Annotated in this window: 55 protein-coding genes (2 of these 55 running past the window's edge); 25 read left to right on the top strand and 30 right to left on the bottom strand. The window is 68.1% G+C overall.

The window, feature by feature from the left end; all coding sequences use genetic code 11:
• Positions 1-168, bottom strand: partial view of a hypothetical protein gene (locus GU920_RS16570; RefSeq protein ID WP_161768233.1) — the 5' end (the start) only. It extends 264 nt beyond the left edge of the window; 168 of the gene's 432 nt are visible here — the first part of the coding sequence; the start codon lies at positions 166-168; its stop codon lies beyond the left edge, outside the window.
• A 201-nt stretch (positions 169-369) separates the two neighbouring features.
• On the opposite strand from GU920_RS16570, the gene GU920_RS16565 reads away from it, so the two are divergent.
• Positions 370-843, top strand: a complete 474-nt coding sequence (locus tag GU920_RS16565) for a hypothetical protein (RefSeq protein ID WP_161768232.1) — start codon at positions 370-372, stop codon at positions 841-843.
• A gap of 53 nt (positions 844-896) precedes the next feature.
• Positions 897-1,085 (top strand): hypothetical protein, encoded by a 189-nt coding sequence (locus GU920_RS16560; protein WP_161768231.1) that lies wholly within the window; start codon positions 897-899, stop codon positions 1,083-1,085.
• On the opposite strand, the gene GU920_RS16555 is transcribed toward GU920_RS16560, so the two are convergent.
• From GU920_RS16555 to GU920_RS16500, 12 genes are all read right to left on the bottom strand, one after another.
• Complete coding sequence (locus GU920_RS16555; protein WP_161768230.1) at positions 1,057-1,368, bottom strand: hypothetical protein; 312 nt, start codon at positions 1,366-1,368, stop codon at positions 1,057-1,059. The genes GU920_RS16560 and GU920_RS16555 overlap by 29 nt on opposite strands.
• Positions 1,369-1,379: 11 nt before the next feature.
• Positions 1,380-1,670, bottom strand: coding sequence for a hypothetical protein (locus tag GU920_RS16550; RefSeq protein ID WP_161768229.1), 291 nt, complete (start codon positions 1,668-1,670; stop codon positions 1,380-1,382).
• Entirely contained in the window at positions 1,667-2,062 is a 396-nt protein-coding gene (locus GU920_RS16545; RefSeq protein ID WP_161768228.1) for a flagellar export chaperone FliS, read from the bottom strand. Before GU920_RS16545 ends, GU920_RS16550 begins: the two co-directional genes overlap by 4 nt.
• Positions 2,063-2,251: 189 nt before the next feature.
• Entirely contained in the window at positions 2,252-2,755 is a 504-nt protein-coding gene (locus GU920_RS16540) for a hypothetical protein (RefSeq protein ID WP_161768227.1), read from the bottom strand.
• A gap of 161 nt (positions 2,756-2,916) precedes the next feature.
• On the bottom strand, positions 2,917-6,129 hold the full coding sequence (locus GU920_RS16535; RefSeq protein WP_161768401.1) for an Hpt domain-containing protein: 3,213 nt from the start codon (positions 6,127-6,129) through the stop codon (positions 2,917-2,919).
• A gap of 73 nt (positions 6,130-6,202) precedes the next feature.
• On the bottom strand, positions 6,203-6,607 hold the full coding sequence (locus GU920_RS16530; protein WP_161768226.1) for a response regulator: 405 nt from the start codon (positions 6,605-6,607) through the stop codon (positions 6,203-6,205).
• A gap of 82 nt (positions 6,608-6,689) precedes the next feature.
• Positions 6,690-8,651, bottom strand: coding sequence for a methyl-accepting chemotaxis protein (locus tag GU920_RS16525; protein ID WP_235933362.1), 1,962 nt, complete (start codon positions 8,649-8,651; stop codon positions 6,690-6,692).
• 181 nt (positions 8,652-8,832) lie between these two features.
• A complete protein-coding gene (locus GU920_RS16520; protein WP_161768224.1) occupies positions 8,833-9,354 on the bottom strand; it encodes a chemotaxis protein CheW in 522 nt (173 codons plus the stop codon).
• A 37-nt stretch (positions 9,355-9,391) separates the two neighbouring features.
• Positions 9,392-10,543: a protein-glutamate methylesterase/protein-glutamine glutaminase gene (locus tag GU920_RS16515; protein WP_161768223.1), complete on the bottom strand. Its 1,152-nt coding sequence runs from the start codon at positions 10,541-10,543 to the stop codon at positions 9,392-9,394.
• A 3-nt stretch (positions 10,544-10,546) separates the two neighbouring features.
• Positions 10,547-11,356 carry a CheR family methyltransferase gene (locus tag GU920_RS16510; protein ID WP_161768222.1) on the bottom strand — a complete coding sequence of 270 codons (810 nt, stop codon included), beginning with the start codon at positions 11,354-11,356 and terminating at the stop codon, positions 10,547-10,549.
• Positions 11,353-12,570, bottom strand: a complete 1,218-nt coding sequence (locus GU920_RS16505) for a chemotaxis protein CheA (RefSeq protein ID WP_161768221.1) — start codon at positions 12,568-12,570, stop codon at positions 11,353-11,355. The genes GU920_RS16510 and GU920_RS16505 overlap by 4 nt, the downstream gene beginning before the upstream one ends.
• A gap of 237 nt (positions 12,571-12,807) precedes the next feature.
• Entirely contained in the window at positions 12,808-13,113 is a 306-nt protein-coding gene (locus GU920_RS16500; RefSeq protein ID WP_161768220.1) for a hypothetical protein, read from the bottom strand.
• Positions 13,114-13,508: 395 nt separating this feature from the next.
• On the opposite strand from GU920_RS16500, the gene GU920_RS16495 reads away from it, so the two are divergent.
• From GU920_RS16495 to GU920_RS16405, 19 genes are all read left to right on the top strand, one after another.
• On the top strand, positions 13,509-14,645 hold the full coding sequence (locus GU920_RS16495) for a sigma 54-interacting transcriptional regulator (RefSeq protein WP_161768219.1): 1,137 nt from the start codon (positions 13,509-13,511) through the stop codon (positions 14,643-14,645).
• 16 nt (positions 14,646-14,661) lie between these two features.
• Positions 14,662-15,009 carry a flagellar hook-basal body complex protein FliE gene (locus GU920_RS16490; RefSeq protein ID WP_161768218.1) on the top strand — a complete coding sequence of 116 codons (348 nt, stop codon included), beginning with the start codon at positions 14,662-14,664 and terminating at the stop codon, positions 15,007-15,009.
• A gap of 35 nt (positions 15,010-15,044) precedes the next feature.
• A complete protein-coding gene (gene fliF, locus GU920_RS16485) occupies positions 15,045-16,757 on the top strand; it encodes a flagellar basal-body MS-ring/collar protein FliF (protein WP_161768217.1) in 1,713 nt (570 codons plus the stop codon).
• Positions 16,758-16,806: 49 nt separating this feature from the next.
• Positions 16,807-17,856 (top strand): flagellar motor switch protein FliG, encoded by a 1,050-nt coding sequence (gene fliG, locus GU920_RS16480; protein ID WP_235933361.1) that lies wholly within the window; start codon positions 16,807-16,809, stop codon positions 17,854-17,856.
• 3 nt (positions 17,857-17,859) lie between these two features.
• A complete protein-coding gene (locus GU920_RS16475; protein WP_161768216.1) occupies positions 17,860-18,633 on the top strand; it encodes a FliH/SctL family protein in 774 nt (257 codons plus the stop codon).
• The gene (locus GU920_RS16470; protein WP_161768215.1) at positions 18,630-19,961 is read left to right on the top strand and encodes a FliI/YscN family ATPase; all 1,332 of its coding nucleotides are present in this window, start codon (positions 18,630-18,632) and stop codon (positions 19,959-19,961) included. The genes GU920_RS16475 and GU920_RS16470 overlap by 4 nt, the downstream gene beginning before the upstream one ends.
• Positions 19,958-20,365 carry a hypothetical protein gene (locus tag GU920_RS16465; RefSeq protein WP_161768214.1) on the top strand — a complete coding sequence of 136 codons (408 nt, stop codon included), beginning with the start codon at positions 19,958-19,960 and terminating at the stop codon, positions 20,363-20,365. Before GU920_RS16470 ends, GU920_RS16465 begins: the two co-directional genes overlap by 4 nt.
• 48 nt (positions 20,366-20,413) lie before the next feature.
• On the top strand, positions 20,414-21,892 hold the full coding sequence (locus GU920_RS16460; RefSeq protein ID WP_161768213.1) for a flagellar hook-length control protein FliK: 1,479 nt from the start codon (positions 20,414-20,416) through the stop codon (positions 21,890-21,892).
• An 11-nt stretch (positions 21,893-21,903) separates the two neighbouring features.
• On the top strand, positions 21,904-22,479 hold the full coding sequence (locus GU920_RS16455; RefSeq protein WP_161768212.1) for a flagellar basal body-associated FliL family protein: 576 nt from the start codon (positions 21,904-21,906) through the stop codon (positions 22,477-22,479).
• Positions 22,480-22,490: 11 nt separating this feature from the next.
• Positions 22,491-23,459, top strand: coding sequence for a flagellar motor switch protein FliM (gene fliM / locus GU920_RS16450; RefSeq protein ID WP_161768211.1), 969 nt, complete (start codon positions 22,491-22,493; stop codon positions 23,457-23,459).
• A 6-nt stretch (positions 23,460-23,465) separates the two neighbouring features.
• Complete coding sequence (fliN, locus tag GU920_RS16445) at positions 23,466-23,747, top strand: flagellar motor switch protein FliN (RefSeq protein ID WP_161768210.1); 282 nt, start codon at positions 23,466-23,468, stop codon at positions 23,745-23,747.
• Positions 23,748-24,082: 335 nt separating this feature from the next.
• The gene (locus GU920_RS16440) at positions 24,083-24,382 is read left to right on the top strand and encodes a flagellar assembly protein FliO (protein ID WP_328799311.1); all 300 of its coding nucleotides are present in this window, start codon (positions 24,083-24,085) and stop codon (positions 24,380-24,382) included.
• Positions 24,379-25,116 (top strand): flagellar type III secretion system pore protein FliP, encoded by a 738-nt coding sequence (fliP, locus tag GU920_RS16435; RefSeq protein WP_161768208.1) that lies wholly within the window; start codon positions 24,379-24,381, stop codon positions 25,114-25,116. Before GU920_RS16440 ends, fliP begins: the two co-directional genes overlap by 4 nt.
• Position 25,117: 1 nt before the next feature.
• Complete coding sequence (gene fliQ / locus GU920_RS16430) at positions 25,118-25,384, top strand: flagellar biosynthesis protein FliQ (RefSeq protein ID WP_161768399.1); 267 nt, start codon at positions 25,118-25,120, stop codon at positions 25,382-25,384.
• Entirely contained in the window at positions 25,384-26,220 is an 837-nt protein-coding gene (gene fliR / locus GU920_RS16425; RefSeq protein ID WP_161768398.1) for a flagellar biosynthetic protein FliR, read from the top strand. The genes fliQ and fliR overlap by 1 nt, the downstream gene beginning before the upstream one ends.
• Positions 26,207-27,364 (top strand): EscU/YscU/HrcU family type III secretion system export apparatus switch protein, encoded by a 1,158-nt coding sequence (locus GU920_RS16420; protein WP_161768207.1) that lies wholly within the window; start codon positions 26,207-26,209, stop codon positions 27,362-27,364. The genes fliR and GU920_RS16420 overlap by 14 nt, the downstream gene beginning before the upstream one ends.
• Complete coding sequence (locus GU920_RS16415) at positions 27,361-27,585, top strand: hypothetical protein (protein WP_161768206.1); 225 nt, start codon at positions 27,361-27,363, stop codon at positions 27,583-27,585. The genes GU920_RS16420 and GU920_RS16415 overlap by 4 nt, the downstream gene beginning before the upstream one ends.
• A 46-nt stretch (positions 27,586-27,631) precedes the next feature.
• Positions 27,632-28,462: a hypothetical protein gene (locus tag GU920_RS16410; protein ID WP_161768205.1), complete on the top strand. Its 831-nt coding sequence runs from the start codon at positions 27,632-27,634 to the stop codon at positions 28,460-28,462.
• Between the two features lie 3 nt (positions 28,463-28,465).
• Positions 28,466-29,173, top strand: a complete 708-nt coding sequence (locus tag GU920_RS16405; protein WP_235933360.1) for a hypothetical protein — start codon at positions 28,466-28,468, stop codon at positions 29,171-29,173.
• A gap of 66 nt (positions 29,174-29,239) precedes the next feature.
• On the opposite strand, the gene rpoN is transcribed toward GU920_RS16405, so the two are convergent.
• Together rpoN and GU920_RS16395 are read right to left on the bottom strand one after the other, a co-directional pair.
• Entirely contained in the window at positions 29,240-30,586 is a 1,347-nt protein-coding gene (gene rpoN / locus GU920_RS16400) for an RNA polymerase factor sigma-54 (RefSeq protein ID WP_161768204.1), read from the bottom strand.
• 186 nt (positions 30,587-30,772) lie between these two features.
• Entirely contained in the window at positions 30,773-32,260 is a 1,488-nt protein-coding gene (locus tag GU920_RS16395) for a flagellin N-terminal helical domain-containing protein (protein ID WP_161768203.1), read from the bottom strand.
• Positions 32,261-32,546: 286 nt separating this feature from the next.
• Between GU920_RS16395 and GU920_RS16390 the strand changes: the two genes are divergently transcribed.
• The 3 genes from GU920_RS16390 to fliD are packed head-to-tail and all read left to right on the top strand — an operon-like array spanning position 32,547 to position 36,224.
• The gene (locus tag GU920_RS16390; RefSeq protein WP_161768202.1) at positions 32,547-33,308 is read left to right on the top strand and encodes a motility protein A; all 762 of its coding nucleotides are present in this window, start codon (positions 32,547-32,549) and stop codon (positions 33,306-33,308) included.
• Between the two features lie 13 nt (positions 33,309-33,321).
• Positions 33,322-34,527, top strand: coding sequence for an OmpA family protein (locus GU920_RS16385; RefSeq protein WP_161768201.1), 1,206 nt, complete (start codon positions 33,322-33,324; stop codon positions 34,525-34,527).
• Between the two features lie 50 nt (positions 34,528-34,577).
• Positions 34,578-36,224 (top strand): flagellar filament capping protein FliD, encoded by a 1,647-nt coding sequence (gene fliD / locus GU920_RS16380; RefSeq protein WP_161768200.1) that lies wholly within the window; start codon positions 34,578-34,580, stop codon positions 36,222-36,224.
• 72 nt (positions 36,225-36,296) lie between these two features.
• On the opposite strand, the gene GU920_RS16375 is transcribed toward fliD, so the two are convergent.
• The 13 genes from GU920_RS16375 to flgB form a co-directional block, all read right to left on the bottom strand.
• Positions 36,297-37,403: a sigma-54 interaction domain-containing protein gene (locus tag GU920_RS16375; RefSeq protein WP_161768199.1), complete on the bottom strand. Its 1,107-nt coding sequence runs from the start codon at positions 37,401-37,403 to the stop codon at positions 36,297-36,299.
• Positions 37,404-37,600: 197 nt separating this feature from the next.
• On the bottom strand, positions 37,601-38,566 hold the full coding sequence (locus GU920_RS16370) for a transglycosylase SLT domain-containing protein (RefSeq protein ID WP_161768198.1): 966 nt from the start codon (positions 38,564-38,566) through the stop codon (positions 37,601-37,603).
• A 51-nt stretch (positions 38,567-38,617) separates the two neighbouring features.
• Positions 38,618-39,889 (bottom strand): flagellar hook-associated protein FlgL, encoded by a 1,272-nt coding sequence (flgL, locus tag GU920_RS16365; protein ID WP_161768197.1) that lies wholly within the window; start codon positions 39,887-39,889, stop codon positions 38,618-38,620.
• Between the two features lie 11 nt (positions 39,890-39,900).
• Entirely contained in the window at positions 39,901-44,013 is a 4,113-nt protein-coding gene (locus tag GU920_RS16360) for a FlgK family flagellar hook-associated protein (RefSeq protein ID WP_161768196.1), read from the bottom strand.
• Complete coding sequence (locus GU920_RS16355; protein ID WP_161768195.1) at positions 44,013-44,312, bottom strand: rod-binding protein; 300 nt, start codon at positions 44,310-44,312, stop codon at positions 44,013-44,015. Before GU920_RS16355 ends, GU920_RS16360 begins: the two co-directional genes overlap by 1 nt.
• Positions 44,312-45,430: a flagellar basal body P-ring protein FlgI gene (locus GU920_RS16350; RefSeq protein ID WP_161768194.1), complete on the bottom strand. Its 1,119-nt coding sequence runs from the start codon at positions 45,428-45,430 to the stop codon at positions 44,312-44,314. The genes GU920_RS16355 and GU920_RS16350 overlap by 1 nt, the downstream gene beginning before the upstream one ends.
• A complete protein-coding gene (locus GU920_RS16345; protein WP_161768193.1) occupies positions 45,427-46,104 on the bottom strand; it encodes a flagellar basal body L-ring protein FlgH in 678 nt (225 codons plus the stop codon). Before GU920_RS16345 ends, GU920_RS16350 begins: the two co-directional genes overlap by 4 nt.
• A 23-nt stretch (positions 46,105-46,127) precedes the next feature.
• The gene (gene flgG, locus GU920_RS16340; protein ID WP_161768192.1) at positions 46,128-46,916 is read right to left on the bottom strand and encodes a flagellar basal-body rod protein FlgG; all 789 of its coding nucleotides are present in this window, start codon (positions 46,914-46,916) and stop codon (positions 46,128-46,130) included.
• Positions 46,917-47,014: 98 nt separating this feature from the next.
• The gene (locus tag GU920_RS16335) at positions 47,015-47,782 is read right to left on the bottom strand and encodes a flagellar basal body rod protein FlgF (RefSeq protein ID WP_161768191.1); all 768 of its coding nucleotides are present in this window, start codon (positions 47,780-47,782) and stop codon (positions 47,015-47,017) included.
• Positions 47,783-47,806: 24 nt separating this feature from the next.
• Positions 47,807-49,078: a flagellar hook protein FlgE gene (locus tag GU920_RS16330; protein WP_161768190.1), complete on the bottom strand. Its 1,272-nt coding sequence runs from the start codon at positions 49,076-49,078 to the stop codon at positions 47,807-47,809.
• Positions 49,079-49,141: 63 nt separating this feature from the next.
• On the bottom strand, positions 49,142-49,822 hold the full coding sequence (locus tag GU920_RS16325; RefSeq protein WP_161768189.1) for a flagellar hook assembly protein FlgD: 681 nt from the start codon (positions 49,820-49,822) through the stop codon (positions 49,142-49,144).
• 45 nt (positions 49,823-49,867) lie between these two features.
• Entirely contained in the window at positions 49,868-50,278 is a 411-nt protein-coding gene (flgC, locus tag GU920_RS16320) for a flagellar basal body rod protein FlgC (protein ID WP_161768188.1), read from the bottom strand.
• A 2-nt stretch (positions 50,279-50,280) separates the two neighbouring features.
• Positions 50,281-50,664, bottom strand: a complete 384-nt coding sequence (gene flgB / locus GU920_RS16315) for a flagellar basal body rod protein FlgB (protein WP_161768187.1) — start codon at positions 50,662-50,664, stop codon at positions 50,281-50,283.
• Positions 50,665-50,743: 79 nt separating this feature from the next.
• Between flgB and GU920_RS16310 the strand changes: the two genes are divergently transcribed.
• Positions 50,744-52,174: a hypothetical protein gene (locus GU920_RS16310; RefSeq protein ID WP_161768186.1), complete on the top strand. Its 1,431-nt coding sequence runs from the start codon at positions 50,744-50,746 to the stop codon at positions 52,172-52,174.
• Between the two features lie 7 nt (positions 52,175-52,181).
• Here the strand turns inward: GU920_RS16310 and GU920_RS16305 are convergent, their stop codons facing one another.
• Both GU920_RS16305 and GU920_RS16300 read right to left on the bottom strand, forming a co-directional pair.
• Entirely contained in the window at positions 52,182-54,815 is a 2,634-nt protein-coding gene (locus tag GU920_RS16305; protein ID WP_161768185.1) for a response regulator, read from the bottom strand.
• A 70-nt stretch (positions 54,816-54,885) separates the two neighbouring features.
• Positions 54,886-55,237, bottom strand: partial view of a molybdopterin-dependent oxidoreductase gene (locus GU920_RS16300; RefSeq protein ID WP_161768184.1) — the 3' portion only. The gene runs 170 nt beyond the window's last position; the window shows 352 of its 522 coding nt (coding positions 171-522); its start codon lies off the right edge, out of view; its stop codon occupies positions 54,886-54,888.

Here is a 55,237-nt window from a genome sequence, read left to right as displayed (position 1 = left end):
GCGGTTGCGCAGATGGGTTTCGAAGCGCACCAGATCATAGTCGCGGGGCGGGCTGGCCGGAACGGCAGGCGCGGCTGCGCCGTAATGCGCCACGGCATGGCGCAGGCGGGACAGGCTGGGCAGGCGAGAGATGACGGGAACGAGCGCCCGGGACATCCTCTCTTTCATCTGCACGGCCCTTCCCTGATGACGGTTCTCTGCCATGGCTGGAACGGCAGCGCATACGTCCGTTTTAGCGACGGGCGTGAAAAAAGGATGCCCCGGGCGCGCGGGCGGGCGGGGCCTAAGGCTTTGCCCGGTTCGGCCGTAACTGAGGGGGCAAGCGCAGGGGAAAGGCATGGATTGCGGATGGCACGGGAGGCAAGGGGCATGATCTGGCCGGTCGTGGCGGGTTTTGCGCTGGTGGGCGGCACGACGCTGGTGGGTCTTGCGACCGTGCTGCTGCGCGAGGCGCCCGCGCTGCCGTGGCGCGATGCGGTAGAGGCGGCCCCGGAGCCGGAAGAGACGCCGCGTGGGCCGCGCCTTTATGTGCCGCTGACCGATGTGCTGACGATTTCGTTGCAGAAGGGCGGGCCGCGCATGGAGGCGGGGCTGACCTTTGCCGTGCGGGGTTCGACGGAAGAGTTGCTGGGGCTGACCACGCGGGTGCAGGCGCAGATCGGCCTGATCGAGGCGGCCGTGGTGCGGACCGCGCAGGATATGGTGGCGGAAGGCGCGGAAAGCCAGCGGATACATGCCGAATTGCCGGGCCGGGTGCGGGCGGCGGTGAATGACGTGATCGGCAGCGAGGATTGGCCCGAGCCGGTGGATGAGGTGCTGATCACGTCCCTGGTCATGCGCTAGCGCGGCATGGAACTTGCAGACCCCCTGCCACAGGACAATGGCAGGAGGGTTGGATGAGCCACGAACCGGATCACAAGGAAATGCAGGCCATGGCGCAGGGTGTGGTGGTGCCGGGCATGGCCGTGGAATGTGTGGTCTTTGACCACGCGGACCGGCCGAAGCGGCGGCATCTGCTGCCCTTGGCGGGGTTGCTGGCGCCCTTGTCGGGCAAGGTCAGCGGTCTTGCTGCCGACGCCAGCTGAGCAGGCGGTGCAGGAAGGTTCCCACGATCACGAGGGGGAACCACAGGACAAGCTGGCGCAGGTCGGGCAGGTTGCGCAAGAGCCGGTCGGTCAGCACCGGATCGGCAAAGCCGAGCGCCAGCAGCGGCGCGGCGGCGATCAGGAACCAGCGGATGTTGAGGCATCGGGTGCAGGGGGGCGGCAGGTCTGGCGCCCCTTTTTGCATGGCTGCCTGCGCCCCCTGCCCCGCGGCGGGCGAGGGTTCGGGTGGCGCGAGGCCAGGTTCGGGGGACAGGTCGGCCATATGGCGATCCCCTATCGGCCCCCGCCCGCCTGCCCCGTGTAGGCGGCGCGCATGAGGCGGGTCTGAAGCGGTTCGCGGCGGCCCTGCTGCACCGCAGCCTCGAGCGCGGTGAGCGCCTGCGAGACGACATCGCGCGCATGGCTGGCGGCGGTCTGCTGATGGGGGCCGAGGCAGCGGGCCATGCGATCCAGCGCGGCGGTGGTGACGAGGATCTGCACCACATCTTCGGCCGCGATGGCCGATTGCAGGGTGCCGGCCATCACCGCAAGTTCAAGATCGACGGGATCGGGGGCGGTGGTCATGCCGCGTTTCCGGTGCGGACGGCGCCGATCTGCTGCCAGGCTTCGAGCAGGCTGGCGATGTGGTCAGCACATTCGGCCATCTTGGGCGTGGCTTCGCGGCGGAACGCCTCGGCCACGCGGAGGCGGCAGTATTCATAGACGCTGAAGAGATTGTCCGAAATCTCGCCGCCCTTTTCGAAATCGAGGCTGGATTGCAGGATGTAGATCGCGGTGAAGGCGCGGTTGATATGCTGGGCGGGATAGGACCGCTCTGGCTCGGCCGCGGCGAGGACGCGGAGCGAGCGTTCCAATTCGCGCAGCGTGACGAGGATGATGCCATGCGGGCTTTCGACGGCCAGCGCCTCGCCATTGTCGGTGCGGCGGTACTGGGCGCGGGCATTGAGGAAGGTCATGGCACGGGTCCTTTCGATGGGCGGTAACTGCCGGTCATGCAAAGAGAAACGGCTTGTCCGGGCTGGGTTTTAGGCTGGGCGGGGTGTCCGAACGGGTGGGGTCGGGCGCGCCGCCGTGGCAGGCCGGATGTGCAAGGGCGGGCCACCCTGCCGGGTGACCCGCCCTGATGCAGCGCCGGTGTGGTGCAATCAGCCGAAGAGGCGCGCGCGGCGCGGGGCCTGATGGTGCAGGACCGCGTGGCGGGGGGCGGCGGCCTCGACCGGGCGGAGGCGGGAGTGGCGCAGCAGGCGCGCGGCCTCGTGCAGGCCGAGGCTGAGCGTGTCGGGATCGGCATCGGCGTCGAAGATCACGTCGATGGCGAAGCCGCGTGCCTGCGGGGCGCAGCGGCGCGAAACGGCAACCACCAGATCGCGGCGCAGCCAGCCCAACTGTGCCACCAGAAGGGCGATGCGGCGGGCGGGGATGTGGGCGGGATCAAGGTCGATCACCAGCATGTCGGGCGCGTCGCGCAGCAGAAGCGCAAGATCGCAATCGGCGGCATCCACCGCAGCGATGCCCTGCAGCGCGAGGGCGGCCATCAGGCGGGCGGGACGGTCCGACAGGACGGCGGCGTGCAGCGGCGCGCGCTCGAACGGCTGGGGGGCGGCTTCGGCCTGGGTCTGCGCGGGAAAGAACTTGCGGATCGCTTGCATGGTGGACCTTTAAGGAACTGGCGGGGTGGGAGCGGGGTCGTTTCCGTTGCCATCTCGCGTGGTTGATTTCCTTAATTATAACGTCCACTTGGGTGATTCTTGATGGGTAAACTGAGGAGCGATACGGATGCCGCGGGAGGCGGCATCCGGGTCTGGACAGCCTACATCCGCAAGGATGTATCGACGCTGTGGGTGGGCGCATGGGCAGCGCAGAGCAGGTTGGCCGAGACCACCATACCCACATCGCCACCCGCAAGAAGCGCGATTCCGGTCATGTTCTGCACGCCCGAAAGCACGCCTTTCAGGGGGCGCAGCAGCACCAGCTGCTGACCGATCAGCTCGTCCACCGGGACGGCGACAGAGCGGCCGTGAACGCCCAGGACGACAAAGACATGGCGGCGCGCGGCGGGGCCGGTTTCCGGCCCCTCGATCAGGCCGCGCGGCCCGGGCAGCGCCTGGATCGGGACGATCTCATCCTTGCCGATGCGCAGCATCTCGCGCCCCTCGGCGGCCGAGACACGGAAGCGCTTTTCGGCATCGGGTTGCAGGATGGTGCGGATGGCATCGACCGGCACGACGTAGCGCACGCCATCGACGCCCACCACCATGCCTTCGAGCACGACCATGGCCAACGGCAGCGAGACGTGGAAGCGCATCCCCGTGCCGGGCAGCGCGACCTGCCGCAACTCGCCGCCCATGCGGGTGATGGCGGCGCGGACCTCTTCCATCGCGGGGGTGGGATCGGCGGCGCTGCCGTCATCTTCGAAGATGGCGAGGACGCGTTCTTCATCCCGGTGGAAAGAGATGTGCAGCTTGCGCGGGGCGCCCGGGCCGGATTCCAGCCGGGCGACGGCAAGGTTGCGCAGGATGCGGCGCAGGTTTTCAAGGATGGTCAGATCCAGCGTCAGTTCGCCCCCGGCGAAGGACATCGCCGCTTCGCGCCGGTTGCGGCGGGAATGGGTCTGGATGAATGCCTCGAGCGGGCGGAAGATCGTCTCGATCCGGCGCGACCGGATCTGGACGGTTTCTTCCTGAAGCCGGGTGATCTGGCCGACAAGCTGGGTTTCCAGCTGCGCCAGTTCCTGCAGGCGCGTGGTGTGCCGGGTGAGCACGGCGCGGGCCTGCGCGCGGGCGCGTTTCCAATCATTGCCGTGGCTGCGCACCAGCGCATCCAGACCATCGAACAGATCATTCTCGGCGAGTTCGGTCAGCATGTGGCTGATCATCGACTGGCTGGCCGCGATTTCGCCGATCTGTTCCACCATTTCGGCGCTGATGCCGGGCTGGGGGATCTGGGCCAGCGCGGCCTCGGGGTCGGCGGGGGCGGTTTCCGGCGTCTCGGATGTGGGCACCAGCATCCGGGTCAGGCGCAACTGGCGCCCCGACGGATCCATCGCGGCGATGGCGCCGGAGAGCCCCGCCTCATCCTGCGCGGAGGCGAGGAGGAAGTCGAACAGCGTCTCGTCGCCCTGAAAGACGGTGACGTTGGTGATGGAGCGCGCAGAGCCCGAGGAGAGCCAGCCGATGAAGGCCTCGGCCAGGCGTTCGTCGCTGTTGATGTCGGCCCGGACGATGAAGAAGCGCAGGCCTTCCTCGATCGCCTCGGACGCGGCGCGCACGCTTTCGGGCGACAGGACGCGGTGGAATTCCTTGGGCAGGCCAAGGCGGCGTTCGATGGCGGAGGCGGTCATCAGGCCGCCTTGCACGAAGCAGATGTTGGAGGCCTCTTCGAACAGTTTTTCGAGTGAGGCGGTGTCGGGGGTCTGGCCCTGCGTGATCGCGTCGAAAACAAGTTCGATCGTGTCGATGAAACCGCGCGCGACATGGGCGAGGATGGGATCGGGTGTCTCGCCCCGGGCGTGCAGGCGCGAGAACAGGTCGATCAGCGACATGGACAGCTGGCCTGCCGTTTCCACCCGGTGATGGCCGCAGGCGTAGAAAACCAGCCGCAGCAGGCGGTCGATGCGGAGGTAATCAGTATCGGGATCGGTCGTGGTCTTGAGGCGGTCGAGCGTCGCCTCGAGTTCCGACAGGGTGGAGAAGACGTGTTCGGCGCACCAGACCTGCAGCATTTCGCGCGGGCTGATGCCCGAGGCGCGGGCGGCATCGGGAAGGACGGCCTCGATAGCGGCGAGTTCTTCGTAGAGACGCAGTTCGGCGGCGTGGAATTCCTGTGCGGTGGCAGCGGCGGGGATGCGGGCGGCGGCCTCTTCGGCGCGGGCATAGCCGGCGTCATGGGCGGCGGCGCGGATCTCGGCCACGCGGTCGGCCACGATCTGCGGATCGGGCGTTTCACCGCAGAAGAAGCCGGTGCCAAAGCGGGCGATTTCGGCCAGCGGATCGCGGATGCGGTCAAAGAAGGCGGGCGCGGGGGCGCCGGTTTCGGGCTGGGCGGGCTGGACGATGCCGAAGGTCTGTTCGGAAAGGTCGGCCAGCGACAGAAGAAGGGCGGCGATCGCCTCGGCCCCCGGATCGGCGGGGCAGGCCTGCAGGGCGGCGACCCAGTCATCAAGGCCCATCTGCCGGGCGGCATGGGCGAGGTTGTCCACCTCGCGCCGGGCGCGGGGGCCTACCGGATCGGGGCCGGGCGTATCGAGCAGGGCGGTGAGCTTTCGGGTGGCGTCTTCGGCCATGCCGCGGAAGATGTCGCGATAGGCGGGATCATCGGCCAGACGCTTGGCCGCCGGGCGCGCGGGTTCGGCGGGCGGCGGGGCGGCGTCCTGAGCGGCGGGGGGCGTGGCGGGGGGGGCCTCGGCAGGTGCGGCTTCGGCGGGCGCGCTGGCCTTCTGCTTGCGCTTCCTAGCGGGCGCGGGGCCGGGCTGCGGTTCGGCGGCGACGGCCACGGGTTCCGGGGTGGGCTTGGGCGTGGGTTCGGGTTCGGCGACCGGTTCAGGCTGCGGTTCGGGCTGCGCGGCGACCGGCTGCGCGGGTTCGGCGGGCGTCTCGGCGGGCGTGTCGGCGGGGGCGGCGCCAGAGGCGCGGGCGATCTTGTCCTTCAGCCGGGTCATCAGGCCTTCGGAGGATTCAGGCGCCACGTCCGCGCGGGTGGCGGCGGTTTCTTCCAGCATCACGCGCAGCGTGTCGGAGGCGAGAAGCAGGATATCCTTGATCTCGGCGTCCCACGGCACGCCCTGATCGCGCACAAGACCGATCAGGTCTTCGGCGTAATGGGCGCGGCTTTCCACCACGGCAAGGCCAAGCACGCGGGAATTGCCCTTGAAGGTATGAACGGCGCGGAACAGGGCGCTGACATGGGCCGCAGCATCGGCGCTGCCGCCATTGCCCAGCGCCAGAAGCGCGCTTTCCATCGCGTCGAGCGCCTGAGCGCCGTCATCGGCGTAAAGGGCCCAGATTTCATCCATTTCGTCAGACATGGCGACCTCGTGCATGGCCGACCGGGGCAGACTGCCCCGGGGCGGAGGGAAGCGGAGAGAGGAAGGCGAAGGATCAGGCGGCGCAGAGCGTGCGCATGGTGCGCGCCAGTTCGTCGCCGGTCTTTTCCATCAGATCATGCGAGACGGTGCCCGAGGGTTTGGCCACGACGCCATCCGCCCCCAGTTCCCGCGCCTTGGCCGCATGGGCAGAGCCCGACACCGCGACCGAGGACAGCATGCAGATCTTGGCCCGCGTCTTGAGCTTTGCGTGACGCAGGAATTCAAGGCCGTCCATCACCGGCATCTCGATATCGAGAAGGATCAGGTCGACATCGGACACGGTGCCGAGCTTGTCGAGCGCCTCTTGCCCGTTGGCGGCCTGGGCGACCACCTTGAAATCGGGCAGGGTCTTGATGAACGAGGCGATGTAGAGCCGCATCATGGCGGCATCATCGACGATCATGACGTTGTAGGGCATCTGGTTTTCTCCGTTCAGGGGGCGGCAGGGAGGCTGCGGCCCGGTCGTTTCGATGTCGTTTAGATGTCGTTTCGATACTGGGTCAGAAGTTGGCGAAGCCGCGCTGGTCACGGTTGCTGGACAGCCGCACCACCGCGGCGGGTTTGGCCGCCGCATCCGCGCGCGGCGCGGGCTGCGGAACGGGTTGCGGGCTGGGTTGCGGGGCGCTGTGCCGCGCGACCATGGCCTGAATCTCGGCCATCAGATCGGCCGGGATCGCGCCCAGATCGGGCAGGCTGCCCAGCGACGCCGTGCTGGTGCGGCGCAGGTGGAAGCGGTCAAGCTCGGCCTGCATCGAGGTGGTGGCGGCCTCCATCTCGGCCACGGAGCCGGCGAGTTCGTCGGCCTGCTGGCTGGTGGAGAGGGCGTATTTCGCGATCTCGCCGATGGCGTTGTTGATCTGCGCCACGCCGCGCGACTGTTCGTCGGAGGCGGTGGCGATGTCGCGCACGAGCACGTTCACCTTTTCGATGTCGTCGGCGATGGAGGTGAAGGCGCGGCTGGTTTCATCGGCGATGCGCACGCCCGCCTGCACGCGGGTGGAGGCGTCTTCGATCAGGTCCGACGTTTCGCGGGCGGCACGGGCAGAGCGCCCGGCAAGGTTGCGCACCTCTTGCGCCACGACCGCGAAGCCGCGGCCATGCTGGCCTGCGCGCGCGGCCTCGACCGCCGCGTTGAGCGCAAGCAGGTTGGTCTGGAAGGCGATCTCGTCGATCACCTTGATGATCTTGGCGATGTCCTGGCTGGAGGCGCGGATGCCTTCCATGGAGGCGACCATCTCTGAGATCTTGGCCTTGCCGCTGGCGGCCACTTCGGAGGCGCCGGTGACAAGCTGGCGGGCCGAGGCGGCGGCGGCGGCGTTGGACTTCACCTGGATGTCGGTTTCCTCGGCGGTGGCGGAGACCTCATCGACCGAGGAGGACTGCACCTGCGAGTTGCTGGCCAGCGACTTGGACGACTGGCTGAGCTGGCGCACGGTGGCCCCGACCTGGCCGACCTGATGGCCGATGGCATTGAAGGCGCCGTTCAGGCTTTGGAAGGCGGATTCGAAGGCCTCGATGATGCGGCGATAGGCGCCGGAATGGCGTGCGGCATCGGTGGTGGTGTCCAATTCGCCCGCCACGATGGCGTTCGACAGACGCTCAACCTCGGCCGCGACATCGCGGAACGTGACGCGGACGCGGTCGAGCGTGCCCATCAGGTGCTGGAACTGACCCTGATAGCGCGCGGTGTCGGGGCGGTGGTCGAGATTGCCATCGACGAGCGCTTCGGACATCGTCTCGATCTCGCGGAAGATGGCCTTGAAGCTGGCGCGGACGCCTTCCATCGCCTCGTTGATGAAGGCGGATTTGCCGGGGAAGGTGGCGAGCGGGGCGTCGAAATTGCCGGCCGCGAAGGCGGTGATGCAGTCGATGATCTGGCGCTTCACCTCGATATGGCGCTGCACCATGCGGTTGACGCTTTCCAGCACCTCGGCATTGCCGGGGGAATATCCCCGCGCCTCGGGGAAATGGTCGATGTCGCCCTTGCCATGGGCATCCGCCATGGCGCCGACGGCGGCGATGAAGCGGGTGGCTTCGTCGCGGGCCGCATGGTCGCGGGTTTCATCGCGCCATTCGATGATGGCACCGCAGGCGGCGCCGTCCGCATCCATCAGCGGCGAGACGGAAAAGGCGTAGTGCCGCCCCCCGGTGGAGAATTGCCCGGACTGGCGGGCGGATTTGTCCCGCAGGCCCGCGAAGGGACGCGCTGCCTGACCGCTGAAGATATCCACGGTCTGACCCACCAGACCCGCGACCGAGAAGGCGGGCAGGTCGCGGCGGATGTCGGCCTCATGGGGGCGGAACATCTGGGCCAGCGCGGGGTTGGCATGGCGGATCACCATGTCGGCGTCGGCCACGAGGAGGGGCGTGGCGATGCGGTCAAGCGCGGCGAGGCCGGCTGCATCCTGCCACAGCGGCAGGGTGGCGGCGGTCGGGCTTGGGCATGGCGCGTCGGCGGACATGGGTTCGGTCCTTTCTTCGGTGGCCGGAGCGGCCGGAGGGGCAGTGTCTTCGATCAGGTCCAGCGGATCGACCCGGGGCGGATCGGCGCGCTTGGGCTGCGATCGGGGACGAGGGCGGGACGGTGTATCGGTCATCTGGCGGTTCCGATGTTGCGGTGCGGTCGGCGGTTCGGGCAGCAGGTCAGGCGGCCATGTCGGCAGGCAGGCTGACATCGCTGTCGGAGACGAGGACCGAGGTATCGAGCAGCACGGCGACACGGTCGCCGATGCGGCCGATGCCCGCGATCACGGGGCGGGTGGTCGCACGCCCGAACTGGGTGTGGCGGTCCACCTGACCGGGCGGGATTTCCAGCACCTCGGACACGCCATCGACGATCAGGCCGATGGGGGCATCGCCCACATCCATCACGATCACCACGGTGCGTTCGTCATAGGCGCGTTCCGGCATGCCAAAGCGCAGGCGCACGTCCATCAGCGGGATCACCTTGCCGCGCAGGTTGATCACGCCCTTGATGTAGGCGGGCACGTCCGGCACGGGCATGATGCGCTGCATCCCCACGATCTCGGTCACTCCCACGATGGTGACGCCATATTCTTCGGACCCCAGCGCGAAGGTGAGGTACATGTGTTCGATGTTGTCGGCCTCCCCCAGGGGCAGCCCATCCGGGCGGGACCGGGTCGCTTCGGCAGTCTCTTGGGCCATTTCGGTCTCCTCTCAGCTCTTCTCTTTCTAGGGTCCCTCAGGCGCGGGCGGCCTGGGGGGCGGTGACGGCCTGAAGCATTCGGGCCGGGATTTCGGTCAGCGGCAGCACCTCGCGGGCGGCACCCAGTTCGCGGGCTGCCATCGGCATTCCATAAACGACAGAAGTCGCCTCATCTTGAGCGAAGGTCGCGCCGCCGTGCTGGCGTATGGCCAGAAGGCCACGGGCGCCGTCGCGGCCCATGCCGGTGAGGATGGCGCCGATGGCGTTCTGGCCCGCGCAGAGGGCGACGCTTTCGAACAGCACATCCACCGACGGGCGCGAGAAACAGACGGGATCGCCGTCGATGAGGTGGATGCGATAGGCGTGGCGGCCATGCGGTTCGATGACCATGTGGCGCGTGCCGCCCGGCGCGATGACCGCCTGCCCGGGATGCACGAGATCGCCGTCGGCGGCCTCGCGCACGTTGATCTGGCACAGGGTGTTAAGGCGGGCAGCAAAGGGGCCGGTGAAGCCTTCGGGCATGTGCTGGACGATGGCGATGGGGGGGCAGGCGGCAGGGAAATCCGGCAGGATGGAGGTGAGCGCCTGCACGCCTCCGGTGGACGAACCGATGGCCATGAGGGGTGCTGCGTGGCGCGGCCCGCCGCGGCGATGCGCAAGATCGGGCGCCTGCGGCGCGGGGGCGGCCGGGACGGGGACGATGGCAGGGGCCGCGGGGCCTGCGGCGGGCATCTTGGCCGGGCTGGCGGGCAGGCGGGCCGCGTCGGGGCTGCCATAGCGGACGCGGGCGCCGGCGGCGGCGCGGACGCGGGTGCAGATGTCGGACATGATCGCAGGCAGGCCCGCGGCCAAGCCGAGACTTGGCTTGGAGATCACGTCCACCGCCCCGGCCTGCATGGCCTGCACGGTGATTTCGGCGCCTGCGCGGGTGAGGGACGAGATCATCACCACCGGGACCGGGAGCATGGGCAGGAAGCGGCGCAGGAAGGTGAGCCCGTCGATGCGCGGCATCTCGACATCCAGCGTCACGACATCGGGGCGGTCCTTCTGCATGATCTCCCACGCCGCTTCGGCGCTGGAAGCCTCGCCCATCACCTCAAGGCCCGGATCGGCCGAAAAGCCGAGCGAGAGCACCTTGCGCACCATGGCGCTGTCATCGACGATCAGCACGCGGATCGGGCGGGGCATGGATCAGGCCCCCCCTTTGCGGAAAACGCCGTTGGCGACGGGCTGCCACGGATGGCAGACCTCGCGCACGTTTTCGGTGACGCTGGTGAAGAGCCAGCCGCCCGGTTCGGTGACATCGTAAAGCGCGCGCAGCGTGGCGATCTGATCGTCGCGTTCGAAGTAGTAAAGCACGTTGCGGCAGAAGACGGCCTGAAAGCTGTGCCGGAAGGGATAGGGCAGCGTCTTGAGGTTCATCTGCCGGAAGGTGCAGACATCGCGCAGGTCGGCGCGCACGCGGAAGCGCCCGGTCTCGGTCGGTTCGAACCAGCGGGCGCGCAGATCGGGGGCGATGCGATCCAGCCGGTTGGCGGGATAGGTGGCGGCCTCGGCCTCGGCCACGACAGGGCTGGAGATATCGGTGCCAAGGATCATCGTGCGACGCAGCGCAGGCGCACCCAGCGTTTCGGCCACGATCATGGCAAGGGTATAGGCCTCATCCCCGGTGGAGCAGGCCGCGCTCCAGATGCGGATCTCGTCGCGCAGGGCGAGGCCGGGCAGAACCTGCGTGCGGAAGATGTCGAGCACGTCGGTTTCGCGGAAGAAATAGGTGTGGTTCGTCGATGCCGCGTGCATCACGGCCAGTTGCAGGGCGGTGCTGTCGGCCATGTCGAGCTTGCCCGCCATCACGGCGAGGTCGGGCACGCCAAACTCGCGCTGCACCTTGGCGAGACGCTGGCGCAGCTGATCGAGCTTGTGTTCGGGAAAGTGGATGCCGCAATGCTGGGCCAGCCAGCCGCGGATCACCTCGGTCCCGTGGCGATCGGCATGGGTCACTGGAGCCCCCCGCCATTTGCCGAGCCTGCCGCCAGACGTTCGCAATCGAGCACCAGCGCCACCTCGCCCGTGCCCAGAAGCGCGCAGCCCCAGGAGGCGCGGACATGGGCGAGACGGCCGACGAGCGGCTTCATCACGACCTGCTGGCGGTCGAGGATTTCATCGACCGGCACCGCGATGGGGCCGGAGGCGGTGTTGAACACCACCAGCACGGGTTCGGGCGGGCTGCCAGCCGGGCGCATGGGCGTGCCGTAGAAATCATCCAGACGGCAGATCGGGATGAAGGCGCCGCGCAGGCGGAACATCTCGGACCCCGTGCCGGCAGAGATCGCCATGCGCTCTTCCGGGGCGGGCTTGGCGATTTCGGAGATCACGTCGATCGGCACGGCAAAGAGCTGATGCCCCAGCCGCAGGATGATGCAGTCGAGGAAGGCCAGCGACACCGGGATGTGCAGCGCCACGCGGGTGCCCTGCCCTGCCGTGCTGTCCACGCCGATGCGACCGCGCAGGGCCTGCATCGTGGCATTGAGCACATCCATGCCCACGCCGCGCCCCGACAGGTTCGACACCACCTCGGCGGTGGAGAAGCCGGGTTCGAAGATCACCTTCCACAGGGCGGCGGGTTCGGGTTCCTCGTCCAAGCCGAAGAAGCCCTTTTCGCGGGCCTTCTTCAGGATCTTTTCGCGCGACAGGCCGCGCCCGTCATCGGCCACGGTGATGCGCACCTCGGACCCGACCTGCGCGGCGGAAAGGACGATGCGGCCCTGTGCGGGCTTGCCGTTGGCGACGCGCTCTTCGGGGCCTTCCAACCCGTGGTCGGCAGAGTTGCGTACAACGTGCAGGAGCGGATCATAGAGACGGTCGGCCACCAGCTTGTCGATGGCGGTGTCGCCGCCTTCGATGTCCATCTCGATCTGCTTGCCGGTCTGGCGTTCCAGTTCGCGCACCATGCGGCGCAGGCGGCGGAACACGTCATCCACCGGCACGAGCCGCAGTTCGGTGGCGGCGTCCTGCACCTCGCGCACGATCATGTTGAGGCGGTGTACGGCGGCATCGAAATTGGTCAGTTGCAGACCTGCCAGATCGGAGGACTGCACGGTTTCAGAGACGGAAAGGGACAGTTCACCCACCAGATCCATCAGGCGGCTGATCTTGTCGGAGGACACGCGCATCAGGCCGCCATCGGCGGCGCTGTTGTCCGGGGCCGTGCTCATGCGGCACCTCCGGCCCCGAGGGGCGGTCTGGCGATGCTGTCCCGGCTGCGAGACGTCATGTGTTCGGTCCTTCCTTCACCTGTCCGGGCCGTGGCATGGCGTACCCCTGCGATGGTTGCCCGCCGGGCGCTGCTGGCGGGTGGGTCCGGTCTGCCTGTGGCCGGTCTGTTCGCTGCGGTGTTCTGCAAGTGCCGCGCCATCCGGCATGGGATGGCAGGGCATCGTTTCGGGGCGGGATCAGGCCGCTTCGTCGCTGCGGTCGAAGTTGAAGATGCAGACCCCGTCAAAGCCCGTGGATTTGAACAGGAAGGTCTTCTTCATCGTGTCGAGGAAGCCGCCGTGGTTCTTTTCAAAGTTCTTCAACTCACCGACCGAGGGGAAGAAGACATTGATCGACACGTCTCCTTCCTTTGAAATCAGGACGTTAAGGCCGGTGAGGTTGCAGCTTGGGATGGCGTTGCCCAAGGCTTCGATGACGAAGGGCGCGGCAATCTGCGCGGCGTCGAGGCTGGGAAACTTGAGATGATACGTTTTTGAAAGCATCGGACAGGGCCCCGGTTAGGTCGGACTTGCTGTCACAGGAACGGCGGGGGGCGGCGGAATGTGATACCGACTTTGGTATGGATCGGCCCGGCGGATGCCGCCTGTCTCGGCCGGATCGCGGGGGGCGGCGGGGGCCGCGGCAACCGGTCAGGACAGGCCCCCGACAAAGGTATGGGGCGGGCAGGTGCGAAAGTCGTGTCGGATTTCCGCGTGGCCCCGGAGCGGGGCTTTTGCCCTGTCGGGATTCTTGTGTCCTTCCTGTGGCACGGGTGTGAAACGGCCGTCTAGATCGCAAGTTTAGAGCATTTGAGACGTTTTTTTTCGTCGCGCCGCGCGGCTGGCACGGTTCCTGCCTCTTGTCCCCCGACTGACAGATCAATTGGCGGAGCAAGACCATGGCCCTGATCCACATCCTCGATGACGCATTTGACGCCGCAGCGCCGGTGGCGCAGTTGCTGGCCCGCCGCCGCGTGGCGGTAGAGCGGGGGGCAAAGCCTGCGGTCGGGGTGCAGGTTCTGGTGGCATCGGTGGCGGCCGAGGCGAAGCTGGGCGGGACGAAGGGCCTGGCCGAGATGGCGCGGGCCTGCGGGGCGAAATCGCTGGTGGTGGTGAGCGAGGGCGCGGCCATCTTTGGCGTGACCGAGGAATTGGGCGGCCGGATGCTGCGGGTGGCGCTGCCGACCACGGGGCAGGTCGCGTTGCGCGATGCGGGGCTGATGATGCTGGTCGATCTGATCGGCGGACAGGTGCAGGCCATGGTGGCCGCCGATGCCGAGACGGGGCAGCTTCTGGATCTGGCGGGGCGTGTGGCGCGGACGGATGTGACCGTGTTCATCAACGGCCCCACGGGATCGGGCAAGGAAGTGCTGGCGCGGCAGGTGCACGCGGCGAGCCGCCGGGCAAATGCGCCCTTTGTTGCCATCAACTGCGCGGCGATCCCCGAGAACATGCTGGAGGCCATCCTGTTCGGCCATGAGAAGGGCGCGTTCACGGGCGCCTCCAACGCCAACAAGGGCATCATCCGCGCGGCGGAAGGCGGCACGCTGATGCTGGACGAAATTTCGGAAATGCCGATGGGGTTGCAGTCGAAACTCCTGCGCGTGTTGCAAGAGCGGTCGCTGACGCCGATCGGGGCGCAAAAGGAAGTGCCGGTGGATATCCGCGTGATCGCCACGTCGAACCGCGACATGCCGGAAGAGGTGCGGGCGCGGCGGTTCCGGGAAGATCTGTTCTATCGCCTGAACGTGTTCCCGCTGACCACGCAGGCGCTGTGCGAGCGGCCCGATGACATCCCGGTTCTGGCGGTGGCGATGGTGCGGCGGCACACGCCGGCAGGCCAGCCTTTGCCAATGCTGACGCAGGAGGCGCTGGCCGCGCTGGTGGCGCATGACTGGCCGGGCAATGTGCGCGAGTTGGAAAACGTGATCCAGCGCGCGCTGGTGATGCAGGAGGGTGGCCGGATCACGGCGGCCGACCTCTTGATCCATGCCGCGACGCCCACCGTGACGCGGCTGATGGCGCGCGCCGTCTGATCGCAGGGGGTGAGCGATGTCGGTGGGACCGGTCAACGGATTTTCGCCCTTTGCGGCAGGGGTGATCCGCCCCGAGGCGCCGCAGCAGGCGGGCGCGGCCATGGGACCTGCCATGGGACCCTTGGGCGCACAGGGCGCGGATGGCCCGGGCTTTGGCGCGCGGGTCGCGGGCGCGATCGACGATCTGGCGGCAGCGCAAGCCAAGGCGTCGCAATCGGCGCGGAACTTCGAGTTGGGGCGGGAGACCGACCTCGCCTCGGTGATGGTGGATCAGCAGATTTCGTCGCTGGGGTTCCAGTTCGCGTTGAACGTGCGGAACAAGGCGCTGGGCGCCTATCGCGACATCATGAACATGCCAGTCTGAGGCAGGGCGAAGGCCGGATTGAGGAATAACTGACCATGGCGATGACCCCGGTTCCGATGAGTGGTGGCAATGCGCTGATGGCGCAGGCGAAGGGCGCGCTGAGCCAGGTGATGCGGATGGGCAACCAGCCCGCGCTGCGCCGCGCGATGCCTGCGATCCTGATGCTGGGTGTGGCGGTGCTGGCGGTGGGGGGCTGGCTGTTGCTGCGGGAACCCGCGCGGATGGTGCTGTTCCCCGGGCTGGCCGAGGCCGACAAGGCCCGCGTGATGGATGTGCTGGGATCGGCGGGGATCAACGCGACGGTGGACAGCGTGACGGGCCAGGTCGAGGTGCCGACGGGCGATTATCACCGCGCGCGGATGCAGCTTGCGGCGCAGGGACTGCCGCAATCGCTGCCGGATGCGAATGACGTGCTGACGGAACTGCCCATGGGGGCGAGCCGGTCGGTTGAAGGGGCGCGGCTGCGGCAGGCGCAGGAATTGGATTTGGCGCGGTCGATCACCGAGATTTCGTCCATCGCGCAGGCGCGGGTGCATCTGGCGCTGCCCGAGAAATCGGCCTTTCTGCGCGACATGCAGCCGCCGAAGGCATCGGTCTTTGTCCAGCTTGCGCCGGGGCGGGTGCTCGAGGCGTCGCAGGTGGAGGCCATCGTGAACCTGGTGGCCACATCGGTGCCCGGCATGGCGCGGGGCGATGTGTCGGTGGTCGATCAGATGGGGCGGTTGTTGTCGCGCGGGTCGGACGACCCGGCGGCGCAGGTGTCGGACCGGCAGTTGCAGCACCGGCTGGAGGTGGAGAAGCTCTACCGCGAGCGGATCGAGGCGCTGCTGACGCCGATCGCGGGGGCGGGCAACCTGTCGGTGCAGGTCACGGTGGACATGGATTTCACCCAAAGCCAGATCACCGAGGAACGGGTGGACCCCGCCGCGACGGCGCTGCGGTCGGAGCAATCGGAACTGGTGGAAAGCAGCGAGCCGCCCGCGCGGGGGATCCCCGGCGCGGTGGCCAATGCCCCCCCGAACCAGGCGGATCTGGTGCCTGCGGGCGAGGCGACCGAGGCGCAGCCTCTGGCAGGCGCGATCACCAACCGGTCGTCGGGAACGACACGGAACTACGAGGTGAGCCGGACGGTGGAAACCACCCAGCCCGCCACGGCGCAGATCACCCGGATCAGCGCGGCGATCCTGATGCGGGCGATGCCGCCCGCCGCCCCGGCGGAAGAGGGCGCGCCGCCCGCGCCACTGCTGCCCGACGATCTGCGCGCCGATCTGGAGCGGCTGGCACAGACCGCCATCGGCTTTGATGCCGAGCGTGGCGACACGATCACCATCACGGCGCAACCCTTCATGGATACCGTGATGGTGGAACCGCCCGCCGATCTGTCTTGGCTGCCTGAAGTGCTGCGCCAGCTGGGGATGATCGCGCTGATCGCCATCGTGGCGCTGGGGATCATCCGGCCGCTGCTTACCCGGGTGTCGATGCCCGGCGAGGGGCCTGCGCAGGGCGGCGGGATGAACCTTGGCGGCCTGAGCGGCGTGGAGGTAGCGGCGGGCGACAGTCTGGAGGATGTGCAGGCGCGGCTGGAGGCACGCCGCGCGAAGCTGACAAGCGCCGCGCTGGGCGCGAATGTGACGCGCGAGGAGAAGTTCGCCGTGCTGCGCCAGATCGTGGCCGAGGACCCGGGGCGGATCGCATCCGTCCTGCAGCGGATGATGAAGGATGATCTGGACCGGATGCCGGGGGCCTGAGCCCCTGCCGCATCCGACCTGAAGACGAAGTGAAGAAGAGGAGCAGACCATGCCCGCCCCCCGCCCTGTCGCCGCCCCTGCCCCACCCATGCCGCAGCCGCTTGATCAGCTGACGCCGATCCAGCGCGCCGCGGTGCTGATGATGCTGTTTGGCGAACGCGGTGCGGCGGCCGTGCTGCGCGAGTTGACGCCGACGGAGGTGCAGCATCTGGGCGCGGCGATGTATTCGGTGGGCGATGTGGACCAGCTGACGCTGGAACATGTGGTGGAGGAATTTCTGGTCGGCCTGAACCGCGAGACGGGGCTGAACCATGGCGCGCCGGTCTATATCCGGTCGGTGATGACCGAGGCCTTGGGCGAGGACAAGGCGCAGTCGATCATCAGCCGGATCAACCCGTCTTCGGCCGAGCGGCCCATCGAGATTTTGGACTGGATGGATGCGCGTTCCATCGCCGAGCTGATCGTGGATGAACACCCGCAGATCATCGCGCTGGTGATCGCCTGTCTGGATTACGCGCTGGCGGCGGATGTTCTGACGCTGCTGCCAGAGGCAAGCCAGCCTGACATCATCCGCCGCATTGCCGACCTGTCGTCGATCCAGCCCGAGGCGCTGCGCGATCTGGAACAGGTGATGCAGCGGAAGTTCAAGGCATCGGCCACCACGCGGGCGAGCCAGATCGGCGGGGTCAAGGCGGCGGCGCGGATCATGAACTTTACCCGCACGGCGATGGAGCAACGCATCCTGCGCGAGGTGAAGAAGGAGGACCGCGATCTGATGCAGTCGATCATGGACAACATGTTTGTCTTCGACAATCTGGAGCAGTCCGACGAGCGGTCGCTGCAGACCTTGCTGCGCAGCGTGGACAACGAACAGCTTGTGCTGGCCTTGAAGGGCACGAGCGAGGGCCTGCGCGACAAGCTGTTGGGCTGCATGTCGAGCCGGGCCGCCGCCAACCTGAAGGACGAGATGGAGGCGCTTGGCCCGGTGCGCCTGACCGATGTGCAGGAGGCGCAGAAGGCCATCGTGGCCACGGCGCGGAAGCTGTCGGACGAAGGCACGATCGTGCTGGCGGGCCGCGGCGGCGAGCAGATGGTGTAAGCCATGGATGGTAGCGAAGCACGGTCCATGGGCCCGGCAGAGGTGATGGCGCTGATCCGGGCATCGGCGCAGAAGGGATTTACCGGGGCGGCGCCGCTGGCGCCGCAGGATGCCACCTTCCGCCGCGCGCGGCTGGAAGAGGTGCGGCGCATCGACCCGTCTGCGGTGATGCTGGACGACGGGACGGCAGGCGCGGAGCCGGGGATGGGGGGCGCCGTGTTGGGGGGCGAAGTGCTGGCCGCCGATGCGGTGGAGGTGACCCCTGCCCCGGTGGTGGAAGACCCCGCGCGGCGGCTGGCCGAGGCGCGGAGCGAGGGCTATGCCGCAGGCCGCGCCGACGGGATCGAGGAAGGCCGCGCCGAGGGGCGCGCCGCCGCGCTGGCCGAGGCGGAGGCGGGGCTTGTTCCGGCGCGCGATGCCTTTGTCGCGGCGCTGGCGGGGCTGACGGGCGGGGCGGATGCCGCCGGAAACATGGCCGAGGTGATCGGGCAGGCGGTGCGCAAGCTCGCCGCTGAACGCGCGGGCCAGATGATCGATGCGCTGCCCGCGGCATTCGCCGCGCGGGTGGAGGCGATGGCCGATCGGGTGGCGCAGGGCGTGCGGGCGGTGTCGGTGCGGCTGCATCCCGCCGATCTGGCCGCGATCACGCCGCATCTGGCCGGGTGCGAGGTGGCGGGTGCGGCCACGCTGATGGCCGATGACCGGCTGGCGCGCGGCGATGTGGAGGTGCGGGCCGAAGGCATCACGCTGGCCGATCTGCTGGAGGCGCGGGCATGAGCCTGATGGCGCAGCTGGGCGCCGAGGTGGCGCGGCGGGCCGCGGCGCCCGCGCCCCGGATCGAGGGGCGGGTGCTGCGCTATGACGGCCTGATCCTGGAAGCGACGGGGTTTCCCGCCAGCCCCGGCACGCTGTGCGAGATCGCCACCCAGACCGGCGATCCGGTGCAGGGCGAGGTGATCGGTTTCGCGCGCGGTCATGTGATGATGTTCCTCAACCAGCCCGGGGCGGCGATCCTTGCGGGCGCGCGGGTGCGGGTGATCGACGGCGGGCAGATGGCCGAGGTGGGCGAGGCGCTTCTGGGCCGGGTGGTGGATGCCGAGGGGCATCCGCTGGACGGGTTGCCCGCGCCGCGCTGCGATGCGGCATGGCCCTTGGCCGGGCGGCTGATGAACCCGCTGGCGCGCACGCCGGTGGACCGGCCGCTGGATGTGGGGGTGCGGATCCTCAATGCCGCGCTGACCGTGGGGCGTGGGCAGCGCGTGGGGATCATCGCCGGATCGGGCGTGGGGAAATCCGTGCTGATGGAGATGATGGCGCGCTACACCGAGGCGGATGTGATCGTGGTGGGTCTGATCGGCGAACGGGCGCGCGAGGTGGGGGCCTTCGTGCGGTCCGTGATGCAGGGGGAAGCCGCCAAGCGCATCTGCATGGTGGCGGTGCCGGCGGACCGGTCGCCCCTGCTGCGTCTGCGCGCGGCGCGGCGGGCGACGGCGATTGCCGAACATTTCCGCAGCAAGGGCAAGCAGGTGCTGCTGATCATGGACAGCCTGACGCGCGTGGCCCATGCGCAGCGCGAGATCGGGCTGGCTCTGGGTGAGCAGCCCACGGCGAAGGGCTATCCGCCATCGGTCGTGTCGCTGATCCCCGGGCTGATCGAACGGACGGGGCCGGGTTTGCCCGGCGAGGGGGCGATCACGGCGATCTATACGGTGCTGGCGGATGGCGACGACACCACGAACGACCCGGTGGTCGATACGGCGCGGGCCATCCTGGACGGGCATATCGTGCTGAGCCGCCGCCAGACGCAGATGGGCGTCTATCCGGCGGTGGATCTGCCACAATCGGCCAGCCGGGTGATGGGCGACATCACCGATGCCCAGCATCGCGCGGCGGCGCAGAAGCTGCGCCGGATGATCACGCTGTATATGGACAACCGCGACTTGATGCTGATGGGCGGCTATGTGCCGGGGCAGGACCTGCGGCTGGACGAGGCGATCCGCCTCTGGCCGCAGATCGAGGGTTTCATCCGGCAGGGCGCGCATGAGCCCGCCGATTTCGCCGCCAGCCGCGAGGCGCTGCTGGCGCTGGCCGGGGGTGAGGGATGAGCGGCAAGTCACGCACGCTGGGGCTGATGGCGCTGAAGGAGAAGGCGCGGATCGCGGGCACGCTGGCCGATCTGCGGCAGGCGGCGGCGCAGAAGGCCGAGGCCGAGCGGATGGCCCAGCGCCTGCGCGAGGCGCTGCAGCGGCAGGGGCAGTCACAGGGGGTGCGGCTGGCCAGCGAGATCGCGGCGGAACGCGCCATGGCGGCGCAGCTTCTGGCCGAGGCGGCGCGGCTGGAGGATCGGCAGGCGGCGCTGGCGGCGCGGATGGCCGAGGATCGCGCCAGGCTGGCGCAGCAGGAGCAGCGCCACCAGACGCTGACCGACAAGGCCGGATCGGTCCGGCGGACCGAGGCCGAGGAGCGGCTGGCCCTGCGCGACGGGGCGATGCCGCCGCGTCGGCGGTGAGTTGGCACCGGATTTGCAAGACAGGCCGCAGGTGGCCCTGTCCAGCCCATGGACAGTGACGCAGACCTTAAAGAGGACCCCGACGCGATGACCATGACCGATGCCATAGCGATTGTGCGCGCCCCGGCGATGCCCGAGGCGGCATCCCCTGCTGCCGGGCCGGTCGTGGCAGGATCGGCAGCGGGGGGTGCGGATGGATTTGCCCAGACACTGGCCGGAGCGATGCAGCCCGAGGCAGGCGCCGACACGGCGCCGGAGGCCGGGGCCACGGTCGTGCAGCCGGGGACGGGGGGCACGACGGGGCACACGGGTGATGCCGCCACGGCCGATGCGCCCGGCGTGACACTGGATGATCTGGGCAAGGTGGCGGCGTTGCTGCCCGGCGTTGGCGCCGGGATGGCCGCGCTGGAAGAGGCCGCCGCCCGCCTGCCCGGCATGGGCGCCGAGCTTCCCCCTGCCGAGGCAACGAGCCCCGAGGCCCCGACCCCCGCCGCGCTGCAGGCAGCGGCGGCGGCGCTGTTGCCGCCGAAGATGGCGGCAACCGGCAAGGTGGCCGAGGGCGAGGTGGCAGAGGGCGGGGCGGAAAGCCCGATCGCGGACAATGCAGAGGGCGAGGGCGATGCCAGCTTGGCGGTGGACCCGGCCCTTGTGGTGGCCATGGCGCCCGCCGCGCCCGTGCCTGCGGCGCTGGTGCCGGAAGGCGAGGGCGAGGCCGCGCTGGGGCAGGCCGTGAGCGCGGCGCTTGCGGGCGGGGCGATGCAGCCCATGATGCAGGCGCAGGTGCGACCGCCCGCCCCGGCATCGGTTCTTCCCTCAGAGGCAGGCGAGGGCGCGGCCGAGACGGCGGGCGAAGGGACCGAGGGTTCCGCCACCCCGGCAACCGGTTCTGGCGCCGTGGCCGAGGCCGCGCAGCGGCGCGAAGGGGCGGGGCTGACCCCGACACTGGCGCAGGCCGTGGACCGCGCGGCGACGCAGGCCGGTGCCGAGGCGCGGGCCGATAAGGCCGTCGAGGCGGTGGTCAATACGACGGCGGGCAGCACGTCCCCTGCCCCCGCCCAGCCGCAAGGCACCGCCCCGCCTGCCATGGCGGGCGGGATGCCCGGCTTTGCCCCCGCAGGCCCGATCCTGACCGAACGGCCGGGCTGGGAAACCGCGCTGGCGGATCGGATCAGCGCCGAGTTGTCCGGGGACGGGCAGCAGATTGATCTGGAGCTTGCGCCCGACCATCTGGGGCGGCTGAAGATCCGGCTGGACATGTCGGACGGGCAGGCGCTGGTGCGCTTTGTGACCGAGACGCCCGAAGCGGCGCGGCTGATCCAGCAGAACGAACACCGTCTCTCGGAAGCGATGTCGCGGGCGGGCCTGTCGCTGGGCGGCCAGGAAACCGCGAGCCGCGACCCGCAGGGCGACCAGCGCCCGGCGCGGGGGGATGGGCCGGTGGCCCGCTTTCTGGAACGGGGGGCCGAAGCCATGGTGGCCCCTTCTGCACGCCCGGCCCCGCGCGGGCTGGTGAACCTGATTGCCTGAGGGAATGAGAGATGAGCGTTGAAATCGTCGATCCCGCGATGCGACCCGGCAAGATGCGCCGGCTGTTCGGTCTGCTGGGCAAGCTGATCCTTGCCGCCACACTGGCGGGGGGCGGCTTTGCGGCGGGCTATGTGTATTTTGCCAATCCGTTTTCGCCGACGCAGGACATGCTGCGCCTGATCGAGCCGGAACAGGCCGCCGAGGCCGAAGCCGCGACCGATGGCGAGATGCCGGTGAAACAGGTGAAGGAGATGCCGGAGACGGATCTTTTCGTCACCTCGTATTTCACCTTTCCCGAACCCCTGACATCCAACCTGCGCGAGTCGAAGACCTTCCTGCAGGTGCAGGTGGGGGTGTCCACGCAATATGACGCGCAGGTCATCACCAATGTGGAGACCCACAAACTGGCGCTGCAATCGGACATGCTGGCCGTGATGGCGACCTTTACCGCCGAGGATCTGGCGGGAACGGCGGGGCGACAGCGTCTGGCGGATGCGCTGAAGGATGCGGTGAATGAGCGGCTGGAGAAGCTGGAGGGCTTTGGCGGGGTGGAGGACGTGTTTTTCCCGTCCTTCATGATGCAATGATGAGGGTCGGCATGGCCAACACGCCGCGCAAGCTTTCCGCCAATGAGGTGGCCGCCCTTGTGGGCGGGCTGACCGATACGACCGGGTTCGGCACATCGGCAGACGGCGCCGAGGTGCGGCCCTATGTCTTTGGTTCCAATGACATATCCATGATGGGCGATTACCACGCCCTGCGGATGATCAACGAACGCTTCTGCCGGATCGCGCGGTCGGTCTTTCTGCCCCTGCTGCGCATCCAGCCGCGGATTTCGGCCTTTCCGGCCGAGACCCGGACCTTTGACGACTATCGCAACAGCCAGGACAACTTTGTCTCGCTGACCAACACGCGGATCGAGGAGTTGCGCGGGAACCACCTGATCGTGATCCCGCCGCCCTTTATCAGCCTTTTGACGGATGCCTATTACGGCGGGTCGATCCGCTATGTTAAGAACGGGCGGAACGAGTTCACCTCGACCGAGCAGCGGGTGATCGAGATCGTCACCGACCGGCTGAACAACGCGCTGCAACTGGCCTGGCGCGATCTGATGCAGCTGTCCTTCAACGTGGTGAGCCGCGAGGAGAACATGCAATTCGCGGCCTTCGTCGATGGCGACGACATGATCGTTAACTGTTCCTTCATGGTGCAGCTGCCCGATGCCGAGCCGGCGAGTTTCGACATTCTCTATCCGTTTCAGACACTTAAACCCATCGCCAGCCAGTTGCGTTCGCGCACGCAGTCGGATTCGCTGGACGATGATGCCAGCTGGCGCGAGCGGCTGGAGCGGGCGGTGCTGTCCATCCCGCTGGAGGTGCGCACGCGGCTGTGCGAGCCCGACATCGCGCTGCGGCATCTGGCGAACCTGAAGGAGGGGGACGTGATCCCCGCCAAGGTGACGGACAAGGTGGAAGTGCTGATCGACGGGAAACCTTTCTACGAGGCCGTGCCGGGCGAGATTGCGGGCAAGTCGGCCTTGAGCATCACCAAACGCATAAGGGGTTGAGGGACGATGAACGAAGCGGTCAAGACCGGCAGCGACGGGCTGCGTCTGTTGGAGAATATCGGGGTGCGGCTGACGGTCGAGGTCGGCCGGGCCGAGCTGACGATCCGGGATTTGCTAAGGCTTTCAGAGGGTTCGGTGATCGAACTGGACCGTCTGGCGGGCGATCCGCTGGATGTGCTGGTCAACGGCACGCTGATCGCGAAGGGCGAGGTGGTGATGGTGGGCGAACGCTTCGGCATCCGCTTTGGCCAGATCGTGGACCCAGAGAAGCGGGCGGAAACGCTGTAGGCCCCGTGATCCGGGGGATGCAGCAACGGGTGCAGCAGGCCAGTGCAGCAAAGCGTCTGCACGCAGCGGGCGGCGCGGTGACGAATGGTTCACGGATCGCGCCGGCCAGGGGCGCCGTCGGACGCAGACTTTGCGACGGTTCCTGACGCAGGAACCGGGGCAGGCCGGGGCCTACCCGCCGACCGGCGGGCGTCGGAATTTGCGTCAGACTCCGATCCGGTTTTTGCGTCAAAAACCGTTTGATGCGATTTCGCACCATCGGGGCAGAAAGCGGCACGGGGTTTGCAGGGGAAGGGCCAAGATGTCGCCTTTTGCCGGAGTGCCGCCCCTTGGATGTGATCCGACCTGACCAGATCCTGACGCTTGCGCTGTTCATGGCCGTGCTTGGCCTTGGCTGGCTGGTGGTGAAGATGAACCGGGGCGGGCTGGCGCGCCGGATCGCCGGGAACCGGCGCATGGCGCTGGTGGAGGTGACGGCGCTGTCGCCCACGGACCGGGCAATGATCCTGGCGGTGGATGGGCGCGAATTCCTGATCCTGCGCTGCCGGGGCGAGGCGCCGGTGCTGACCGCCCTGCCCGACCGTGCGCCCCCCCCTGCCCCATCTGCCGAGGCCAAGCCGGAGGATGCGGCATGAAGCGGTTGATCCTTTCCGCGGCGCTGGTGCTGCTGCCCGTCGCGGCGATGGCGCAGGGCCTGCCTGCGATCACGATGACCGAAAGTGATGGCACCACGACCTATTCGCTGTCGTTCCAGATCGTCGTGCTGATGACGCTGCTGACGGTGCTGCCATCGCTGGTGCTGGGGATGACGGCCTTCACGCGGATCATCATCGTGCTATCGATCCTGCGGCAGGCCCTGGGCACGCAGCAGACGCCGCCCAACCAGGTGCTGGTGGCGCTGGCGCTGTTTCTGACCTTCTTCGTGATGCAGCCCACGATGACGCAGTTCTATGATGAGGCGCTGGCGCCCTATCTGGATGGCCAGATGCCCGCCGATCAGGCGATCGAGACGGGGACGGCGATCATCAAGGCCTTTCTGATCGAGAACACGCGGCAGAATGATCTGATGATGTTCCAGCAACTGGCGGGCGATGGCCCCTATGCCAGCCAGGACGAGGTGCCGCTGTCGGTGCTGCTGCCGGCCTTCATCACATCGGAGCTGAAGACCGCGTTCCAGATCGGGTTCCTGATCTTTCTGCCCTTTCTCGTGATCGACATGGTGGTGGCGTCGATCCTGATGGCGCTGGGGATGATGATGCTGTCGCCGATGCTGGTGTCGCTGCCGATCAAGCTGCTTCTCTTCGTGCTGGTGGATGGCTGGGCTTTGACCGTGGGATCGCTGGCGGCCACCTATGGCGTGGGGGGCTGAGATGGAGTTCGATGCGAATATCAGCCATCTGCAGCAGGCCTATTGGCACATCCTGATGGTGGCGGGGCCGGTGCTGGTGGTGGCGCTGGTCGTGGGCCTTGTCATCGGGATCGTGCAGGCGGCGACGTCGATCAACGAGCAGACGCTGTCCTTCGTGCCCAAGCTGGCGATTTCGATGCTGACCATGGCGCTGGCGTCGGGGTTCATGCTGACGGTGATGACCGACTATTTCCAGACCATATTCGAGACGATCCGGGCGATACGGTGATGGGCGGGGACGGCACCTTTCCCCTGCCCGGCATGGGGCTGACGGCCATCGTGGACTGGCTGACGGTCTATCTGTTTGCCATGCTGCGGATCGGGGCCTTCCTTCTGGCGGCACCTTTCTTTGGCGGGCGTTTCGTGCCCTTGCCGGTGCGGATCGTGGCCAGCGTGGTGCTGGCGCTGCCGGTGATGGCGGGGGGCGTGGCCTTGCCCGCCCCGGCCGATCTGGCGGGGTTGCAGGCGCTGCCGATGATCCTGGGGGAATTGGCGGTGGGGCTGGTGGCGGGGCTGGTGCTGACCATCCTGTTCGGCGCGGCGTCGCTGGCGGGGGACCGGATCGCGGCGACGGCTGGCCTTGGCTTTGCGGCGCAATACGATGCCTCGGCCGGGGGGCAGACGCCGGTGGTGGCGCAGCTGTTCGGGCTGTTCCTGACCATGGTCTTCTTTGCCGTGGACGGGCATCTGGCGGTGATCCGCATCGTTCTGGAAAGCTATGTCGCGCTGCCGCCGGGATCGGAGATTGATCTGGCCCGGCTGGTGCAGGCGGGGCTGACGGCGGGCGGGCGGATGTTCGCGCTGGGCATGGCGATGATGTTGCCGGTGGTGGCGGTGCTGTTGCTGTTGAACCTTGCGGTCGGGGTGCTGACCCGGTCGGCGCCGACGCTGAACATCTTTTCCTTCGGCTTTCCGATGACGATGACGGTGACGCTGGTGCTTTTGTACCTGACCACGCCCGGCATGGCGACGGCGATGGAAGAGGTAGTGTTCGAAGGCGTGGGGCTGCTGGGCGAGTTGCTGCTGGCCCCCGTGGGCGCGGGAGGTGGCGATGGCCGCGGATGATGACGGCGCCGAAAAGTCACAGGAACCGACGCAGAAGCGCAAGGATGACGCGCGCGAGGAAGGCACGGTCCTGACATCGAAGGAGGCGCTGGTCTTTGCGGGCTTTGCCGTGGGGACGGGGTTGACGGCGATGGCGCCGGCCGTGCTGCCGCAGATGGTGCCGGAATGGGGGGCCTATTTCCGGCTGGCGCCCGTGGCCGAGCTGGACAGCGTGATGACCGCGCGGATCGGGGCGGCGTTCTGGCAGGTGCTGTGGATTTCGGTTCTGGTGGCGGTGCCTATGATGCTGGCCACGATCGCGGCGCAGGTGGTGCTGGGCGGGTTGCACTGGTCGCCCAAGGCGATGGGGTTCAAGGGCAACCGGATCGACCCGATGGCCGGGTTCAAGCGGATGTTTTCCAGCATGGCGCTGATGGAACTGGGCAAGGCGCTGGCCAAGGTGGTGGTGCTGGGCGCCGTGTCCTGGGGCATGATGGAGGGCGCGCTGCCCGCGCTGGAGCGGCTGTGGCAGCAGACGCCGGGGGCCGCTGCCGCCGTGATGGGCGAGGCCACGCTGCGGCTGATGGCGGGGCTGGCGCTGGGGCTGGCGGCGATTGCGGTGCTGGATGTGGGCTTGCAGATTTTCCAGTTGCGCAAGCAGCTGATGATGACGCTGCAGCAGGTGAAGGAAGAGAACAAGGAACAGAACGGCTCGCCCGAGGTGAAGGGCCGTCTGCGCCAGTTGCAGATGGAAGCAAGCCGGAACGGGGCGAAGCGGCGCAAGGCGCTGGACGATGTGCCGCGCGCCACGGCCATCGTGACGAACCCCACCCATTTCGCGGTGGCCCTGCGCTATGTGCCGGGCGAGACGCGGGCGCCGGTGATCCTGGCCATGGGCAAGGGGCCGATGGCGCTGGAGATCATCGCGCGCGGACGCAAGGTGGGGCTGGCGCCGGTGCAGATCCCGCTGCTGGCGCGGGCGCTGTATTTCACGGGCGATATCGGCGCGGAGATCAACGAACAGCTTTACGCCGCCGTGGCGGCGGTGCTGGCGCATGTCTATCGGCTGGACCGGGGCGAGGGGTCGGCGACACCCGAGGTCGATCTGCCGCCCGAACTGCGGTTCAGCGAATTCGGTCAAAGTGAAGCAAGGGGTGACGCATGACAAAACGCACGCAGAAAAGTTCGGGCGAGGTGATCTCGACCATCGTTTTCGCCGGGGGCGGATTGGTCCTGATGGGGGGCGCGATGGACCCCGAGGCCGAGCCGGCCCGCCGCGCGATGCTGGCGCTGGGGGCGCTGGGCGGGTTTGCGGCGGCGGGGCGGTTCGTGATCGCCGCGCTGTGGGATGCATGGCGGACCGGGTGGCGGAAGGAATGGCGCTGATGGCACGGGTCTTGCTGTGAAGGGACGAAATCGCAAGGAGAAGGCCATGCCGACGGAGGCCGACAAGACGCCGCTGGACGCGACCGATGCGGTCGCGGGCGATGAGGGCGCGACCCAGAACGCCGCAACCGGGGATGCCGTGGATCAGGAGATCCGGCGGGCGCTGGATGCGGCACAGGCCGCCAATGAGGCGGCGCAGGACATGGCCGATCTGTCGGCGTCGCACCGCGCCTTTGCGCAGGCGGTGATGGCCGGGCAGAAGCGCAACACCCTGCTGGCGGCCGGAGCGGCGGGCGGGGCGGCGGTGGCGCTGGTGCTGGCGGGGCTGGTCTATTTCCGGTCGGTCGAGGATCTGCGGATCGCGGCGGCCGTGCAGACGGATGCGGCCAAGCTGCTGGTCGAGGAGGTGAAGCAGATCGACGGGATCGGCGACACGGTGGAGGCGCAGCAGGCGTTGATGAAGGAGGATCTTCTGGCCACGCTGGAGCTGGTGAAGGACGAGGTGCGCCGCGCCGCCATGGCCGCGGTGACGCCCGAACCTGAACCGGAAGCCGGCGCGATGGAGGCGCAGATGGCCAATGCGATCCGCGCGGGCGTGAAGGAGGATCTGGACCTGCTGCGCGACGAGATCCTGATGGCGCTGGCCGAGGTCGATCTGGGCGCGACGGAGAACCCGGAAATGGTGGAACTGCTGGCAGGCGTGCGCGCGCTGGTCGCGGCGCGGGAGGCGGCAGGGGAAGCGGCGGGGGAAGCGGCGGCAAAGCCGCAGGACCGGCCCGCAGCGCGCCCGGCATCGGCCCCGGCGGCTCCGGCGGCGCCGCGTCCGTCACGGATCACGCCGCCGCCCGCGGAACCCAACCCCTTTACCTATCCCTGAGCCATGCAGACGCCCGACCCTGCCACGGAGCCCGCCGTCACCGCCCTGCGCCTGCGGGCGGATGGGATGGAGCCTGCCGCGCGGCGGCTGGGCCTGAAGGCGGGCGATCAGCTGGAGGCGATCAACGGTCTGCCCTTTCGCGGGGACGAGGCGGCGCTGCGCGCGCAACTGGGCGCGCGGGGGGGTAAGGCTTTGGCGTTGCAGTTCCGGCGCGGGGCGGAGACGTTCCTTGTGCTGGTGGATGCGGCGCGGCTGGGGCGGTGGGAGGCGGTGCCCTGCCCCCTGCCCGAGGGCGCCACGCCCGAGCGGGTGGATCCCGCAGGGTTGCAGAATTTCGAGGTGATGCGGTCTGCGGCGGGTGTCTATGACCTCTATCCCGTGGCGGCCCCGACGCTGGCCGTGGTCGCACCGCCCCTGTGGCTGTTGCAGATGCGGCTCTGGGCGCCGGGGGCCACGCTGGTGGCCGCGCTTGCGGCGGCGGCGGTGGTGCATCCCCTGCTGGGGATCGGTGTCTGGGCGGCGGCGGGCGTCTGGGTGCGCCAGTCGGCGGCGGCCTTCCTGCGGGCGGACCGGATGATGCGGGGCCTGGCCTTCGAGGGCGCGATTGCCGCGAAGGGCGAGGCGGCCGCCCATGCCGCCCATCTGCGCCTGCATCCGCAGGACCGCTATCTGTTCGCCCCGCCCACGGCGCAGGCGGCGCAGGCCGCCTGATCGCGGGATTGCAAAAGGGCCCGTCGATGACGGGCCCTGTCGCGGCGGTTCGGGTTGTGAGCGACCCTACATGCGGGAGACGATGGCGCGGCGGCGGCGATCCACCGACGAGGGGATGCGCAGCTGTTCGCGGTATTTCGCGACGGTGCGGCGGGCAAGCTGAACACCGTCCTCCTGCCCGATGATGCGGGCGATGTGATCGTCGGAGAGCGGTTCTTCGGGGTTTTCGGCGGCGATCATCTTCTGGATGCGGTGGCGGACGGCAGAGGCAGAGCCGGCTTCGCCCGCCTCTTCGCGATTGGCGAGCGCGGCGCTGAAAAAGGTTTTCAGCGGGAAGGTGCCCTGCGGCGTGGCGATCAGGATGCCCGAACAGACGCGGCTGACGGTGCTTTCATGCACGCCGATGGCTTCGGCCACCTCGCGCAGGACCATGGGGCGCATCCGGGCGGGGCCGTGTTCCAGAAAGTCGATCTGGCGGCGCACCACCTCGGCCCCGACCTTCAGCGTGGTCTGGTTGCGGTGTTCGACGGCGCGCGACAGCCAGCGCGCGACCGACAGGCGCTCGGCGACATAGGCGTTGGCGGTGACCTCGCGCCGCGACATGCGGCGGGCCTCATCGCTGCGCACGACGACGGTGGGCAGAGTGGAGCGGTTGAGATCGACGCGCCAGCCGCCTTCGCCGCGCGTGACGATCAGATCGGGCGCGCGCTGGGGGATGGGGGTGGCGTCGAAGGTGGCGCCCGGTTTGGGGTTGAAGCTGCGCAGGTGGCGCAGCATCGCCTTGAGGTCATCCATGCCCACATCGCAGGCGCGGCAGAGGCCGCGCAGATCGGCCTGCGCCAGCATCGGCAGGTTGTCGAGCAGGGTGGAGAAGGCGGGCGTGAGCAGGCCGCGATCGGCGGCCTGAAGCGCCAGACATTCGGCAAGGTTGCGCGCGAAAAGGCCCGCAGGTTCCACCCGCTGCAGTTTAACGAGCAACTGTTCGGCTTCTGCTTCGGTGATGAAGAGCCGGTCAGCGATGGCAGCCAGCGGCTGGCCCAGCCAGCCCGACGGTTCCAGCGCATCGAGGAAGGCCTCGGCCATCATCGCCTCGGCGGGCGAGAGGGGGAGGCGGGCGATCTCGGCCGCCGCATGGGCATAGAGCGAGGGGCCGGGATCGGCGGCCAGCTGGCCGATGCGATCCCAGTCGTCGCCGCCCGAGCGCAGCTGCGAGGGAAGGGTGAGGTCGCGGCTGCTGCGCGGTTGCGCGGCGCGGGTGCCCACCTCGAGGAAGGGGTTCTCCTCGGCCTGGGATTCGATGAAGGATTGCAGGTCGGTATTGCCCATCTGCAGAAGCTGGATCGCCTGCTGAAGCTGGGCCGTCACGACGACCGACTGGCGTTGTCCGATGGACTGGGCGGTGAAAAGCTGCATGAGTTTGGTCTCCTTGCAGCAAGTTTGGCGCAACCTGCGCGTGTCGCGCAAAACATCCGTTTGACACCGTGAAATCGGGCAAAGCTGGGGCAAGATGCGGGTTATTGACCCTGTAAGCCATTGATAAAAAAGGGATGCCCCCGGTTCGGATGGACCGGGGGCATCCTTTCGTCTGTCAGGAAACCGTCAGCCGCGGAGCAGACTCAGGACGTTCTGCTTGGACGAGTTCGCCTGCGCGAGCATCGCGGTGGCGGCCTGCGACAGGATCTGGCCGCGGGCGAGGTTCGTCGATTCCTTGGCGAAGTCGGCATCCACGACCTGCGACTTGGCGGTCTGGACCGAGACCGAGATGTTGGTCAGGTTCGAGATCGTCGAGTCGAGGCGGTTGGACTGGGCACCGAGGTTACCGCGCGCCTGGCTGATCTTCTGCAGGGCGACGTCGATCACGCCGATGGCCTTGGCCGAGGATTCGGCGGTGGACAGGTCGATGTCGGCGACCGAGTTCAGTTCAGCGTTGAACGAGGTCTGCGACGTGGTGTCGAAGAAGCCGCCCGCCACTTCCTGCGCGTTGATCGCGAAGGCCTGGGTCGAGGAGAAGTTCACCTGACCGGTGATGTTGGCATCGTCTGCCGCGTTGGTCAGCGTCAGCGTGGCCGGGGTTGCCAGAGATTCACCATCAGCATCCAGCGCTTCGACTTCCAGCGTTGCGGCGGTCGTCGGCGTTTCGGTCGATTCGTAGTTGCTGATCTCGATGTTGCCGCCGGTCGCGTCGGTCAGGATGATTTCGGAGTTGTTTTCGCCCATCGTGGCGGTCACGCCGGTGGACGAGGTCTTGCTGTTGATGGCGTCGCGCAGCGACCGCAGGTCGAGATCGCCGTTGGCATCTTCCGAGATGGCAACGTTGTCACCGATGGAGACGCCGTTGATGTCCATGGTCACCCGGCCCGCTTCGGCACCGGTGGAGAAGGAGATCTTGGCCTTGGTGGTGGCGGTTGCCGACACGCCCGTCTGGGCCGACACGGCGTTGACTTCGGAGGCCAGTTCCTTGGCCGAACGTGCCGCGACGCCCGGAACCGTCGCGTTGCCGGCATAGCCCGAGATCACGAGGCTTTGCGAGGCGACGCCGCCGGTGGCAGCGATCGACGCGGTCGAGGCGCTGTCGAAGGAGCCGATCTTGGTGGCGGCGGTCGAGTCGATCGAGATCGACAGGGTCTGGCCCGCATCGGCACCGATCTGGAACTGCTTGCCCTGGAACGAGCCGTCCATGACCTTCATGCCGTTGAAGGTGGTGTTCTCGGCCACGCGGTTGATTTCCGCGATCAGCTGGCGCGCTTCGGCCGTGATGTTGCCGCGGTCAGAGCCGGTGTTGGTATCGTTGGCCGACTGCACGGCCAGTTCGCGGACACGCTGCAGCATGTTCGAGACTTCGACATGCGCGCTTTCCGTGGTGTCCAGCAGGTTCTTGCCGTCAGCCGCGTTGCGGATGGCCTGATTGATGCCCATCACCTGCGAGGTCATCTTTTCGGCAATCGCCATACCGGCCGCGTCGTCCTTGGCGGCGTTGATGCGCAGGCCCGAGGACAGGCGGGTCATGGCCGTATTGAAATCGTCGTTCACTTTCGTCATGTTCGCCTGCGCGGCGATGGCACCGATATTGGTATTGATCGTCGTCATGGTCTCAGCCTCCTGAAGAATTTCATCGCGCCGAACTCTGCGCTCGGGAATGACAACGGTCTGATCCACGGATGTTTAGCGGGGTGGCGCAAAATCCTGCAAAACATGGGGGCGCCGCCTTTACCCCCGTGCACCTGCGACATGTGCCTCTGCGCCATGCGCGCGAGACGCGCGGGGGCCCGTGCGGGCGCGCGTAGGGAAACCTCATGATAAATTCGTGAGGGGGTATCATCCGCGAAAATGCTGCCGTTCTAGGGGCCAGACCCAAATCCCCGGGAGTGGCAGAATGGATATCGCAACCCTTGTCGGGCTGGTCGGCGCGATCGTTATGATCGTCGGCTCGATGATTTACGCGGGCGGTGTTGCGCCTTTTGTTGATTATGCCTCCGTCATCATCGTGTTTGGCGGGACGTTCTTCATCGTGATGATGAAGATGCCGATGGGCGTGTTTCTGGGCCACTTCAAGGCGATGGGTAAGGCGTTCAAACCCACGACCTTTGACATGCCTGCCGTGGTGGAGCGGACGGTGGAGCTGGCCGCGCTGGCGCGCAAGGACGGGATGATGGCGCTGGAGGGCCAGCAGGTGCCGGACCGGTTCTTCGAGCGCGGGTTGCAGATGCTGATCGACGGGGCGGATGAGGCGAAGCTGGTCAAGGCGATGAAGCAGGAGATCAAGGCGATGAAGGCCCGCCATGAGGGTTTCCACAGCGCCCTGAAGGCCTGGATCGACTATGGCCCGGCGATGGGGATGGTGGGAACGCTGATCGGGCTGGTGCTGATGCTGGGCAACATGTCGGACCCCAAATCCATCGGTCCGGCCATGGCGGTGGCGCTGCTGACCACGCTTTACGGTGCGCTGATCGCCAACGTGATCTTTGGCCCGGTGCTTTCCAAACTGGAGGGTTACACCGCCGACGAGGTGACCTATCGCGAGATGGTCATCGAGGGGCTGCGCGCCATTGCCCGCGGGGAAAGCCCGCGCATGGTGCAGGATCAGATGGTCACCGTGCTGCCCCCGCGCGAGCAGGCGCGGCTGATGGCGGCCTGAGCGGGGTTGCGCCATGGCGGCATCGGCAAAGATCACCATGTTGCGGCCCCCGCCGCCGCCCGTCATCGAAGAGGAGGATGACGGCGACGCGCCGCGCTGTCCGCCTGTCGGCGCGCCTGCGTGGCTGGCAACATTTGCTGATATCGCGACCAACCTGATGGCGTTCTTCGTGCTGATCCTTGGCTTTGCGAAGTTCGACGAGGTGAGCTTCAAGAAGATGGCCGGGTCGATGCGCGAAACCTTTGGCACCGAGATGGTGGCCCCGATCCTGGAGAACCATGAGGGCGGGACGGTGCTGGAGTTGGATTTCAAGCCGCAGGGATTGCCCCCCGATGCCGAGCAGGGAGAGGAACCGCCGACCGGGGATGAAGGCCGCGCCCCAAATCGCGATGGCCCCGATCCGGGGCAATCGCCCGAGGATATCGAACGGCAGGAGGCGGCGGAAGCGGCGGCCGAGGCGTTGATGGAGGCGCTGGCCTCGGGCCAGTTGCAGGTGGAACAGGGCGACCAGAGCGTGACGGTGCGGCTGCCGGAAGGCGCGGGCCAGCCCAGCGCCGAGCAGGTGGCCGAGGCGCTGGCCTCGCTGACAGGGGATACGCCGGAACCGACCGGCACCGCGCCGGGCAGCTTGCCGGATCAGCAGGTGGCGGTGCCGGACCAGCCCGCCGAGGCGGGCAGCGGCGAGGCGGCGCCGGGATCGGGTGGCGCGGGCGGCCCGTCGGCCGGGCGCGCCACGAGCCCCGGCTTTGCCGAGGCCAAGCTGAGCGTGGCGCTGCGCGAGCAGAGCGCGCAGGGGTTGGTCGAGGTGGAGCGGCGCGATGGCAGCGTCTTTGTGACCGTGGGCGCGGGCGGGGCCTTTGCATCGGGTTCGGCCGATCTGACGGCGGAGGCGCAAGAGATCCTGGACCAGATTTCCACCAATGCGCTGGGGCCGGACGCGAAGATCACCGTGACGGGGCATACCGACAACGTGCCCCTGTCGGGATCCCCCTATGAGGACAATTTCGGGCTGGGTGCCGCGCGGGCATCATCGGTGGTGCGGGAACTGGTGGAAAGCGGGCGGGTTGATCCGTCGCAGGTGGTGGCGGTGAGCAGGGGTGAGACGGCGCCGGTCGCCGACAACATGACAGAGGAAGGCCGCGCCAAGAATCGCCGGATCGAGATCGAGATTGATTATGGCGGCGATCAAGGTGGCGCGAATTCTGCAGGGATGCCCTAAACCCGGGGCGGCCCTGTGCCGTTATGGGTGGTGAAGCATAGGGCCGCAGCATGACCGTGGACATCCTTTCAAAGCTGAACACCAACGGCTCGGGGTTGAATATCCGCGAGTTGACCACGTCGCTCGTGGCGGCCGAGATCGACCCGTTGAAGGCGCGGCAGACCACGCGGTCCGAGACGGCGCAGCTGTCGATTTCGGCGCTGGGGCAGGTGCGGGCGCAGTTCACGGCGCTGAATGCGGCGGTGACGACGCTGCGCGAAAACCCGGTGCTGGCGGCGCGGTCGGGCAATGCGGGCGTGGGGGTGAAGATCACCGATCCGTCGAAAGTGTCCACAGCCACCACGTCGATCGAGGTGGAGCAGATCGCGAAGCGGCAGGTGCTGGAGTTTGGCGGCTTCACCTCGGCCGATGCGTTGGTGGGGGCGGGGTCGCTGCAGATCGAGATGGGGGTCTGGTTCGAGGATGCCAATGGCGATCCGGCCTTCGCGCTGAACCCCGAGAGCACGGTGAACACGCTGAACATTCCTGCCGGGGCCACGCTGTCGATGCTGGCCGAGACGCTGGATGTGCTGCCCGGCCTGTCGGCGCGGGTGGTGGACAAGGGGGATGGCACCTTTTCGCTGGGGGTGGTGAGCGAGACAGGCGCGGGCCAGGCGCTGCGCTTTACCGTGGCCGAGACAACGCCGGGACTGGCCGTCTTTGACACCACGCTGACGAACGAGACGCGGCAGATCCAGGCGGCACAGGATGCGGTGCTGCTGGTGGACGGGATCGCCGTGTCGCGACCCGGAAACGTGATGACGGATGTGATCCCGGGGGTGGAGCTGGACATCACCGCGCCCGAAGGCACAACGACGGCGATCAGCTTTACCCGCGACATCGAAACCGCGCGGCTGAACATGCAGGCGCTGGTGGAGCAGTTGAACGGCACGCGCAAGCTGTTGTCGGACCTGTCGGCGCGGGGCGTGGGGGATGCCGATGCCGGCGCGCTGGCCGGGGATCGGCTGGTGGAAAAGCTGAAGGCCGATCTGGGCAGCCTGCTGACGGCGCCGATCAGCGGCTATGGCGGGGCGGCGGTGCGGCTGGCCGATTTCGGGGTGGCGACCAATCGGGACGGCTCGCTCCGGCTGGACAATCGCCGGTTCGAGGCGGCCTTTGCCGCCGATCCGGGGGCGTTCGACAAGGTTTTCTCGGACCGCTTTTCTTCCTCCACCGACGGGGTGGAGGTGACGGGTGTCCTGGGATCGACGGCCAAGGGGGGCAATCTGGCCTTTGTCCGCGATCCGGCGACGGGGACGGCCACGCTGAATGGCGAACAGATGCTGGGCCTGTCGCAGCCGGATGGGCGGACGCAGTATTTCCTGTTCCGGGGGGAGTATTCGGGGCTGATCGTGACGGTGCCGGATGATCTGACATCGACCGAGGTGCGCTATGGCAAGAGCTTCCTGTCGTCGCTGGAGACGATGCTGGATGCGGCCCTGTCGAGCGGGGCGAACAGCCTGACCGAGCGGGAAGATCAGCTGAACGAGCGGGTGCTGGCGGCGACGGATGAGATCACGGCACTGGATGCGCGGGCGGTGCTGCTGGAGCGGCGCTATCTGCAGCGGTTCACGGCGATGGAGACGGCGATCGCGTCGCTCAAGAGCACGGGGAATTACCTGACGAACCTTGTGGCGCAGTGGAACAAGGACAGCTGACGCAGGCGGTTCAGGATGGGGCGAAAGGGGGGTCCCGGGGGGGCCGTTGCCCCCCCCGGCCGGTGCCAGTGATCAGGCAACGAGGCCGCGGCGGATGCCGAACTTCTTCATCTTTTCGATCAGCGTGGTACGGCGCAGGCGCAGCGCGTCGGCGGCCTGGGCGACATTGCCCTGACGGGTGTCAAGCGCGGCTTCGATCAGCGCCACCTCGATATCGCGGATGTAGCCGCGCAGGTCGATATCGCCCAGCTTGCCCAGCGCATCGTGGAACTGGGTCGGGTCGGGCAGGCCGCCCTTGGCGGTGGGGGCGGGCGGTTCGGGTAGCACCACCTCGGCGCTGTCGGCGCAGGGCATTTCCATGCCGAGAAGGTTGTCACGCACATGCCGGGCGGTGACCATGCGGCCCGGCAGCATGACGAAGGCGCGCATCAGGACATTCTTCAATTCGCGCACATTGCCCGGCCAGGGATGGGCGGACAGGGCGCGCAGGGCGCCAAGGTCGAAATGCGGCACTTCGGCGCTGGGGTTGGCGGCGGTGTAGTCTTCGATCAGGCGGCCAAGGATCAGCGGGATGTCGGCGCTGCGTTCGGCAAGGCTGGGCACGGTGAGCGGGAAGACCGAGATGCGATAGAAGAGATCGGCGCGGAAGGTGCCAGCCTCGACCGCGGCGGCAAGGTCGCGATGCGTGGCGGTGACGAGGCGGAAATCCACCGTCTGTTCGGCGGTGCCGCCGAGGCGCTGGATGCGGCGGGTTTCCAGAACGCGCAGGAGTTTGGCCTGCAGCGCCAGCGGCATGTCGCCGATCTCGTCCAGAAACAGCGTGCCGCCGGCGGCCTGTTCGATGCGGCCCGGGCGGGCGCGTTCGGCGCCGGTGAAGGCGCCTTTCTCATGGCCGAAGAGTTCGCTTTCCAGCAGATCGGCGGGGATCGCGGCGCAGTTCACGGCCACGAGCGCGCCAAGCCGGCCCGACGCGCGGTGGAGCGCCTCGGCCACCAGTTCCTTGCCGGCCCCGGTGGGACCCCGCACGAGGACGGCGGCATCGGAGGGGGCGACAGCACTGATCATGCGCTTGAGGGTGCGCATCGGGGCGGTCTCTCCGACGATGATACGGTCGATCGTGGCTACCGGAACGAAGACGGATTTGGTGGCAAGGTCACGGTCGATCCAATGAGTCGTCATAAGGAACCTCCAACGGCAATTAACGCTCACATGATAGCCAGAGCGGCGGGTTAGCAATCATTTCACGGTCGGTCGGGCCTTGGTGAAACGGATGGCGGACGGTCTTTGGTGCGGGGGGATGCCATACTTTCGGATGGGGGGTTTCTTGTTCATTTACAATCGGTTGCCACACCCCGGATCATGCCCGGATCCTGCCGTCACGGGGCATCGCTGAGGATGGCGCGCATGGCTTCGACCTCGCTCCAGCGGTGGCGCAGGCGGGGGGGCAGGTTTTCCGGCAGGGCGAGGCTGGTTGTGGCGGCGGCGATCACCATGGGCAGGTCGGGCGGCGGTTTGCGGGCGGCTGTCGCGCCGGTCCCCCTGCCATCCGGGCGGGCGGGCGGCGGGCGGTCTGCGGCGGCGATGAGGGCGGGAGCTTCACCCGCAGAGGCCGAAACCGATGGATCATCGGAAGGCGTTTCCCCGGTGAAGCCGTCAGCGGGCGGGGCCGCGGCGATGGCGAAGAGCGGTGATCCGGCATGGGCGAGGATGCCGTCCAGCTGCGTGGGGATGGCGGTGAGAAGGACGGCCCCCTCCCCTGCCCCGGCCAGAGCGCCATCGGGCATCCCGTCGGGTGCATCGCCGGGCAGCGGGGGATGGGCGCGGAAGCTGTCGCGGGCGGCGAGCACCTTTTGCAGGTAGCGCTGCCCACGGTCGGGCGTGGTGGAATGGTAGGCGGCGGCGGCCACGTCCCAGGAACCCAGACGGTTGTAAAGCTCTACCATGAAGCGCGCGGCGTAGCGGGTGTTGCGGGCGGGGTCGATCATGTCTTCGGGGCTGGCAAAGCCTGCGGAATGCCATTTCCAGTTCAGCTGCATGCAGCCCACGTCGATATTGGTGACCCCCTCGGCCACGGCCTGTTTCAGATAGGCGAGCGCCTCTTCGCGCGTATCGAAATACATCCCCTTGCCGCCCTGATTGAGCGTCCAGGGCCAGGGCGCGATGCCGCCCCTGCCCGTGCCGCGCCCGGATTCCACCAGCGCGATGGCGGGAAGGAGGCCTTCGGGAAGCCCGGCCTCTGCCCCCGCCTGCGCGGCAAGGCGGGCGCAATCCTGGGCCGCGGCAAGGCCGGGAACCAGCAGCGCGAGGGACAGGACGAGGGACAGGAGGGGCGCGCGGATCATGCGGGGCATGGTGCAAGTGCCGGGCCAGTTGGGGGCTGTCTTGCGGCGGGATCAGCGGATGAAGTCGAAAAGGCTGGTGCTGTTGATCTTGACGAAGGTCTGCTGCGCGGCCTGTTCGGTGAGGAGAAGCTGCTGCAGCCGGGTGATGGCGGCGGCGACATCGAGATCCTGCAGACCGGCGATGGATTTATCCATCCGCAGCTTGCGGTCGGCCAGCACCTGCGCGTGGTCTTCGGCGAGGCGGCCCAAGGCGCCCACCTCGGCGCGCTGGGCGGCGACATGGCCCACGGCATCGGCAAAGGCGCCGACCATGCGGCTGGCCGACATCCGTTCGGTACGCAGGGCGACGCCCACGGCATCGGGCTGGAAGGCCGTATCCAGCGCCACGAGTTGAGCGACGGGCTGGCGGCCTGCGGTGGGCTGTTCGAAGTTGCTGACGGTCATCATGCCGCGGGATTCGAAGATGATGTTTTCGCCGTCATCGGCGAGACGGGCGGTGATGCCGGTGGTCGGGGTGGCCGCGTTGATCGCCGCCAGCATGGCCCCCGGCGCGCCGGTCATCACCTCGGCCGAGATGCGGGCGGTGCCGTCGGGGCCGGTGAGATCGAAGGACAGGGTGGCCGGATCGCGGGTGGTGGCCGGGCTGAAGAGGCCGCGCTGATCGACGCGGTGGTCGGGGCGCGCGGGATTGAGCGGCAGGCTGAGGGTGGCGATCAGATCATCGACCATGTCGAAGATGCTGGTCGATCCGCCGTCATCGGTGGGCACGGACATGAACACCTCAGACCCGTTCAGGCCGGTGGCGAGCATGGCGGTTTCGGTCATCCGCAGGGTGGGGCGGCCCCCGTCGCCGCGATATTCGATGCCATTCGGGCCTTCGGCAAAGGGTTCGTTGCTGCCAAAGCCTGCAAAGAGGGGCAGGCCCATCGTATCGCGGCTGTTGCCCACGGCCTTGAGCGCGGTGCGCAGCGACAAGGCTTCGGCCCGGAGGCCGGCGATGCCCTCTTCGGTCAGGGTGTCGTTGGCGGCCTGAATGGCGATCTGCTGGAACTGGCGGACGATGTTGCCCATCTCGCCGATGGCGAGATCGGCCTGATCGAGACGGTCGGTGGCCAGCGCGGTGTTGTCGGTGAAGCGGGCGACGGCGGCGCGCTGTTCGGTGACGACCGACAGCTTGGCCGCGCGCATCGGATCGGCCGAGGGGCGGGGGTCGTTTTTCCCTGAGGAGATCTGCGCCTGAAGATCGGATACCTCGGCCGACAGGCGGTTGAAGCTTTCCATCGCGATCTTGCCGAAAAGGGCGTTGCCGATGCTGGCGGTCATGGATCAGCCTTTCAGAGCGAGTTGAGGAGGGTGTCGAACATTTCCTGCGCCACGGTCATCACCTGCGCGGCGGCCTGATAGTTCTGCTGCAGTTCGAGCATTCGGGCGGCCTCGGCATCCAGATCGACGGCGCCTTGTTCGGCATCGGCGCGGCGGATGGTGTCGTTCACGGCCTTGCGGGCGCCCAGCGTCTGGTCGGCGGCGGCGGCGCGGACCCCGGTTTCGGATTGCAGGTCCGACAGGATGCGGGCAAAGCCGCCGCGCCCGGTGGCGACATCGGCAAAGCGCAGGGCGAGGATGGCATCGAGCGCGCGGCCGTCGTTGCGGCCGTCGGTGTTGGGCGTGAGGCGGAAGGCATCGCCGGTGACGGGGTTGCCGGTGACGGCGATGGAGAGGCCGTCGATCACCGCGCCGCCGCCTGCATCAAGGACGCGGGTGCCGATGGAGTGGCCGGTGGCGATGTCGAACAGGCCCACGGTGCGCGAGGCGGCATCGAGGACGCGCAGTTCCACCGCCGGGGCGGTGGTGGGGGGCGGGCCTGCGGTGATGTTGCCCGCAAGGCGCAGGGTGCCGCCGCCTGTCATCACGACGATCAGATCCTCGGGCGGCAGGTTGGTCAGCGAGAGGCGCTGCCCCGCGAGGGAGGCGGTCGTGGCGCCCACGTCCAGCGCGCTGCCATCGGAGGAGAGCAGATCGAGGCTGCCGCCGCTGGCCGAGACGGCGGTGCCGAGCGAGGCGAAGCCCGCCGCATCGGCGCCGGGCAGGATGCGCGCGCGGCTGGCGCCCCCGGTCAGTTCCAGCGTGATGGCTCCCGTGCCATCGACGCTGGCCGTGCCGGGGAAGCCGCCGGGCAGCGTGACGGTCGGCCCGGGGGTGACGTTGACGGTGTAGGTGGTGGTGCCGATTTCCACCGTCATGGCGGTGGGCAGGCCCGCGCCGGTGACCGGCTGGCCGGTCAGGCGGGTGACGGGGGCCTGCGCGGCGGCGAGGCCGAAGCTGGCTGCCGAGGTGGAGGTGGGAAGGGTGATGAAGCCTGCATCGGTGGAGCCGCCGTTGACGGCGATCTGCAGGCGGTTGCCCGCGTCGAAGGCGGCGGTCACGCGGCCGCTTTCGGGGCCGGTGACCTGCACCGCGCCGCCGGTCATGCGCAGGACGTAATCCTGACCGTCAAGCTGGATCACGGTGGAGGCGCCTTCGCCCGGAAGCTGGGCCAGCGCCGCGCCGGTTAGGCTGGCGGTGGGCATGTCTTCGCGCAGAAGGGCGGCGAGACCGGCGGCGATGTCGGCAGAGGAGGTGGCCGAAACGGTGGCAGAGTTGAGCGAGACCGTGCGTCCGCCGAGGGTGAGGCCATAGGTGGTGGGGCCTGCCACGGCGGCGCTGCCATCGGCGGCGGGGGCCGAGGCATCGAGCGCGGGGTTGAAGGCGAAGGTGAGCGTGCGTTCGGCCCCGGCTGCGGCGGAGGTGGAGGAGATCAGCCCGCCCGACAGGGGATCGGCGGCGGAGTCAATCCGGTTGCCGTCGATGGTGACGGTGAAGCCCAAGGATTGCGTCAGGGTCACCTGACCGGACAGGCGGGCGGAGGTCTGGCCCGCGCCGAGCAGGACCGGGGCGCCTGCGGGCTGCCCCGCAGCATCGGAGGGTTGCAGGCTGGCGGTGCCGCCCGCGCCATGGGAAAAGCCGGTGATGCGGATGTCGGCGCCGGAGCCCTGCGTGAGCAGCAGGCGGGTGCCATCGGGCGAAAGTTCCGCCGTGATCCCGGTGGCCCCCGTCAGGGCATTGACGGCGAGAAGGAGGCTGTCGAGCCGCCCGCCCGCGACGTTGCCGGACACGGAGAGAGCGGTGCCATTCGTGCCTTCGAGCTGAAACTGCACCGGGCCATCGGCCGTGACGGAGAGGGCCACGGAGGTTTCTGCGCTGGCCTCGAGCCCAGGATAGGCGGCGGTCATCATCTCGGCCAGGCGGCGGGCGCTGCTGCCTTCGGGCAGGGTCAGGGTGATCGGCGCGGCGCCGGGCTGTTCGAGAAGCACGGTGCGGGCGGGCGTGGCGGGGGCCTGCACGCTGCCGGACCATGTGGCGGGGGGCGGGGGCAGGAGCGTGGCCGATTGCTGGCCGGTGCCTTGCGCGCTGGCCAGCGACAGGCCGCGATAGCCGGTGCCACCCGGTGCCTCGAGATAATCGGTGTTGTATTGCGCCCCGGGCAGGAAGCCGTTTGCCGTGGTGAACAGCAGCGCGATGTCGGCGGCCGACATGGGCGTGCCTGCGATCTGGCGCCCTTCGCGGGTGAAGATCTGGAGCGTGCCGCCCTGTGCGCTGGCAGGCGACAGGGCGGCGGGCTGGGCGTCCAGCGTGGCGGCGGTGATGTTGCCGCCCGCGCGCGACAGGGTGAAGCCGCCGTCGGTGCCTGCGGCGGCAAGCCCGAGGCTGGCGAAGGTGTCGCCGGCGGCGGTGTCGAACTGGCCTGAGGTCAGGGCGGCGGCAAGCTGGGCCGAGGTCCATCCCGCCGGGCGGGGGGTGCCATTGGCGAGGGTGGTGAGGTCAAACGTGTAGGGGACGCCGTCCAGCGTGACCGAAAGGCTGGTCGTGGTGGCAGCGGCGGCATCGGAGAGCGCGAAATCGGCAGAGGATTGCGCGCCAAGGCTGGCGAGGCTGGCCGCCGTGGTACCGGCGGGGATGTAGCCCACGACACCCGGCGCCAGCAGCGTGGCGGCACCTGCCGCCGTTCCCGCCCCGGTGAGTTGGGTTGCCATGGCGGGAACGGTGGGTGGCGCCACGGTGGTGGGCGCCATGGCAACGGAGCCGGAGCCCCGGTTCCCGGGCGCGGGGGCCACCAGCGTGGCGACGGCGGCGGCAAGACGTTCCGGCACATCGGGCAGGAAGCGCATGTTGGCGGCAAGCCCGGTCGTGGGGGTGAAGGTGAGGCGGTCGCCATCGGCGGGTTCGCCTTCCACCTCGATCGTCACGCCGGGCAGGACGAGCAGGCGTTCGGCGCTGCCCAAGACATTGCCCAGCGCATCTTCGGCCCGCCAGACATTCAGCGTATTATCGCGGATCAGGGTGATGGGGCCAGTCACATCCGGCCCGGTCGAGGTGACGACAGTCCGGGCATAGCCCTGATTGGTGATGGCCCGCGACATCACCCAGCCGTCGAGCGCGAACATGTCGCCGCCCGGCGCGCCGGTCAGATCGAGGCCTGCGGCGTGGACGGCGTTCATCTCGCCCGCGATCTTGCGCGCGAGCGCGTCGATCTCTTGCAGGGCGGTGTTGATGGCGCCCAGCGCGGTGACATAGCCGCCCAGCGCCCCGGTGCCGATCATGCGGCTGTCGCGGGTGGTGCCGTCGCGGGTGATGGTGAGGGTGAGGTCGGTGCTGCCCGAGACGGACAGGGTGGAGGCGCCGTTCTCACTCAGAAGGAGGGGGCCGCCGCCTTGGGTGCCGAGCGTGACGGTGGCGCGGCCAGCATCATCGAGCGAGACGGAGATGCCAAGGTTTTCGGCCAGGTTCGCAAGCAGGCGGTCGCGTTCGTCATGCAGCGGGTTCAGGGCGCCCACCTGCCCGTTGCTGGCGGAAAAGCGCAATTGCAGATCGCGCAGGTCGCGCAGATCGCCCGTCGCCTGTGTGGCGGCCAGTTCGGCGGCGGCGAAGGTATCTTCGCGCAGGCGCATCAGGCCTGCGGCGATGCCTTGGAAGGCAGAGGCAAGGGTGCGGCCGGATTCGATGGCCACGCGGCGCAGCGAGGTGTCGGCAGGCGAGGCGGCAAGGCTGCCGATGGAGGCGAAGAAATCCTCCAGCGCGGCGTCGATCCCGCCGGTATTGGGCAGCAGTTGGGTTTCCACCGCCATTGCGGCATCGAGATGGACCTGGGCGGCGGACACGTCGGAGGTGCTGGTGCGCAGGCGTTGGGCCAGCAGCGCATCGAAGGCGCGGCGGACCTGTTCGATCTGCACCCCCTGCCCGCCCGTGGCCATGGTGGTGACCGTGGTCTGGGCGCCGCCGATCTGCGAGGTCTGCACATCGCGGCGGCGATAGCCTTCGGTGTTCACGTTGGCGATGTTTTCGCCCGTGACGCCCAGCGCGGTGCGGTAGACCCCGATCGCCGACCGGGCGATGTCCATGATGTTCGACATCAGTCAGCCTTTCCGTTGGGCGTGACGAAACGGGAGAATTGCCGTTCCACGGCATCGGCGATGCCGAGGCCGGTGCGGGCCGAGGCGGAGCGGGCAATCTCGGCATCGAACAGGTCGCGGGTCTTGTCCACGGCGCTGGAGCCCATGATGTCTTCGCCCAGCGAGGCCGAGCGGGCGGCCTTGAGGAATTGGGTGAGGAACAGTTCTTCAAACCCTTCGGCGGCGCGGCGCAGGTCGGCAGCGCTGCCCCGGGTGGGCGAGAGCGAGGGGGCGGCTGCGTTGATCGGCTTGAGGTCCATCAGATCACCACAAGTTCGGCGCGCAGGGCGCCCGCTTCGCGCAGGGCTTCGAGAATGGCGACAAGGTCGGAGGGTGACGCGCCCACGGCGTTGATCGCATCGACGAGCGAGGTGAGCGAGACGCCCGGATCGAAGACGAAGGCGGGGTTGGCCTCTTCCGTCGCGGTCACCGTACTGTCGGGGGTGACGGTGGTTTCGCCCGGCACGATCACGGTGCCGTCGCCCGAGACGACAGTGGCGGACTGGTTCACCTGCGGGTCTTCCGAGATGGAGACAGTTAGCGAGCCATGGGTGACGGCGGCGGGGGTGACGCGGACATGGCCGCCGATGACGACCGTGCCGGTGCGGGCGTTGACCACCACGCGGGCGGCGGGGGCGTCGGGCGTGACCTCGATATTCTCGAGCATCCCCATGAAGGTGACGCGCTGGCCCGGATCATGCGGCGCGCGGACGGAAACGGAGGTGCCGTCGAGGGGCGTGGCGACACCCTCGCCGAAGACGGCGTTCACCGCCTTGGCCACGGCGGCGGCGGTGGAGAAATCGGGACGGTTGAGGTTCAGGATCAGGTTTTCGGTATCCTGAAACGGGGCCTGCACCATGCGTTCCACCATCGCGCCGCGCGGGATGCGGCCCACGGTGGGAATGTTCACGGTGAGCGAGGATCCGTCCTGCCCATCGACGCCGAGGCCGCCCACAACAAGGTTGCCCTGCGCGATGGCGTAGATTTCGCCATCCGCGCCCATCAGGGGTGTCATCAGGAGCGTGCCACCTTTCAGCGACTTGGCCGAGCCCACGGTGGACACGGTGACGTCGATCGTCTGGCCTTCCTTCATGAAGGGGCCAAGTTCGGCCGTCACCATCACGGCGGCGGCGTTGCGGGCGTTGAGATCCGATGTCTCGACCGTCAGGCCGAGGCGCGAGATCAGCGATTGCAGCGATTGCAGCGTGAGACCGGAATTGCCATCGCCCGACCCGGACAGGCCCACGACCACGCCATAGCCCACCAGCGGGTTGGAGCGCACCCCGGCGACCGAGGCGATATCCTTGAGCCGGTCGGCCTGTGCCACGGGGGCAAGGCCGAGGGTCAGGGTCAGGGCGAGGAGCAGCGCGCGGATCACAGCGGCGAGACCACATCAAGGCCGCGGCGCAACCAGCCGGGGCGCGAGGTATCGTGGACGGTGCCTGCGCCCACATATTTGATCACGGCATGGGCGATGCGATCAGACAGAACGACGTTGTCGGCGCTGATGTCTTCGGGGCGGACCACGCCGGTGAGGCGAACATATTCGTTGCCATTGTTCAGGGTCAGGCGTTTCTGGCCCATGATCTCCAGCATCCCGCCCGGCAGGACGCGCACCACCTGCACCGAGAGGCGGCCCGACAGCGAGTTCGACTGCTGGGCCTGCCCGCGACCGGCGAAGGATTGATCGGTCCCGTTGTCGAGCACCCCGTCATCAAGGCCGAGCGTCAGGGCATCGGGCATGTCGATGGAATAGTCATTGGTGCGCGAGCCGGAGGTGGATTGCGTCTTGGAGGCCTGGAAGCGTTCTTCGAATTGCACGGTGAGGATATCCCCCACCCGTGCGGCGCGGCGGTCGGAGGCAAAGATGCCGCCCGAGGACGCGGTGTAGATCCCGCCCGTCGGCAGGGCGGCGCTGTCGGTATAGGCGTCTTCGGGGAAGACCGGGGCGAAGTTCAGCGACTCTTTCTCCTCGATATAGGTGGGGGTGCAGGCGGCGGTGGCCAGCAGCAGGGCGAGGGTCGCGGAAAGACGGGCGGGGGCGGATTTCATCAGGGGGCCTCAGGTTCTTCGGATCAGAGTTTGTTGGAAAGGAAGCGCATCATCTCGTCTGATGCGGAGATGGATTTGGAGTTCACCTCGTAGGCGCGCTGGGTTTCGATCATGTCGACCAGTTCCTGCACCACGTTCACATTGGAGGCCTCGAGCGCGCCTTGGACCAGCTTGCCCATGCCGTTTTCATAGGGGGCGGCGACGATGGCGGGGCCGGAGGCGGAGCTTTCCACGACGAAGTTCTCGCCGATGGGTTCCAGGCCGCGCGGGTTGCTGAAGGCGGCAAGCGTGATCTGGCCCACCTCCTGCGCTTCGACCTGATCGGGGATCTGGACCGAGACGATGCCATCGGCCGAGATGTTGATGGCGGTGGCGCCATCGGGGATCTGGATTTCAGGCTGGATCACATAGCCCGAGGTGGTGGTGAGCGTGCCTTCGGGATTGCGCGACAGGGTGCCGTCGCGGGTGTATCCGATGCGGCCATCGGGCAGCAGGACCTGCAGGAACCCCTGCCCGTCGATCGCGAGGTCGAGCGCGTTGTCGGTGGTGACAAGGCTGCCCTGGGCGTAAAGCTTTTCGGTGTTCACCACGCGCACCCCGGTGCCGACGGCGAGGGGGGTGGTCAGCGCCGTGCCTTCGGACGTGGGGGCGCCGGCGGGGCGGATGTTCTGGTAGAGAAGGTTTTCGAAATTCGCGCGGTCGCGCTTGAAGCCCGTGGTGTTCACGTTCGCCAGGTTGTTGGCGATGACCTGCATCCGCAGCTGCTGGGCATTGAGGCCGGTCTTGGCCACATGCATTGCATCGGTCGACATCGGGGGCACCTCTTTGCGTGTCTGTCACGCCTGATGCTGCAAGCCCCGTGCCATCCCCCGACCGGCCCGCGCTGCATTTTAGCGGCGCGGGCGAAAAATCAGGATTCCGGCATCCGCAGGAGGCGCGACCCGGCCTCGTCCAGTTCCTTGGCGGTGGTGATCATGCGGATGTTCAGTTCGAAACTGCGTTGCAGTTCGATGGAGGAGATCAGCTCTTCGGTCGCGTTGACGTTGGAGCCTTCGAGCGCGCCCTGCGCGATGCGGCCGGTCTGATCGGGGGGCGGCAGGGGCGTGCCGGGGGTGGGGCGGATGTGGCCATCCAGCCCCTTGATGAGCGAGAGGCCTGTCGCACGGGTGGTGGCGATGGTCGCCACCTCGACCCGTTCGCCGGGCTGGCCATCCAGTGGTTCCACGGTGATGGTGCCGATCTCGTTCACCATGATGGAGCGGAAGGGGGGCAGCGTGATGGGTTGCAGCCCCTGATCCAGCACCGCCTCGCCCGCGCCGTTGACGAGCGCACCTTCGGGGGTGACGCGCAGATCGCCCCGCCGGGTGAGGGCCGGGCCGCCCTGCCCTTCGTCGGGGCGGACGTAGAACCAGCCTTCATTGGCCAGCGCCAGATCGAGCGGTTCGCCGGTCTGGTTGATGAAGCCCGCCAGATCCGAGAAGGCGGCATGTTCTTGCGGGATCTGGTAGGCGCGGGATTGCAGGACGCCCTGTTCCTCCATCACGAAGGCCTGACCTTCGGGCATGATGTCGCGGCGGAACCCCGGAACCGTCTGGTTGGCGAGGTTCTGCGCGTTCGCGATCTGCGCGCCCCGGATATGGGCGATGCTGTTGAGCGCGGTGTGGATCAGCTTGTCCATGTCAGGTCATCCGCCGGGGGCGCGTCAGCTGCGGATGTTCATGATCGTCTGCATGAGCGAGGTGGAGGTTTCCATCGCCTTCGCCGAGGCCTGATAGTTGCGCTGGGCGGAGATGAGGTTGACCAGTTCCTCGGTCAGTTCGACGTTGGAGCGTTCGAGCGCGCCGGGGCGCAGGTTGCCGAAGCCGGGGGTGCCGGGGGCGCCAGCGATGGGCGGGCCGCTGTCGGAGGTGGAGCCGAAGCTGGCCTTGCCCTGCACCTTGAGGCCCTGCGTATTGGCGAAGTTCACCAGCGCGATCTGGCCCATCGGGCGGCGGCCCATGTCGCCATAGGTGGCCCAGACACCGCCTGCGGCATCCAGTTCGAGGTTGGTCAGACCGCCCGCCGGGGCGCCATCATGCGAGGCCGATTGCACGACGAAGGGATCGTCAATCAGCCGCGAGCCGCCGAGATCAACCGTCAGCCCGCCAGGCCCGAAGTCAAGCGATCCGCCCGCCGTGATCGCGCCCGCCCCATCAAAGGTGACGCGGGGCAGGATCAGCGGATCGGTGGGCGCCAGTTCCTGACCCTCCACCATCAGGCGCAGTTCGTAGACCGTCTCTGCGGTGATCGGATCGGGACCGGAGACCTTGAAGAAATAGGCCTCGGCCTCTTGCGGCATGCCGGCGGCGTCGAAGATCGGGATCGCGGTGCGGAAGGCATAGGAGGTGGGATCGTCGGGATCGAAGGCGTTGGTGGGCGGGACGGCATCCTGCTGGCCCAGCATCGCATCATCGGAGGGCAGATCCACCTGCAGTTCCACCGTGCTGGTGGGCGTCGGCGCGCCGAGTTCCGCCGGAATGGTCAGGGGCACGGCCTGCGACAGCTGGTTGGTCAGCGCCACACCGTCGAGCCCCACCGGCCAGGCGAGGAGTGAATCGCCCGAGGCGTTCACCACGCGGCCGGTCGAATCCATGTTGAAGGCCCCGGCCCGGGTGAAGCGGGTTTCCCCCGCCATGGCCGCGCCGACAGGTGCCTGCTGGATGGCAAAGAACCCCTGCCCTTCGATGGCGAGATCCAGAAGGTTGCCGGTCGTGACGACGTTGCCTTGCGTGTAATCCTGCGCCACGCGCTGGACGTTGACGCCGGAGCCCACCGCCGTGCGCTGGTTGGACATGGGCGAGGAGGAGAAGACATCGGCGAATTCGACGCGGCTGCCCCGGAACCCCACGGTGCCGACATTGGCGATGTTGTGCGAGGTGGCCGAGATTTCGGTCTGGGCGGCCATCAGGCCGGAAAGGGCGGTGCTCATCGACATGGGCGGATTGTCCTTTGGTTCGTATCTTGGGGACGTGTTTGGGGGACGGTGGTTGGGGGCGGATCAGCGGAAGGCTTCGACTTCGAGCGCGTTGAGCGCGCCGTAATCTTCGATCTGAAGGGTCAGGTCGGCCCCGTCGGCGCCGTTGCGGGCCGACAGCACCTTGGCAAAGACGGAAGGCCCGACCTGTGCGGTGCCGGTATCGGTGGTGGCCGATACGGTGACGCGGACAGGGCTGCGGTTTTCCACCATGGCGGGCGGCAGGCCCGCCCAGGAGAAGCCCATGAGCCCCGCCGATTGCGCGGCATAGCTTTCGGTGTGCAGAAGCGTGCCGGTCGTGGCGTCGGAATAGCTGACGGTGACGGAGCTTGCGGCCTTTGGCAGATCGACGACGCCGTTGATGGTGCCGTCCTTGCCCGCGCGGGCGATGTTGCCGGGGACCAGCACCTCATGCCCCAGAAGGTTGGCGGCGGTGGAGATGCGGAAATCGCGCATCCCGTCGCCGAGGCTTTCGAGCGTGTCGTTCACCTTCTCGATCCCGCTGACGGTGGAGAACTGGGCAAGCTGGGCGAGGAATTCGCCGTTTTCCATGGGCTGCATGGGATCCTGGTTCTTGAGCTGGGCGAGCATGAGGGTGAGGAAATCCTGCTGGCCGAGCGCGTTCGCGGTGGCCGCATTGCTGGAGGCGGCCGTGGCGTTGGCGGTGCTGGTGGCGGCGGGAACGGTGGTGTTGAAGGTGATCATCGCGGTCCTTTCGGGGGCAGTCCGGGCAGGCCATGGGGGCGGGGCTTACTGGCCCATCTGCAGGGTTCGTGCCATGAGCGCGCGGAGTGTCGTCATGGTTTCCAGCGTGTTCTGGTACTGGCGGCTGGCTTCCACCATTTCCACCATCTCTTCTTCGGTGTTCACGGCGGCGGCGTAGACGAAACCTTCGGCATCGGCGGAGGGGTGATCGGGTCGGAACTGCTTTTCCGGCTGACGGTCCAGCATGACGACGCTTTCGACGGTGGCGGTGGAGAGGCCGGAATTGGCCTTTGCGTATTCGGTTTCGAACACCGGTCGGAGGGCGCGGAAGGCATCCTCGGGCGTGGTGGCGACGGTGGAGGCGTTGGCGAGGTTGGAGGCCACGGTGTTCATGCGCACCATCTGCGCGGCCATGGCGCGGGCGCCCACATCAAAGACGTTGCGGATATCCGTCATGATCACTCCCCTTTGATCGCGGTCATCAGACCCGAGATGCGGCGGTTCAGCAGTTGCAGGCTGGTCTGGTAGCGCAGGGTGTTTTCGGCGAACTCCATCTGTTCGACGGGCAGTTCGACGGTGTTGCCGTCAAGCGAGGCGTTGAGGGGCACGCGATAGCCAAGGCCTGCATCGGCGAAGCCGCCGCCCAGATGGCCGGGCGCCGTGCGGGCAAGGTCGAACCCGCCATTGGCGCGGGAAAGTTCGGCCTCGAAGTCGAAGTCGCGGGCCTTGAAGTTCGGGGTGGCCGCGTTGGCGATGTTGGAGGCAAGGATTTCGCCGCGTTTTTCGCGCAGCATCAGGGATTGGGCGTGCAGGCCTATCGATTCCGCGAAACTGACCGTCATTGACCTTGATCCTTCTGCGCCGGGCGGCCCGGCCTTTCTGGCGCGGGATGTGCAAGGGGCGTGCCAACTGGGGCGGAACATGGGCGTGCGGCGAAAGCGATCAGCGCTGGAGACGGTGAGCAAGGCCTTGGTCAAGGCGGTTGCCGATCTGCCATCGGCGGCTGCCGTGGTACGGCTGAGCGAGTATGCCGCCCGCGAGCCTGCGGGATTGCGGCGGCGCGCGCTGCTGGCGGCGCGGATTGCCGTGATGCGCCGGGCGCTGGATGCGCCTGATCCGGTGCTGGTGTTGCCGCCGCCCGCGCCAGACCCCGAGCCGGAGCCGGTGGTGGTGCCGGTGGTGAAGGCGCCGAAGCCCCTGTCGAAGGGGGTGATGATGTCGATCAACCTTGATGACGTGGCGCGGATGCTGTCGGCGCAGGAAGAGACCCCCGCGCCGCCCCCTGCCCCCGCATCCGAGCCTGCACCCGAGCCCGAAACTGCGCCTGAGACTGTTCCTGTGCCTGGGGTCGTGCTGCCGGACCCGGCCGCGACCTTTGCAGCGCTGGATTGGGAAGATACGGCCGCCCGGCTGGATCCGGGCGAGGTGCCGGGGATGGCGTCGGCCGATCCGGGGGCGGATTGGGATCAATGGGCGCCGATGGCAGAGAGCGCCAAGGCGGGGGCGGTTTCTGAGGGCGAGGCGCCCGTCTTCGCGGCGGCCTCTGGCGCGGCGAAGGCGCTTGCCAAGCGCGGCAAGGCGCAAGGGGTGCTGGCCGATCCCGGTGCGGCCTTTGCCGCGCTGCTGACGGGAGAGGAACCCGCTGCGGCGCCCGAGGCTGCGCCCGCACCGCCCGCAGCGGAACCGGGTGCGGCGTTGAGCGATCCCGCCGCAGCCTTGGCCGCGCTGGCCGCGCCCGGGGCTGCTGCCCCGGCGAAGGCACCCGCCAAGCGCGGCAAGGCGCAAGGGGTGCTGGCCGATCCCGGCGCGGCCTTTGCCGCGCTGCTGAAGGGCGAGGAACCCGCTGCGGCGCCCGAGGCTGCGCCCGCATCGCCCGCAGCGGAACCGGGTGCGGTGTTGAGCGATCCCGCCGCGGCCTTGGCCGCGCTGGCCGCGGACGAGGCTGCCGCCCCGGTGAAGGCACCCGCAAAGCGCGGCAAGGCACAAGGGGTGTTGGCCGATCCCGGCGCGGCTTTTGCCGCGCTGCTGACGGGTGAGGAACCCGCTGCGGCGCCGGAGGCTGCGCCTGCATCGCCCGCAGCGGAACCGGGTGCGGCGTTGAGCGATCCCGCTGCGGCCTTTGCCGCGCTGGCAGCGCCCGCGTCTGCCCAAGGGTCGGCGGCCCCGGCGAAGGCACCGAAGCGCGGCAAGGCGCAAGGGGTGTTGGCCGATCCCGGCGCGGCCTTTGCCGCGCTGCTGACGGGAGAGGAGCCCGCTGCGGCACCCGCAAAGGGGAAGGGCGTGGCGATGGATCTGTCGGCGCAGTTTGCGGCGATGAAGGGTCTGGGCGATGGATCGGATGGCGGCCGTTGAGGCGGCGCTACAGCGCGAGGGCGGGACCGGCGTTCAGCGTAACGCCATTGTCGCGCAGATCGAGGACCGTGCGCAGAAGCACCTTGCGCGCGGCGGTGAGTGCCGTGGCGGCGGCGGGGGCATCCCCCGCCTGGGCGGCGGTTTCATAGCGCAGGAGTGCGGCATGCAGACCGGCAAGCCCGATCGAGGCCGCAGCACCCGCAGATTTGTGGGCGGCTTTGGCGGCCTGATCGAAGGCGGCCTTCAGACCCAGTTCCTCAAGCTCGATCATCAGGGCGTCCGCCTCGTTCAGAAGGCGGCTGGCGATGCGATCCACGAATTCGGCACCCATTTCGCGCTGTGCTTCGCGCAGGACATCGAGATTGAGGATGGCGGGTTCTGCTGCGGGGGGCGCGGCGGGGATGGCCTGCGCAGGCGCGGCACCCCGGGCATGGGTGGCGATGACCGCCATGAGCGCGCTGCGCGTGACGGGCTTGGCCAGCACGTCCGTCATGCCGGCAGAGAGGAATTCGGGCATCCGTTCGGGAATGGCGTTGGCGGTGACACCGATGATCGGCACGGTCCGGCAGGCACCATGGGCGCGGATGCGGCGGGTGGCTTCGATGCCATCCATGCGCGGCATGGAGATATCGGTGAGGATCATGTCATAGGCGGTGGTTTCCGCCTTCTCGACCGCTTCGACACCATCGACGGCATTGCTGACCGTATGGCCGCGCAGGCGGAGCATCTCGCTCAGGAGCAGGCTGTTGATCGGGTTGTCCTCGACCACGAGGATGTGCAGCGCGGGGGCCTCTTGATCGGATGTGGGCGGGGTGGCGGCGCTGGGGCGGGTGGCTTCGACCGCGACCGGAAGGGTGACGTCAAGGGTGAAGGTGCTGCCCTTGCCGAGGGTGGAGACGACGCGGATCGCGCCACCCATCGCCTCGGCGGACAGTTTGGCGATGCCAAGGCCCAGCCCGGTGCCATCGCGCATGCGCGCGAAGGAGGAATCGAGGGTTTCGAAGTTATGGAATATGCGTTCGAGATCCTGTTCCGCGATCCCGATCCCGGTGTCGGTGATGTCCACCGCCAGGTGCAGGCGGCGCCCGTCTTCCAGCGTGTCGGCCCGCAGCGAAACGGTGATTGACCCCGCATCGGTGAACTTGATCGCGTTGCCGAGCAGGTTGTAGAGCGCGCGCAGGAACAGATGCTGCGAGGCGGTGACGCGCGGGATCGGATCGGCGGGTTCTTCGAAGACCAGCCGGTTGCCGCGCTTTCCCGCATGGGGAAGGTGCTGGGTCACCAGATCGCGGACCACCTGCACGGGCGAGAAATCCGTCACCTGATCGCCGCCCGTGCGATTGGCGCCGAGGCGGGTGAGTTCCAGCACGTTGTTGACCTGATCCAGGGCCGCCGTGCCGCAGGACAGCACGATGTCGGACAGCCACGCTTGCCGTTTGTCGAGATCGGTGGAGGTTTGCAGCAGTTCCGTCGCGGCGATGAGGCCGTTGAGGGGGGTGCGCATCTCGTGGCTCATGACGGCGAGGAAGCGGGCCTTGGCCTCTTCGCCCTTGAGCGCGTCGTTGCGGGCCTTGCGCAGGCTTTCCTCGCGTTCGATCCGTTCCGAAATGTCACGGATGAAGGCGATGAACATGGGGGCGCCATCCGCGCTCATGGCTTCGGCGAGGGCGACCTCGATCGGCAGGGTGGTGGCATCGCGACGGTGGCCGATCATCTGCAGGCGGCCATCCTGAAGATCGGCCGCGCCATCCCGGAACTGGGTGCGCAGGGTGGCGAAGGGGTCTTCAAGGCCCTCTTTCGACAGCATGTCGCCGAGATTGAGGCCGCTGAATTCGTCCCTGCGGCGGCCGAACAGGCCTTCTGCAGCACCGTTGCAATCGGTGATGCGGCCCAGCGCATCGCAGATCACGAGGGCGTCGAGCGAGCTTTCGATGACGGCGCGCAGGTTGTGGACGGCGCGCACGGTGGTTTGGGCGCGCCGGGCCTGGGCGCGGTTCTGCTGGACGATGACCACCGAAAGCGCGGCCATCAGGGCGAGCAGGCCGAGCGCGGAGGCGGCGAAGATCTGCAGCGACCGGCGCAGTTCGCCGCGCCGGGCATCGCCGCTGGCCAGGAGGGCCTGCAGCGATTGCACGACATCGGTGCGGACCTGTTCGGCGACGCCGTTCATCTCATCCCGGATCGCGGGCAGGGCCGTGGCGAGCGCGGCATCATCGCCATCCATGAGGGGGGTAACACGGTCGAAGAACGCGCCGTCGGCCCAGAGCGCGCTGCGCAGCGAATTGTTGATCGGCAGGCCTTCGAGACGGCCGGATTGCGCCAGCACGTTGAAGCGGCTGTAGAAGATATCGAAGGCCAGACGCAGATCATCGAGCGCCTGCGGATCGCCCGGGCGATCCATCGCGACGAGGATGGCGCGTTGCAGTTTCAGCGTGTCCACCTCGACCTGGGCCATGGTCCAGGTGGCGTTGTCGGAATTGACCGAGGAGGAGCGTTCCAGTTCGTGGTCGATCTGGAGGAAGACATTGGCCATCACCGCCAGCGTGACCAGAATGACGAGCGCAAGCACGACCTGCCGAATCCGCACCGCGGCGCGGGCGATACGGCTTTCCTGCAAGACTTCGTCAAAGAACTGGCTCATTCACGGATCCGGGGCACCGGCCTTGCTGTCGCTGACGGCGCGGCGCCCCGCATGGGCGCAGCGCCACGGTTCATTCGTTGACCGTCAGCCCCGACAATTGCCAGATGCTCCAGCCATAGACCAGTTCGGTCTGATAGTCTGGACCGGCATCATAGGGAAAGACGATCCAGAGCGGGCCCTTGTCCCGCCGCGAGAAGGGTTCGCCGTTGATGTGGTAGGCGATGATGGGGACCTGATCCTCGATCACGTCGAAGGGGATTTCGACGCTGTAGTTGTTCAGCGCCGTGGCGGTGACCGTGGCGCCCTTGGCACCCACCGCGTCCAGCAGCACCTTGAGCGGCACCCCGTCGAAGCGGGTCATGCCTTCCGTCCAGGTCGTGGTGGTGTCAAAGCCAGAGGCGGGCAGCGCCTGCAGCATGGCC

The sequence above is a fragment of the Paragemmobacter ruber genome, from assembly GCF_009908315.1.
In the GTDB taxonomy this organism is placed as follows: Bacteria; Pseudomonadota; Alphaproteobacteria; order Rhodobacterales; family Rhodobacteraceae; genus Paragemmobacter; species Paragemmobacter ruber.
This window is presented reverse-complemented; position numbering and strand designations above follow the sequence as displayed.

Excerpts from the sequence above, each read along its gene's own strand:
- GU920_RS16565 (WP_161768232.1), top strand. The coding sequence starts at position 370 with ATGATCTGGCCGGTCGTGGCGGGTTTTGCGCTGGTGGGCGGCACGACG.
- GU920_RS16560 (WP_161768231.1), top strand. The coding sequence starts at position 897 with ATGAGCCACGAACCGGATCACAAGGAAATGCAGGCCATGGCGCAGGGT.
- GU920_RS16555 (WP_161768230.1), bottom strand. The coding sequence starts at position 1,368 with ATGGCCGACCTGTCCCCCGAACCTGGCCTCGCGCCACCCGAACCCTCG.
- GU920_RS16550 (WP_161768229.1), bottom strand. The coding sequence starts at position 1,670 with ATGACCACCGCCCCCGATCCCGTCGATCTTGAACTTGCGGTGATGGCC.
- GU920_RS16545 (WP_161768228.1), bottom strand. The coding sequence starts at position 2,062 with ATGACCTTCCTCAATGCCCGCGCCCAGTACCGCCGCACCGACAATGGC.
- GU920_RS16540 (WP_161768227.1), bottom strand. The coding sequence starts at position 2,755 with ATGCAAGCGATCCGCAAGTTCTTTCCCGCGCAGACCCAGGCCGAAGCC.
- GU920_RS16535 (WP_161768401.1), bottom strand. The coding sequence starts at position 6,129 with ATGTCTGACGAAATGGATGAAATCTGGGCCCTTTACGCCGATGACGGC.
- GU920_RS16530 (WP_161768226.1), bottom strand. The coding sequence starts at position 6,607 with ATGCCCTACAACGTCATGATCGTCGATGATGCCGCCATGATGCGGCTC.
- GU920_RS16525 (WP_235933362.1), bottom strand. The coding sequence starts at position 8,651 with ATGTCCGCCGACGCGCCATGCCCAAGCCCGACCGCCGCCACCCTGCCG.
- GU920_RS16520 (WP_161768224.1), bottom strand. The coding sequence starts at position 9,354 with ATGGCCCAAGAGACTGCCGAAGCGACCCGGTCCCGCCCGGATGGGCTG.
- GU920_RS16515 (WP_161768223.1), bottom strand. The coding sequence starts at position 10,543 with ATGCCCCGCCCGATCCGCGTGCTGATCGTCGATGACAGCGCCATGGTG.
- GU920_RS16505 (WP_161768221.1), bottom strand. The coding sequence starts at position 12,570 with ATGAGCACGGCCCCGGACAACAGCGCCGCCGATGGCGGCCTGATGCGC.
- GU920_RS16500 (WP_161768220.1), bottom strand. The coding sequence starts at position 13,113 with ATGCTTTCAAAAACGTATCATCTCAAGTTTCCCAGCCTCGACGCCGCG.
- GU920_RS16495 (WP_161768219.1), top strand. The coding sequence starts at position 13,509 with ATGGCCCTGATCCACATCCTCGATGACGCATTTGACGCCGCAGCGCCG.
- GU920_RS16490 (WP_161768218.1), top strand. The coding sequence starts at position 14,662 with ATGTCGGTGGGACCGGTCAACGGATTTTCGCCCTTTGCGGCAGGGGTG.
- fliF (WP_161768217.1), top strand. The coding sequence starts at position 15,045 with ATGGCGATGACCCCGGTTCCGATGAGTGGTGGCAATGCGCTGATGGCG.
- fliG (WP_235933361.1), top strand. The coding sequence starts at position 16,807 with ATGCCCGCCCCCCGCCCTGTCGCCGCCCCTGCCCCACCCATGCCGCAG.
- GU920_RS16475 (WP_161768216.1), top strand. The coding sequence starts at position 17,860 with ATGGATGGTAGCGAAGCACGGTCCATGGGCCCGGCAGAGGTGATGGCG.
- GU920_RS16470 (WP_161768215.1), top strand. The coding sequence starts at position 18,630 with ATGAGCCTGATGGCGCAGCTGGGCGCCGAGGTGGCGCGGCGGGCCGCG.
- GU920_RS16465 (WP_161768214.1), top strand. The coding sequence starts at position 19,958 with ATGAGCGGCAAGTCACGCACGCTGGGGCTGATGGCGCTGAAGGAGAAG.
- GU920_RS16460 (WP_161768213.1), top strand. The coding sequence starts at position 20,414 with ATGGACAGTGACGCAGACCTTAAAGAGGACCCCGACGCGATGACCATG.
- GU920_RS16455 (WP_161768212.1), top strand. The coding sequence starts at position 21,904 with ATGAGCGTTGAAATCGTCGATCCCGCGATGCGACCCGGCAAGATGCGC.
- fliM (WP_161768211.1), top strand. The coding sequence starts at position 22,491 with ATGGCCAACACGCCGCGCAAGCTTTCCGCCAATGAGGTGGCCGCCCTT.
- fliN (WP_161768210.1), top strand. The coding sequence starts at position 23,466 with ATGAACGAAGCGGTCAAGACCGGCAGCGACGGGCTGCGTCTGTTGGAG.
- fliP (WP_161768208.1), top strand. The coding sequence starts at position 24,379 with ATGAAGCGGTTGATCCTTTCCGCGGCGCTGGTGCTGCTGCCCGTCGCG.
- fliQ (WP_161768399.1), top strand. The coding sequence starts at position 25,118 with ATGGAGTTCGATGCGAATATCAGCCATCTGCAGCAGGCCTATTGGCAC.
- fliR (WP_161768398.1), top strand. The coding sequence starts at position 25,384 with ATGGGCGGGGACGGCACCTTTCCCCTGCCCGGCATGGGGCTGACGGCC.
- GU920_RS16420 (WP_161768207.1), top strand. The coding sequence starts at position 26,207 with ATGGCCGCGGATGATGACGGCGCCGAAAAGTCACAGGAACCGACGCAG.
- GU920_RS16415 (WP_161768206.1), top strand. The coding sequence starts at position 27,361 with ATGACAAAACGCACGCAGAAAAGTTCGGGCGAGGTGATCTCGACCATC.
- GU920_RS16410 (WP_161768205.1), top strand. The coding sequence starts at position 27,632 with ATGCCGACGGAGGCCGACAAGACGCCGCTGGACGCGACCGATGCGGTC.
- GU920_RS16405 (WP_235933360.1), top strand. The coding sequence starts at position 28,466 with ATGCAGACGCCCGACCCTGCCACGGAGCCCGCCGTCACCGCCCTGCGC.
- rpoN (WP_161768204.1), bottom strand. The coding sequence starts at position 30,586 with ATGCAGCTTTTCACCGCCCAGTCCATCGGACAACGCCAGTCGGTCGTC.
- GU920_RS16395 (WP_161768203.1), bottom strand. The coding sequence starts at position 32,260 with ATGACGACGATCAATACCAATATCGGTGCCATCGCCGCGCAGGCGAAC.
- GU920_RS16390 (WP_161768202.1), top strand. The coding sequence starts at position 32,547 with ATGGATATCGCAACCCTTGTCGGGCTGGTCGGCGCGATCGTTATGATC.
- GU920_RS16385 (WP_161768201.1), top strand. The coding sequence starts at position 33,322 with ATGGCGGCATCGGCAAAGATCACCATGTTGCGGCCCCCGCCGCCGCCC.
- fliD (WP_161768200.1), top strand. The coding sequence starts at position 34,578 with ATGACCGTGGACATCCTTTCAAAGCTGAACACCAACGGCTCGGGGTTG.
- GU920_RS16375 (WP_161768199.1), bottom strand. The coding sequence starts at position 37,403 with ATGACGACTCATTGGATCGACCGTGACCTTGCCACCAAATCCGTCTTC.
- GU920_RS16370 (WP_161768198.1), bottom strand. The coding sequence starts at position 38,566 with ATGATCCGCGCGCCCCTCCTGTCCCTCGTCCTGTCCCTCGCGCTGCTG.
- flgL (WP_161768197.1), bottom strand. The coding sequence starts at position 39,889 with ATGACCGCCAGCATCGGCAACGCCCTTTTCGGCAAGATCGCGATGGAA.
- GU920_RS16360 (WP_161768196.1), bottom strand. The coding sequence starts at position 44,013 with ATGTCGAACATCATGGACATCGCCCGGTCGGCGATCGGGGTCTACCGC.
- GU920_RS16355 (WP_161768195.1), bottom strand. The coding sequence starts at position 44,312 with ATGGACCTCAAGCCGATCAACGCAGCCGCCCCCTCGCTCTCGCCCACC.
- GU920_RS16345 (WP_161768193.1), bottom strand. The coding sequence starts at position 46,104 with ATGAAATCCGCCCCCGCCCGTCTTTCCGCGACCCTCGCCCTGCTGCTG.
- flgG (WP_161768192.1), bottom strand. The coding sequence starts at position 46,916 with ATGTCGACCGATGCAATGCATGTGGCCAAGACCGGCCTCAATGCCCAG.
- GU920_RS16335 (WP_161768191.1), bottom strand. The coding sequence starts at position 47,782 with ATGGACAAGCTGATCCACACCGCGCTCAACAGCATCGCCCATATCCGG.
- GU920_RS16330 (WP_161768190.1), bottom strand. The coding sequence starts at position 49,078 with ATGTCGATGAGCACCGCCCTTTCCGGCCTGATGGCCGCCCAGACCGAA.
- GU920_RS16325 (WP_161768189.1), bottom strand. The coding sequence starts at position 49,822 with ATGATCACCTTCAACACCACCGTTCCCGCCGCCACCAGCACCGCCAAC.
- flgC (WP_161768188.1), bottom strand. The coding sequence starts at position 50,278 with ATGACGGATATCCGCAACGTCTTTGATGTGGGCGCCCGCGCCATGGCC.
- flgB (WP_161768187.1), bottom strand. The coding sequence starts at position 50,664 with ATGACGGTCAGTTTCGCGGAATCGATAGGCCTGCACGCCCAATCCCTG.
- GU920_RS16310 (WP_161768186.1), top strand. The coding sequence starts at position 50,744 with ATGGGCGTGCGGCGAAAGCGATCAGCGCTGGAGACGGTGAGCAAGGCC.
- GU920_RS16305 (WP_161768185.1), bottom strand. The coding sequence starts at position 54,815 with ATGAGCCAGTTCTTTGACGAAGTCTTGCAGGAAAGCCGTATCGCCCGC.